The sequence below is a fragment of the Kitasatospora sp. NPDC087861 genome (assembly GCF_044742585.1).
Lineage (GTDB): Bacteria > Actinomycetota > Actinomycetes > Streptomycetales > Streptomycetaceae > Kitasatospora.
This window is the reverse complement of the sequence record NZ_JBIUUS010000022.1, coordinates 113,415-154,493: the sequence shown is the minus strand read 5'-3', so window position 1 is coordinate 154,493 and position 41,079 is coordinate 113,415. Positions and strand designations below refer to the sequence as shown.

The 41,079-nt window shown below is 73.3% G+C and carries 40 protein-coding genes and 2 pseudogenes (1 of these 42 cut by a window edge); 20 read left to right on the top strand and 22 right to left on the bottom strand.

The genetic code is table 11. From position 1 onward, the window contains the following. Nucleotides 1–391: IS30 family transposase (locus ACIOJE_RS28640; RefSeq protein ID WP_400779953.1), on the top strand; the 391-nt coding region annotated here is incomplete at its 5' end. On the opposite strand, the gene ACIOJE_RS28635 is transcribed toward ACIOJE_RS28640, so the two are convergent. Both ACIOJE_RS28635 and ACIOJE_RS28630 read right to left on the bottom strand, forming a co-directional pair. Further along, a complete protein-coding gene (locus tag ACIOJE_RS28635; protein WP_400779968.1) occupies nt 288–983 on the bottom strand; it encodes an IS3 family transposase in 696 nt (231 codons plus the stop codon). The two genes, ACIOJE_RS28640 and ACIOJE_RS28635, sit on opposite strands and share 104 nt — an antisense overlap. A gap of 5 nt (nt 984–988) precedes the next feature. After that, nucleotides 989–1,300 (bottom strand): transposase, encoded by a 312-nt coding sequence (locus ACIOJE_RS28630; RefSeq protein WP_400779951.1) that lies wholly within the window; start codon nt 1,298–1,300, stop codon nt 989–991. Nucleotides 1,301–1,587: 287 nt separating this feature from the next. Between ACIOJE_RS28630 and ACIOJE_RS28625 the strand changes: the two genes are divergently transcribed. After that, nucleotides 1,588–2,367 carry a class A beta-lactamase-related serine hydrolase gene (locus tag ACIOJE_RS28625; RefSeq protein WP_280680863.1) on the top strand — a complete coding sequence of 260 codons (780 nt, stop codon included), beginning with the start codon at nt 1,588–1,590 and terminating at the stop codon, nt 2,365–2,367. A 172-nt stretch (nt 2,368–2,539) separates the two neighbouring features. On the opposite strand, the gene ACIOJE_RS28620 is transcribed toward ACIOJE_RS28625, so the two are convergent. The 8 genes from ACIOJE_RS28620 to ACIOJE_RS28585 form a co-directional block, all read right to left on the bottom strand. Next, the gene (locus tag ACIOJE_RS28620; RefSeq protein WP_400779948.1) at nt 2,540–3,673 is read right to left on the bottom strand and encodes an FAD-dependent monooxygenase; all 1,134 of its coding nucleotides are present in this window, start codon (nt 3,671–3,673) and stop codon (nt 2,540–2,542) included. A 29-nt stretch (nt 3,674–3,702) separates the two neighbouring features. After that, complete coding sequence (locus ACIOJE_RS28615) at nt 3,703–4,305, bottom strand: ATP/GTP-binding protein (RefSeq protein ID WP_280680870.1); 603 nt, start codon at nt 4,303–4,305, stop codon at nt 3,703–3,705. Between the two features lie 3 nt (nt 4,306–4,308). Continuing rightward, complete coding sequence (locus tag ACIOJE_RS28610) at nt 4,309–4,767, bottom strand: DUF742 domain-containing protein (RefSeq protein ID WP_400779946.1); 459 nt, start codon at nt 4,765–4,767, stop codon at nt 4,309–4,311. A gap of 5 nt (nt 4,768–4,772) precedes the next feature. Then, nucleotides 4,773–5,228, bottom strand: coding sequence for a roadblock/LC7 domain-containing protein (locus ACIOJE_RS28605; protein ID WP_280680872.1), 456 nt, complete (start codon nt 5,226–5,228; stop codon nt 4,773–4,775). Continuing rightward, a complete protein-coding gene (locus ACIOJE_RS28600) occupies nt 5,225–8,074 on the bottom strand; it encodes a nitrate- and nitrite sensing domain-containing protein (protein ID WP_400779943.1) in 2,850 nt (949 codons plus the stop codon). Before ACIOJE_RS28600 ends, ACIOJE_RS28605 begins: the two co-directional genes overlap by 4 nt. Nucleotides 8,075–8,690: 616 nt before the next feature. After that, nucleotides 8,691–9,215 (bottom strand): hypothetical protein, encoded by a 525-nt coding sequence (locus tag ACIOJE_RS28595; RefSeq protein WP_400779941.1) that lies wholly within the window; start codon nt 9,213–9,215, stop codon nt 8,691–8,693. 207 nt (nt 9,216–9,422) lie between these two features. Then, complete coding sequence (locus ACIOJE_RS28590; protein ID WP_400779939.1) at nt 9,423–9,620, bottom strand: hypothetical protein; 198 nt, start codon at nt 9,618–9,620, stop codon at nt 9,423–9,425. A gap of 368 nt (nt 9,621–9,988) precedes the next feature. After that, a complete protein-coding gene (locus ACIOJE_RS28585) occupies nt 9,989–11,314 on the bottom strand; it encodes a DUF4157 domain-containing protein (protein ID WP_400779937.1) in 1,326 nt (441 codons plus the stop codon). Nucleotides 11,315–11,478: 164 nt separating this feature from the next. Here ACIOJE_RS28585 and ACIOJE_RS28580 point away from each other — a divergent pair, with 164 nt between their 5' ends. Continuing rightward, nucleotides 11,479–12,132, top strand: coding sequence for a hypothetical protein (locus ACIOJE_RS28580; protein WP_400779935.1), 654 nt, complete (start codon nt 11,479–11,481; stop codon nt 12,130–12,132). A gap of 252 nt (nt 12,133–12,384) precedes the next feature. Here the strand turns inward: ACIOJE_RS28580 and ACIOJE_RS28575 are convergent, their stop codons facing one another. Then, nucleotides 12,385–13,524 carry a hypothetical protein gene (locus ACIOJE_RS28575; protein ID WP_400779933.1) on the bottom strand — a complete coding sequence of 380 codons (1,140 nt, stop codon included), beginning with the start codon at nt 13,522–13,524 and terminating at the stop codon, nt 12,385–12,387. Nucleotides 13,525–13,743: 219 nt separating this feature from the next. Between ACIOJE_RS28575 and ACIOJE_RS28570 the strand changes: the two genes are divergently transcribed. Continuing rightward, nucleotides 13,744–14,550, top strand: a complete 807-nt coding sequence (locus ACIOJE_RS28570; RefSeq protein WP_400779931.1) for a nucleotidyltransferase domain-containing protein — start codon at nt 13,744–13,746, stop codon at nt 14,548–14,550. Nucleotides 14,551–14,757: 207 nt separating this feature from the next. Here the strand turns inward: ACIOJE_RS28570 and ACIOJE_RS28565 are convergent, their stop codons facing one another. Both ACIOJE_RS28565 and ACIOJE_RS28560 read right to left on the bottom strand, forming a co-directional pair. After that, nucleotides 14,758–15,705, bottom strand: a complete 948-nt coding sequence (locus ACIOJE_RS28565) for a hypothetical protein (RefSeq protein ID WP_400779929.1) — start codon at nt 15,703–15,705, stop codon at nt 14,758–14,760. After that, nucleotides 15,702–16,235 carry a SigE family RNA polymerase sigma factor gene (locus ACIOJE_RS28560; protein ID WP_400779927.1) on the bottom strand — a complete coding sequence of 178 codons (534 nt, stop codon included), beginning with the start codon at nt 16,233–16,235 and terminating at the stop codon, nt 15,702–15,704. Before ACIOJE_RS28560 ends, ACIOJE_RS28565 begins: the two co-directional genes overlap by 4 nt. A gap of 105 nt (nt 16,236–16,340) precedes the next feature. On the opposite strand from ACIOJE_RS28560, the gene ACIOJE_RS28555 reads away from it, so the two are divergent. Further along, a complete protein-coding gene (locus tag ACIOJE_RS28555) occupies nt 16,341–17,105 on the top strand; it encodes an alpha/beta hydrolase (RefSeq protein WP_280680891.1) in 765 nt (254 codons plus the stop codon). A gap of 34 nt (nt 17,106–17,139) precedes the next feature. Here the strand turns inward: ACIOJE_RS28555 and ACIOJE_RS28550 are convergent, their stop codons facing one another. Both ACIOJE_RS28550 and ACIOJE_RS28545 read right to left on the bottom strand, forming a co-directional pair. Beyond that, nucleotides 17,140–17,670: a MarR family winged helix-turn-helix transcriptional regulator gene (locus ACIOJE_RS28550; RefSeq protein WP_400779924.1), complete on the bottom strand. Its 531-nt coding sequence runs from the start codon at nt 17,668–17,670 to the stop codon at nt 17,140–17,142. After that, the gene (locus tag ACIOJE_RS28545; RefSeq protein WP_400779966.1) at nt 17,667–19,604 is read right to left on the bottom strand and encodes an MFS transporter; all 1,938 of its coding nucleotides are present in this window, start codon (nt 19,602–19,604) and stop codon (nt 17,667–17,669) included. The genes ACIOJE_RS28550 and ACIOJE_RS28545 overlap by 4 nt, the downstream gene beginning before the upstream one ends. 727 nt (nt 19,605–20,331) lie before the next feature. Here ACIOJE_RS28545 and ACIOJE_RS28540 point away from each other — a divergent pair. The 8 genes from ACIOJE_RS28540 to ACIOJE_RS28505 all read left to right on the top strand — a co-directional run bounded on the left by ACIOJE_RS28540 (nt 20,332) and on the right by ACIOJE_RS28505 (nt 27,365). Further along, nucleotides 20,332–21,303 (top strand): urea transporter, encoded by a 972-nt coding sequence (locus tag ACIOJE_RS28540; RefSeq protein ID WP_400779922.1) that lies wholly within the window; start codon nt 20,332–20,334, stop codon nt 21,301–21,303. 122 nt (nt 21,304–21,425) lie between these two features. Then, on the top strand, nt 21,426–21,731 hold the full coding sequence (locus tag ACIOJE_RS28535; RefSeq protein ID WP_280680898.1) for an urease subunit gamma: 306 nt from the start codon (nt 21,426–21,428) through the stop codon (nt 21,729–21,731). Between the two features lie 3 nt (nt 21,732–21,734). Then, entirely contained in the window at nt 21,735–22,676 is a 942-nt protein-coding gene (locus ACIOJE_RS28530) for a cobalamin biosynthesis protein CbiX (protein WP_280680900.1), read from the top strand. Between the two features lie 24 nt (nt 22,677–22,700). Beyond that, nucleotides 22,701–23,099, top strand: a complete 399-nt coding sequence (locus tag ACIOJE_RS28525) for an urease subunit beta (protein ID WP_400779919.1) — start codon at nt 22,701–22,703, stop codon at nt 23,097–23,099. After that, complete coding sequence (ureC, locus tag ACIOJE_RS28520; RefSeq protein ID WP_400779917.1) at nt 23,099–24,823, top strand: urease subunit alpha; 1,725 nt, start codon at nt 23,099–23,101, stop codon at nt 24,821–24,823. The genes ACIOJE_RS28525 and ureC overlap by 1 nt, the downstream gene beginning before the upstream one ends. After that, nucleotides 24,820–25,545 carry an urease accessory protein UreF gene (locus ACIOJE_RS28515; protein ID WP_400779915.1) on the top strand — a complete coding sequence of 242 codons (726 nt, stop codon included), beginning with the start codon at nt 24,820–24,822 and terminating at the stop codon, nt 25,543–25,545. Before ureC ends, ACIOJE_RS28515 begins: the two co-directional genes overlap by 4 nt. A 162-nt stretch (nt 25,546–25,707) precedes the next feature. Beyond that, the gene (gene ureG, locus ACIOJE_RS28510; RefSeq protein WP_400779913.1) at nt 25,708–26,328 is read left to right on the top strand and encodes an urease accessory protein UreG; all 621 of its coding nucleotides are present in this window, start codon (nt 25,708–25,710) and stop codon (nt 26,326–26,328) included. Beyond that, entirely contained in the window at nt 26,325–27,365 is a 1,041-nt protein-coding gene (locus tag ACIOJE_RS28505; protein WP_400779911.1) for an urease accessory protein UreD, read from the top strand. Before ureG ends, ACIOJE_RS28505 begins: the two co-directional genes overlap by 4 nt. 245 nt (nt 27,366–27,610) lie before the next feature. Here the strand turns inward: ACIOJE_RS28505 and ACIOJE_RS28500 are convergent, their stop codons facing one another. Both ACIOJE_RS28500 and ACIOJE_RS28495 read right to left on the bottom strand, forming a co-directional pair. After that, a complete protein-coding gene (locus ACIOJE_RS28500; protein ID WP_400779909.1) occupies nt 27,611–28,045 on the bottom strand; it encodes a protein-tyrosine phosphatase family protein in 435 nt (144 codons plus the stop codon). 76 nt (nt 28,046–28,121) lie between these two features. Beyond that, nucleotides 28,122–29,519 carry a LuxR C-terminal-related transcriptional regulator gene (locus ACIOJE_RS28495; RefSeq protein WP_400779907.1) on the bottom strand — a complete coding sequence of 466 codons (1,398 nt, stop codon included), beginning with the start codon at nt 29,517–29,519 and terminating at the stop codon, nt 28,122–28,124. A 149-nt stretch (nt 29,520–29,668) separates the two neighbouring features. Between ACIOJE_RS28495 and ACIOJE_RS28490 the strand changes: the two genes are divergently transcribed. Beyond that, on the top strand, nt 29,669–30,598 hold the full coding sequence (locus tag ACIOJE_RS28490; protein ID WP_280680917.1) for an NADP-dependent oxidoreductase: 930 nt from the start codon (nt 29,669–29,671) through the stop codon (nt 30,596–30,598). Between the two features lie 207 nt (nt 30,599–30,805). On the opposite strand, the gene ACIOJE_RS28485 is transcribed toward ACIOJE_RS28490, so the two are convergent. Then, nucleotides 30,806–31,327, bottom strand: a complete 522-nt coding sequence (locus tag ACIOJE_RS28485; RefSeq protein WP_400779904.1) for an SgcJ/EcaC family oxidoreductase — start codon at nt 31,325–31,327, stop codon at nt 30,806–30,808. Nucleotides 31,328–31,622: 295 nt separating this feature from the next. Between ACIOJE_RS28485 and ACIOJE_RS28480 the strand changes: the two genes are divergently transcribed. Continuing rightward, the gene (locus tag ACIOJE_RS28480; protein WP_280680922.1) at nt 31,623–32,414 is read left to right on the top strand and encodes an SDR family NAD(P)-dependent oxidoreductase; all 792 of its coding nucleotides are present in this window, start codon (nt 31,623–31,625) and stop codon (nt 32,412–32,414) included. Nucleotides 32,415–32,480: 66 nt separating this feature from the next. Here ACIOJE_RS28480 and ACIOJE_RS28475 read toward each other — a convergent pair whose 3' ends face one another. The 4 genes from ACIOJE_RS28475 to ACIOJE_RS28460 form a co-directional block, all read right to left on the bottom strand. Next, complete coding sequence (locus tag ACIOJE_RS28475; protein WP_400779902.1) at nt 32,481–33,665, bottom strand: PP2C family protein-serine/threonine phosphatase; 1,185 nt, start codon at nt 33,663–33,665, stop codon at nt 32,481–32,483. 91 nt (nt 33,666–33,756) lie between these two features. Then, nucleotides 33,757–34,179, bottom strand: a complete 423-nt coding sequence (locus tag ACIOJE_RS28470) for a MarR family winged helix-turn-helix transcriptional regulator (RefSeq protein WP_280680924.1) — start codon at nt 34,177–34,179, stop codon at nt 33,757–33,759. A 30-nt stretch (nt 34,180–34,209) separates the two neighbouring features. Further along, complete coding sequence (locus ACIOJE_RS28465) at nt 34,210–35,502, bottom strand: M48 family metalloprotease (protein ID WP_400779900.1); 1,293 nt, start codon at nt 35,500–35,502, stop codon at nt 34,210–34,212. A 69-nt stretch (nt 35,503–35,571) separates the two neighbouring features. After that, on the bottom strand, nt 35,572–36,315 hold the full coding sequence (locus ACIOJE_RS28460) for a universal stress protein (protein ID WP_400779898.1): 744 nt from the start codon (nt 36,313–36,315) through the stop codon (nt 35,572–35,574). A 348-nt stretch (nt 36,316–36,663) separates the two neighbouring features. Between ACIOJE_RS28460 and ACIOJE_RS28455 the strand changes: the two genes are divergently transcribed. The 5 genes and pseudogenes from ACIOJE_RS28455 to ACIOJE_RS28435 all read left to right on the top strand — a co-directional run. Next, nucleotides 36,664–37,809: a CapA family protein gene (locus ACIOJE_RS28455; protein WP_400779896.1), complete on the top strand. Its 1,146-nt coding sequence runs from the start codon at nt 36,664–36,666 to the stop codon at nt 37,807–37,809. A gap of 269 nt (nt 37,810–38,078) precedes the next feature. Then, nucleotides 38,079–38,348: pseudogene (locus ACIOJE_RS28450) on the top strand (ABC transporter substrate-binding protein); the annotation flags it as partial. 28 nt (nt 38,349–38,376) lie between these two features. Next, nucleotides 38,377–39,160, top strand: a pseudogene (locus tag ACIOJE_RS28445) (ABC transporter ATP-binding protein). Nucleotides 39,161–39,476: 316 nt separating this feature from the next. Beyond that, nucleotides 39,477–40,352 carry a DUF4132 domain-containing protein gene (locus ACIOJE_RS28440; RefSeq protein ID WP_400779894.1) on the top strand — a complete coding sequence of 292 codons (876 nt, stop codon included), beginning with the start codon at nt 39,477–39,479 and terminating at the stop codon, nt 40,350–40,352. Further along, on the top strand, nt 40,349–41,079 hold the 5' portion of the coding sequence (locus ACIOJE_RS28435) for a hypothetical protein (RefSeq protein ID WP_400779892.1). Its footprint extends 4,531 nt past the window's final position; 731 of the gene's 5,262 nt are visible here — the first part of the coding sequence; it begins with the start codon at nt 40,349–40,351; the stop codon falls past the right edge of the window. Before ACIOJE_RS28440 ends, ACIOJE_RS28435 begins: the two co-directional genes overlap by 4 nt.

Below are 41,079 nucleotides of genomic sequence, written 5' to 3'. Positions count from 1 at the left end.
GCTGGCCGGATACGGCGCCGAGGCGATGCGTAAGGCTCTCACGGTCCAAATGGCAAACATCCCAAAGCAGTTGCGACGATCACTGACCTGGGACCGGGGGAAGGAGCTCGCCCAGCACGCCCAGCTGAAGGCCGACACCGGCATGGCCGTCTACTTCGCCGACCCGCACAGCCCCTGGCAGCGCGGCACGAACGAGAACACGAACGGGCTGCTGCGGCAATACTTCCCGAAGGGCACAGACCTTGCCCGCTGGACCGCTCGCGACCTCGCAGCCATCGCTGGGGCACTCAACACCCGGCCGCGGAAGACACTCGGCTGGAGGACTCCCGCAGAGGCACTCGACGATCAGCTACTCTCGCCCCAAGCCAGCGGTGTTGCAACGACCCCTTGAACCCGGTTTGACAGCCGTGGTCGCTGTGATGAATCAGCTGGCCCGGCTCCACCGGGCGGCCGTGGAGGGCGTACTCCAGCGCCGTGAGGACCAGGTCGGCGTCCGCTCGCTCGGAGGTGTGCCAGCCCACGATCCGGCGGGAGAACGCGTCGCGGATCGTGGCCGGCCACCACGGTCCCTCATCGGTTGGGACCAGCGAGATGTCCGCGACCCAGAGCCGGTTGGGTGCGGTCGCGGTGAAGTCGCGCTGGACCAGGTCCGGGGCGAGGTCTGCCGCCGGGTCGCGGCGGGTGAAGGAGCGGGGCCGGCGCGGGCTGACGCCCTGAAGTCCGGCCTCGCGCATCAGGCGCTCGACCCTTTTACGGCCGACGTGCACACCCTCGCGCCGCAGGACGGCGTGGACGCGCGGGGAGCCGTAGGTGGCATCCGAGTCCGAGTGGACGCGGCGGATCTGCTCGGTCAGTTCGGTGTCCTGGCGCTTGCGCTCGCACGGCGCGTGGACGTCGCGGCGCCAGCGGTAGTAGGTGGAGGCGGGGATGTGCAGTTCCCGGAGGACGGGCTCGGCCCCGAAGCGGTCCTGGTGCTCGTCGATGAGCTTCAGTACCGTCGCCGGGTCGGGTCGAGCTCCTGGGCGAAAAAAGCCGAGGCGGCCTTGAGGATCTCGCAGGACCGGCGGAGTTCGGCGTTCTCCTTGCGCAGAGCGGCCAGTTCCTCCTTCTCGGCTGTGGTCAGCCGGTCGTCGCGCTCGCCGCGGTCGGTCTCGTCCTGGCGGATCCAGTTGCGCAGGGCCTCGTGGTGCACGCCCAGGTCCCGGGCCATCTGCCGGATCACCGGCTTCGGGTCGGCGGCCCGGTACGCGGCAACGGCTCGCTGCCGCAACTCGGGCGGATACTTCATCGGTGCAGCCATGGCAGAGGCTCCCTTCTCACGACCCATCAGGTCATGTCCGGCAACCTTCCGCACCTCGGGGGAACCTCAGATCCCGCTTTCGGGCAAGCACGAAACCGCAATATTGATCACGACATCACACAGGCCCTAGAGCTAATGGCAGTGCTCCGGCCTTCAGGCCGGGGGTGGAGCGATTCTGAGTGATGCTCTGATCCGCCCGGCCCGGCTCGTCCTTCCTCGCCCTGCTGGGCGGCAGGGCACGGAAGGAACCGCTGACGAACGACCCTGCGACGCCCTAGGCTTCGGCCATGCTGTCTGTGGTGGTGGCCCCCTGGGCGGGCGAGGCGGAGCCGGTGTTCGTGCGGGAGCCGGACGAGCTGCACGATGCGGCGAGCACGATGAAGGTGGCGGTGCTGGCGGCGCTGTACCGCAGCGGGGTGGAGCTGGACGCCGAGGTGCCGGTGGTGAACCGCTTCGCGTCGGTCGTGGGCGGGGAGTTCGGCAACGACCCGGCGTGGGACAGCGATCCGCTGCCCTGGGAGCTGGTCGGCACGGCGGCGCCGCTGCGGCTGCTGGCCGAGCGGATGATCACGCACTCCTCCAACCTGGCCACCAACCTGTGCCTGGCGCAGATCGACCGGGCGACGGTGGCCGAGGCATGGCTGCGGGCCGGGGCGACGCGCAGCGCGAGCCCGCGCGGGATCGAGGACTACGCGGCGCGCGACGCGGGCGTCCACAACCGGGTGAGCGCGCGGGATCTGGTGCGGCTGCTGCACTCCCTGGGCGGGGAGCCGGAGTTGCTGGCGCTGCTGGAGCGCAACGCGTTCCGGGTGGACCTGGCGGCGGGGCTGCCGCCGGGCACCCGGATCGCCTTCAAGAACGGCTGGGTGCCGGGCGCCCGGCACAGTGTGGGCCTGGTGCACCCGGAGGACTGCCCGCCGTACCTGATCGCCGTCTGCTACACCGGCCCGCTGGCCTCGGGCGAGGACCGTACGGACCCGGCGGCCCGGCTGCTGGCCCGGGTCTCGGCGGCGGTGTGGGAGCGTCGCGGTCAGATCAGCGGCGAGATCGGCGGCGAGATCGGCTGAGCGCCCGAAGGCTCGCCGTACCGGCCTCCTGACGGCAGCCGCCCCCGGCCCGCCCGTACCCCGCCTGGCACGAAGGTGACGGATCGGAGCCGTCGACCCCGCGCGCACCGGCTGGCAGGGTCGGAAGCAGGCCGTTGACCGGGGGGAACGCAGAAGTCCGATCGGCGAGACCCTAGTACGGCTGGACCAGGACGTGGGCGGCGCCGGGGATGCCGACCTTGAGCAGCTCGTCCTCCTCCGGGGTGGTGGGCGTGCCGGTCTCCTGCTTGAGGACGGCCCGGGAGAGGGCTTGGACCCACAGGGCGCGGGGGCGGCGGCGCTCCTCCCAGGCGGCGAGCGCGGCGGGGACGGTGTCGGCGGCGTCCAGGCTCAGGGCGAGGACGAGCGCGTCCTCGACGGCCATCGCGGCGCCCTGGGCGAGGTGCGGGGTGGAGGCGTGGGCGGCGTCGCCGGCGAGCGCGATCCGGCCGACGTGCCAGGGCTCCTCGACGCTCACCTGGGATATCCGCGAGTAGACCACCGCGGCCGGGTCGGTGACCTGGGCGAGGGCCTCGGCGATCGGGCCGCCGAAGCCGGCCAGGCGTTCGGCGAGCTGCTCGTGGGCGTGCTCGGGGTCGGGCCGGAAGTCCTCGGCCTCGGCGAACACCGAGCCCAGGTACATCAGGTCGTCGCTGATCGGGGTGAGCAGCGCCTTGGCCTGGAGGTTGCCGGTGGACATCACCACGCCCCGGACCTCGGGCGAACGCGGCAGCGTGACGCGCCAGTTGGCGAAGCCGGTGTACTCGGGCGGGTACTTCTCGCCGTAGCGGCGCTTGCGCAGCGGCGAGCCGATGCCGTCGAAGCCGACGACGAGGTCGTAGCGGCCGCCGTGCCCGTCGGTGAGCGCGGCGTCGACGCCGTCGGCGTCCTCGGCGAGTTCGGCGATGGTGGTGCCGAAGCGCAGGTTCGCGCCGGCCCCGGTGGCGGCGGTGGCCAGGATCCGGGCGAGGGCGGGGCGGGGGATGCCGTTGTTGGCGGGGGCGTCGCCCATGCGGGGCTGCGGGATCTTGGCGAGGACGGCGCCGGTCGGGTCGCAGATGGTCAGCACCTCCCACGCGAAACCGGCGGCGAGGCAGGCGTCCAGGGCGCCGATCTCGCGCATCACGTGCAGGGCGTTGGAGGGCTGGATGATGCCGACGCCGAGTGCCTCCGGCTGGTCGCGGAGCTCGGCGACGTCGATGTGGTGGCCGCGCCGGGCGAGGGCGGTGGCGAGGGTGAGGCCGCCGATGCCGCCGCCGTGGATCAGGACGCGCAGGGGAGGGGTCATGCGGGGTGCTCCAGGGATCGGGGTGCGGGTCAGCCGACGGGGGCGGCGGCGAGGTCCATCAGGTGGTCGACCAGCGCGAGCAGCAGGTCGCGTCCGAAGGCGCGTTCGCGGACGTCGCCGAGCAGCATCGGCACCTGCGGGTCGAGGTCGAGTGCGGCCCGGATCTCGTCGGGGGTGCGGGTGTTGTGGCTGTGGAAGCAGTTGATGGCGACGACGAAGGGGATGCCCCGGCTCTCGAAGAAGTCGATGGAGGCGAAGCTGGTGTCGAGCCGCCGGGTGTCGGCGATGACGATGCCGCCGAGGGCGCCGTTGACGAGGTCGTTCCACATGAACCAGAAGCGCTCCTGCCCGGGGGTGCCGAACAGGTAGACGACGAGGTCCGGGCTGACGGTGATCCGGCCGAAGTCGAGGGCGACGGTGGTGGTGTCCTTCTGGTCGACGCCGGACAGGTCGTCCACGCCGACGCTGGCCCGGGTCAGGTACTCCTCGGTGCGCAGCGGGGTGACCTCGCTGACCGAGCCGACGAGGGTGGTCTTGCCGACGCCGAAGCCGCCCGCGATGAGGATCTTGACGGCGGCCGGCGCGGTGGGCGTGGCGGCGTCGACGGCACTGCTGGGGTGGGGTGTTGCCATGGTTCAGAGTCTCCGGAGTCCTTCGCGAACGGCCGTGAGCAGGCCGAGGTCCACGCCTCCGGCGGCCCGGGCCACCGAGAGCGGCGCCCGGGCCCGCAGCAGGCCCTGGGCGACCAGGTCGCCCAACAGGATCTTGGTGACCGAGACCGGGAGGTCCAGGCCGGCCGACACCTCGGCGACGGCTGCCGGGCGCCGGCAGCGGTCGAGGATCATCCGGTGCTCGGGCTGGAGGCCGCGGGCACCGGCGCGGCTGCCCCGCGCCAGGGCCCGGTCGGCCTCGTCCTCGACGGTGGTGAGCACGGTGATCAGGGTGAGGTCGTCGCGTTCGGGGGCGGTGCGGCCGCGGGTGATGGTGTACGGGCGCACCATGACGCCCGCGTCGTCCTCCACGTCCTCGTCCGGCAGTTCGCTCCAGTGCGGAGTGTCGCCGCGCTGCCAGCCCCCGTTCCCGTACGGGCCCACCGGCGTCAGCCCCGGTTCCGGGCGGCGAAGGCGTCGAAGCCGGCGGGGGAGGCGGAGCCGGTCTCGCCGCGCACCGGGGTGGTCATCTTCTGGCCGACCTGCTGCACCAGGGTGTGCATCGCGACCGCCATGACCTCGGCGTCGACCTCCTGGGAGGCGACGACGGCCAGGTGGGTGCCCTGGGCGGCGGCGATGATGAACAGCCAGCACTCGGCCAGTTCGACGATCACCTGGTGGACCGCCCCGCCGTCGAAGAGCTGGCCGACGCCGCGGGCGAGGCTCTGCTGGCCGGTGGCGATGGCGGCGAGGCGCTCGGCGTCGGCCCGTTCGATGGTGCGGGAGTGGCTGACGACCAGGCCGTCATCGGAGAGCAGGACGGCGTTCCTGGTCTCGGGCACCGAGTCGACGAGTCCGTCCAGCAGCCAGTCCAGGTCCTGGTGGGTGGCGATCGTGCGGTTCATGACTGGTCATCCGTTCGTGTGGTTCGGGGGTCCGCGGCCGGCAGGGCCCAGGGGGACGGGTCGGGCGCGGGCGTCGGGGAGCCGGCGGGGGCGGTGGGGGGAGCCGGCGGGGCGGTCAGGCCCGGGGGCAGCGGGTGTTCACCGCTGTCCTGGGCGCGGGCGGCGCGGGACTGGCGCTGGAAGGCGCCGATGGTCGCGCCGGAGCGCTTCGTCGGGCGCTGGAACGGGCCGCCGGCCGGTCCGGTGGCCTGGGGGGTGGCTCCGGCGGCGGCGGTGGGCCTGGTGGCCAGGGGGTCGGTGTCGGCGCGGTGCCCGCCGGCGGGGTCGGCCCACGGCTGCCGGGGCGGCGGCGGGACGCGCAGTTCGGCGGCCAGGCTGGCCTGCCGGACGCGCTGCGGCAGCGGAGGCTGTTCGTTCTCGGCGGGGCTGAGCGGCACCGCGGAGGCGTACTCGCGGCGCCGGCGCCGTTCGGCCAGCCGGTAGTGGTCGGCCGGGCGGTACTGCTCGTCGGCGTACGGGGCCTCGGCGTCGGTGACCCGGGCGTAGGCGATGTCCGGGTAGGCGGGCGCGTCGTGCGAGGGCGCCTGGTCGGCCGGGGCGTCGGGGGCCGGGGAGCTGTGCTCGATCGGCTGCTCGGCGTACCCGACGGGGAACGGCGCGGGCTCGGGCACGGGCGCGGGCATGGGCGGGACGTACTCGACGTGCCCGAAGGCCTGGACGGGTTCGGCCTGCCGGTCCTGCGGCAGCTGCCCGAGCAGCGGATCGGTTCCGGGCAGCGGGTCCGGCCCGGCCAGCGGGTCCGGCCCGGGCTGTCCGAGCGGCTCGATGTACGCGGGCTGCGCCACCTGCTGGACCTGCCCGAAGGCCTCCGCCGGCCCGAACGCCTCCACCGCCGTGAAGGGGTCCGCGGGCGGGAAGGAGTCGGGGAAGGAGTCCACCGGCGCGACCGGCGGCGCCGCCGGCTCCGGCTCCGGCGCCTCGTTGGAGGCGGTGAGCAGCGCCTTGCGGGAGCGCCGCACGAGCGGGATCGGTTCGGCGGGGACGGCGTCGGGCAGCCCGGCGTCGCCGTCGATGACGAGCTCGTCCGGGACCAGGACGACCACCCGGGTGCCGCCGAAGGCGGACGGCCGGAACTCGACCTTCAGCCCGCTGTGCGCGGCCAGCCGGGCGACGACGAAGAAGCCGAGGCGGATGTCGTCCGCCCGGGCCAGCACGTCGGTGCGGGGCGGGCGGCTCATCAGTTCGTTGGCCGCGTCGTACTGCTCGGGGTCCATGCCGAGGCCGCGGTCCTCGATCTCGACGGCGAGCCCGCGGCCGACCATGGCGGCCCGGACCTCGACCGGGGTGGGCGGCTTGGAGAAGGTGGTCGCGTTCTCCATCAGCTCGGCGAGCACGTGTGCGACCGGGCCGACGGCGCGTTCGGACAGCCACGGGTGGCCCTCGACGTCGATCATGATCCGGCGGTAGTCCTGCACCTCGCCCTGCGCGGCGCGCAGCACGTCCAGCAGCGGGACGGGCTTGCGCCAGCGCCGCTGGGGCTGGCCGCCGGCCATGATGACGAGGTTCTCCTCGTAGCGGCGCAGGCGGGCGGTGAGGTGGTCGAGGTCGAACAGGCCCTCCAGCACCTCCGGGTCCTCGTGCTTGCGCTCCAGCTCGTCGAGCTTGCGCAGCTGGCGGCCGATCAGCAGCTGGGTGCGGCGGGCGATGCGCTGGAGCAGGCGCTCGAAGCCGCGGTGCTGCTCGGCCTGCTTGACGGCGGCCTCCACGGCGGAGGCGCGGGCCAGGTTGAGGGCCTGGCCGAGGCGGGCGATCTCGTCGGTGCCGTTGCCGTTCGGGCCGGCGGTGATGCTGCGGCTGTCGGCCTCGACGTCGACCTGCTCGCCGCGGCCGAGGCGCTCGACGACCTCGGGGAGGGTGCGCTCCATCTCCTCGGCCTGGGTCTGCAGTTCCTTGATGCGCCGGCGCAGCGAGCGGCTGAGCCGCCAGGAGGCGATGATCACCGCGACGACCGTGATCAGGCCGACGACGGTGGTCAGGACGACCTTGGTGAGCAGCGAGAGGATGGCGCCCTTGCCGACGTCGACGATGCCGCTGGTGCGGGTCTCGATGGCCTTGACCAGCGGCGGGTTGAGCTGGTCGAGGGCCTGGCGCCACTGGTCCTGCGCGGCGGGGAGCTTGACGGTGCCGTTGGCCTCGGCGGCGGTGGGCTTGGTGAGCGACTGCTCGACGGCGGCCTTGGCCTGCCAGGCGGGGCTGTTCATCAGGTCGTGCCAGGCGGCGGCCTCGCCGTCCGGGATGTACGGGACGACCTGGACGGTGAACAGGTGCTCCTGCGCCCCGATGGCCTGCTGGACCTGCTGGTAGTCGCTGACGGTGAGCCGCCCGGTGGACCAGCCGCGGGCCAGGATGGCGTCCTCGCGGGCGAGCATCTCCTTGGCCCAGAAGGCGTTCACCAGGGTCTTGGAGACCCAGGTGACCTCGCCGGTGTCGACGTGGCTGAGCGCGGTGAACAGCCGCAGGTCGACGGCGATCAGGTCGGTGTAGTACGCGTAGAGGGACTGCTGGTCGATCGAGCCGTGGTCGACGGCGGCGCGCTGTTCGGCCAGCTTGCCCATCGCCTGGCGGGCCTCGGCGACGGCGGTGCGGACGTCGTCGGGAGCGTTGTCGGCGGTCTCGCCGGAGAGGGCCTGGAACTGGCGCACCGCGTCGTCGGTCTGCTGCCGCTGGCGGCGCAGCTGGTCGGCGTTGGCACCGGGCCGGGCGAGCGCCTCGGCGCTGAGCCGGCGCTCCTCCTGGAGGTTGTAGTAGACGATGTTGGACGGCTGGCCGGCCTTCTGGGCGAGCATGCCCTGTGCGGCCTGGCGCTGGAAGTCGAAGACGGTTTCGCCGCTGGTGACCGCCCACAGTACGGCGAGGGCGATGCTGGGGACGACGGCGAGGACGAGCAGCGCCGTCCGCAGTGACAGGCGCGGACGCCTGCGGGGGGCCTTCGGCGTCGGGGGCCGCCGATTCGCACGCGCGCGCAGAACAGACTCCTTGGGAATGGCGGCCGGCCTGATCGGGGCGGGCCGTCCGGGGCACGGGCTTTGACGAGGCGATACTAGTCATACCGTGTGATTGGAGTGAAAGTGCGTTCGCCGCCTGGACCGTGCTCACACACGCTCCGGACACAATGTCATCTGATGGTTGATTGTACGTGTCCGAAGCATCCAGGTTTGGGGCGGGTTGACGGAGTGTCGGGGCCGGGCGCGGGTGCCGTGGTGGCCGCCGTGTGAAAACTGTGTGCCCGCGCTCCGGATATCCGGCCGGTCGATCGGTCGGCCGGCCGTTCCGGGCTCTGCGTCGCTCTCGGGGGTGTCCGCCCTGCTCGGGTCCTAGTCGGCCGGCAGGCGCGACCGGGTGGCCTCCAGCTCGGCCGCCAGGACCCGCCCGGCCTCCTCGGGGTCGCCCCTGAGGGCGCCTTCATCCGAACGTCACGCTCTCAGGAGCCGGTGCCGGAGTCCGGCGCGGACCGATGGATCGCTTCGGGGGCTCCGACGGCCAGCAGCGTGTCGGGGCCGTCGCGCCACGATCGCGGCGAATCACCGGACTTCTTCCGCGCCTCCGCGGAATCCTTGCCCCCTCGATCCTGACCGCCATCGCCTTCTCGGAGCAGCCGACGGTCACGAAGGTGAAGGGCGTCATCTCGGCGGACGCCTGGGTGTATGTCCCGGCGAGAACGCTGCCCGGGAAGTCCCGGTGGGCGTCCGAGAAACCGCCGCCGACCGTCGGGCGCTGCGATCCGAGGGAATCGGGGGCGGTGCTGGTCGGCTCGGCCAACCCGTCCGGTAGAAGCGACACCTGGCAGGTGCCGTTTCTGATGGCGAGGACCACGTCGATGCCTGAAACCTCGGCGATGCCCAGGATCTTGGCCGTGCCCCGGGCGGGAAGGGCGTCGATGCTGCGCTGGACGGCAGGGGCTGCCGAGGTGGCGGCCAGTCCGTCCAACGCCCAGGCGGCATCCTCTCGCTGGGACGGTGCTTCACCGCCGGTGCATGCTGCCGGGAGTGCGGCAGCGGCAAGGAGGCCCGCTGCTCCTGGGAGCCCGTCGGATCGCCGCATCAGCTGAACTCCCCTGATTCAAAAGGGCGTCGGAGCAGCAGCCTACCGGGTGCCGCGCTTTCACGGTCGGCGGCAGGGCCCCCGGAGTGGTGGTCAGACGCGGCAGCGGAGCATCTGCAGTGGGGGGTTGGCGTGGAAGTCCGACCAGTACTCCGCGCCGGGTGCCAGGCTCCGGTGGACGTTGCGGCACATCCGCTCCATGGCGGCGGCGTCCTCCGCGTGCTTCGCCAGTGGCAGGGACTTGAAGCCCTCGAACGCCTCACCGATCTCGTCGTACTGCTGTGCGCTCACGGGCGAATCCCCTTCGACCATTGCGACATGAAGCCGATCAGCAGGCGCCCAACCGACCGGCCGTCAGATTGCGGCGACTCTAACCAGCCCCACCCGGGCCGGCCCATCGGCGGATCCTCCCAGAGGTCATCCGCCCCCGGCCGGGGTTCCCTGTCGCATCAGCCCGTGACGCCGCCCCGACGGCGAGCGTCGGGCAGACGACTTCCTCGGCGGCCTGGGGGAGCTGCCCGGCGCCGGGGAGGAGACGAGCGCGCTCCTCACCCGGTAGGCGGAAGGCCGAAGGCGGAAGGCCGAACCGACGAGCAGGCGGGCCCCGAGGACGATCCTCGGGGCCCGCCTTATCGGCCAGGACCGCGCACCCGGGCGGGTCAGGGGTTGAAGAGGCCGCCGTCCTCGCCGGGGTCGCCTTGGTAGTTGTGGTTCTGGGGGCGGCCCTGGTTCCGGGTTCCGGGCCTACCGGTCTCGACGAAGCGGCAGGCGGCGAAGTGCACGTCGCCCATGCCGGGTTGCAGGATGTCGCTCAGCAGCACGTCGCCGTCGAAGACGATGGAGTGGCCGGCGAGTTGGGGATCGGTCAGCGAGGCGACGTTGATGACGGCGGTTTGCGGAGTCTCCGGATCGAGTTCGACGCTGTACCCGCCGGCCACCGGGGTGGCGATCGCGGGGTTTCCTCGAATGGTGAGGCCGCTGGGGTAGGAGATGGTGTAGTTCTGTACGGTCCGCCCGCCCCCGAAGCTGCGTGAGGCGCCGGCGCGTTGGCCCTGTTCCACGTTGCCGCGCTGGTTGGCGCCCTGCTCCACGTTCCCGCCCAGGTCGTCCGGGAGGACCATTCCGTGCTGCGTGTAGAAGTGCACTCGCGTTCCCGCCGGCACCCGGAACTGACCGTTCGCGGCATGCCAGGCGCCATGACCGCTGAGGACGAGACCGTCCGCGCGCGCCGGCGCGGTGTTGTCGGCCACCCAGTCGTCGTCCGGGTTGTTGTGGGTGATCGCGGGCCGGTTCTGCTCGGGCGCACGCTGGATCGCGGCCTCGCCGACCCGCGGGACCGCGGACGCCTCCGACTCGGCGCGCTGCAAGGCCGGGCCGCGTGACATGACCCTCGTCGCGTTGGCCTCCGCCTCGCGTTCGAAGCGGTCGGAGGGGTCGGAGACCTTGAGCCCCGAACCGTTGTCGGTGCCGGCCACGGGGCCCTGCCGTTGCTGGAGCACGTGCGTCAACTCGTGGGCGAGCGTGTGCTTGTCGGCGCCGCCGTGACCGATGACGACATGGTTGCCGGAGGTGTACGCGCGGGCTCCGACCTCGGCGGCGGAGGCCTTCGCCGCGGTGTTGTCGTGGATGCGGACGTCGGAGAAGTCGACGCCGAAACGGCCCTCCATGTCGGTGCGGGTCGCCTCTTCGAGAGGCCGGCCCGGCGAGCGCAGGACGTCGTGGACGGCGGAACGCTGCACGGAGGGATCCTCGGTCCCCAAGTGGCCGCAGCTGTCACTGTGGTGGTGCTGCTCCCGGGCGCCCGGGTGACCGGCCGCGCGGAGCATCTGCACGACGGCCGCGTTGCCGCGGCTGCTCTGCAGGGCGAGGAGCGCCTGAGGGGCGGCCTGTGCCCGGCCCGGGCTCCCCGTCGCCGCGTCCGGCGTGCGGGCTGAGGAACGGACCTTGCCGGCGTCGACATCCTTGGCGTTGTCTTGGGCGCGCATCGTCCTTCTTTCGGCTCGAAAGTTCAACCCTCTCCTGGATATCCGTGACCCCAGCGGTGACGCCAGGTTCGTACGGGCAGTCCCTGCTGCCTGAAGATGCACTGCGCGGTGCCCCGACGCCGATGCGGGGCACAGGTTGGGGGAGGCCGCGCCGTGGCGGCGACATGCCATCGATCGAGCCGACGTCGGGGTTCTGGCGGCGTTCGTGTTCCTTTCGGCTCTTGTGGCTGACGGCGCGCCATGGGAAGGATGATGCCCTGATCCTTCCCTTCACCCGCGATGGTGAGACCGGCCGTGTGACGGTGGACCTTGAACAGGTCGATGAGCCGTTGACGGTCGGCAAGCACCCTGACACGCGCGGGTTTCCATGCTGTACGGCTGTCGTGGACTATCCCGGCAGGGGGTATCGGTCCCTGTTCGGCTGGGTCCAGCTGGTCCGGTCGACAGACAACTCGTCCGGCGGTGTCGACTTCGAGCTGGATCCTTTCGTCCTGTTCGAGGATGCGCCGTCCCCCTACGCCTTCTTCGGTGTCAACCCCACTCTGTTTGACGCGCCGTCACGATCCGGGCGCCCGCCCATGGCCTGGCTCGCTCACAGCTTCCTGGCGTGGACACCTTTGGACCGGGCCCAACGGCAGGTCCTGCCGGTGGTCGGCTTTTCCTGGGGGTTCGACATCGATGCGACCGGCCACATCACTTTCCGGCCCGCCAAGGCGCTGACAGCCGTCGAGTGGGACGGGCACCTGCCGTACCTGAGCACCTGCCATTCGGCCTGGAAGTTCGATGAATGGCAGGCGGAGACCGCCTGGCCGCATTGACCGGCTCGCCGTCACAAGCTCAGTACGAGGTCTGGGAGGAGCGCGAGCGCGCGCGGTTTCCGGCGGGTTTCCGGGGCGTGGACATCGCGGGCGTGGAGCTGATCCTCCTGGACGCCCATGTCGCCTCCAACGGATCGAGGACTCAGGGCAGTGGGTCTCCTGGGCCGGCCCTGCCCTCAGGGCCTGACGAACCGCTGCTTAAGGAAGGCGGTGCACCGAGCCGGTGCGCCGCCTTCCTCGGACCGCCGCTCGTCAGTGCAGGACGTCGAGTTCGTTGGTCGCGTCGTTGACGAAGCAGACCTCGTCGCGGTCCAGGTCCACCGCGAGGCCGAAGAGCGCACCCGCGCCCGCCGGGCTGCCACTGGAGTTGATCTGCTTGACCGCCACCTGGTCCCCGTGGGGCGTGGTCTCCACGATGTTGCCGTCCCCGGCGTTCACCGTCAGGATGTCGCCGCCGGGTGCGAGGGCCATGCCGAGCGGTCCGTTCAGGTTGCCGCCCGCACTGATGACGCGCCCGATGCCGTCGCTGTCCTTCCGGTCCAGTGCGTGCGGGATGGCCGTGATCCGGCTCAGGACGGTGTCCGCGACGAAGAGCGTCCCGGCACGGTCGAGGGCGACGCCGGTCGGGCCGACCACCAGGGCCGCCGGGTCGGTCCGCTCGGGGAAGCCGGAGCCGATCACGGTGGTGGCCACCCGCCGCGGCGGGGCGTCGCCCTCATGGCACAGGGTGATCCGCAGCACCGTCCCCTGGTCGACCTCGTTGCCGCCGCCGGCGACCGTGCCGTTGAGCACATTGGTCACGAACAGTTCGCTCTTGTCGTCGTGGCTGACGGCGGTCATGTCCCACGGGCCGTTGATGCCGTCGCCCGCGATGGTCTCGCGTACCGTGCCGTGGCTGTCGAGCACCAGCAGGCAGCCGGCCTGGGCCGTGTCCGAGGTGCCGTCCGCGGTGGGCAGGCTGCCGACCACGACCCAGCCGCCGCGCAGGACCGTGAGCGCGGTGGTCAGCCCGACCCCGCCCGGGCACGGGCCCGGCAGCGTGTTCGGGTCGATCGTGGCGAACGTGGTCATCGCCCCGCCCGGGCTGATCTGGACCAGGGTGGTGCCCCTGCCCTGCTGGCCACTCGGCGGCACCGAGTTGTTGAAGTTGCTGACCAGGACGTTGCCCCGATGCAGATCGCCGGTGTTCTCCCGGATCACGAACGTGCCGTACGGGTTCTGGTCGCCGTTGGCCGGGACGGTGGACGCAACGAACGACACCGTGTTCAGGCGGTTCAGGAACGGCTCCCGGCCGCCTTCGGCACCCGTGGCCCCGGCCGGAGTCGCGGCGGCCGTCAGGCCGACGACCAGGGCTGCCGCAGCCAGCGCGCTCGAACTTGCCCGAAATCTCATGTACTGCCTCCTGCAGGTGGCGCCGGCGCGGCCAGGACAGTGACGTGGCCCGCGAACATGGCGCAGAGTGACCCCCAAGACGTCACGTTAGGTTTGGCCACCCCTGCGCGCACGGCAACATCCGCCAAAGGTTGATCACGCTGCGTAACGGTCAGCCTGCCCGGTCGCGCCGGGGAAATCCGTTCGCCCGCAGGTGAGGAGGCGCGGCAGAGTACCTCCATGGCTGCTGAAGGACTGGACGACGACGGTTTCATCGCCCGCGAGGGCTCCCTGGGGCGGGTGCGGCAGGAGTTCGCGCCGGTGGTCGACTCCGCTCGCGCGCTGATCGCCGAGACCTTCGACCGTGACCGGCTGCACAGTGCCTACCTCTACGGCAGCATCCCGCGCGGCACCGCGACCCCCGCCGTGTCCGACCTCGACCTGCTGCTCGCCCTTCGTCGCGAGCCCACCGGCACCGACCGGTCCGACGCCGACGCGCTCGAAGCCGCGCTGGACGCCTCCTTCCCTCAGGTCAACGGCGTCGGGATCCTCCTCTTCAGCACGAGCACCCTGCTGAGCGACCTCGAACGTCACGACCTCGGCTGGTTCCTCGCCTGCCTCTGCACCCCGCTGCTCGGCGACGACCTCGCCACCGACCTGCCCCGCTACCGCCCCACGACCCTGCTCGCCCGCGAGACCAACGGAGATCTGGGGCTCGCGCTCCCGCAGTGGCGCGAGCGGCGGGCCGCCGGCGGGACGGACGCCGAGCGCGAGTCGCTCAGCCGCATCGTCTCCCGCCGGATCGTGCGGACCGGTCTCACCCTGGTGATGCCCCGCTGGGGCGGCTGGACCAGTGACCTCACCCGCTCCGCGGAGGTCTTCGGCCGCTACTACCCCGAACGTGCCGCGCAGATGCGGCGGGCCGCAGCCATCGCCCGGACCCCGACGGCCGACCTGCCCGCACTCGACGTGTTGATCGACGACCTCGGCCCCTGGCTGGCGGCCGAGTACGCCGCCGTCCACGGCGAGAAGGCGCCCCGGACCTGAGGGACCCGTGTTCCCCCCCACCGCCCGCCGGAGCGCAACCCGACGACGGGCTCGGCGAGTTGAGGGGGGAACAGCGGCGCGCGCGGTTCCCGGTGGGCTTCCGGGGGGCGCGAGAACGGGGTCGGCCCGACGGGGGCACGGGAGCGGGGCCGGCCCGACGGGGGGCGGGGTCGGCCCCTCGGCTCGGTCAGGCGGCCGTGGCCACCGTTACTCGGACAGCATCTTCATGCCGGAGTCCGGGAGCTTGGTGCCGTTCCTGTCGAAGAACTGCCAGGACGTCACCTTCTTGCCCGGCTGCTCGGCCACCACGAGGTGGCGGTAGGGGGAGTCCCCCACGGTGACGAGCTGCGGTTCAAGCTTCGTGCCGTCCGTCCAGTTCACCACGACCTTGGCGACGTCGGGGCCGATGGACATCGTTGCCAGCCTGATCGGGAGCGGGCCGGGGGTACCCGCCTTGGCGTGGGGGCCGATGACGCCGCCGCCGAGGTAGGTGCCGTCCCTCGGGTCGAAGTTGCTCGCGTTGGGGACGCTGCCCGCGGAGTCGTCCTTCTGGCGCACCCCGTCCAACGTGACGTAGGTGTTCACCACGTCCTCGGTGTCCCGCCAGTAATGCTGGACGAACGCCTCGGTCGGCTTCTCGACCGAGGGGTCGACGGCGTTGCGCTCCTTCCAGACCGCCATCGCCTGCTCGAACGCCCGCTCCTTCGGGGCGGTCGGCCAGAGCGCCTCCCACAGCTTCCACTCCTTGCCGTCGACGGTGCCCTGCCCGATCACCACCCGGAGCGGGGTGAACGGGTCCTTCGCGGCCGTCGAGCCCGTACCCGTCGGCTGGGAGGCGGGACCGCCCCCGGTGCCGCCGCCGGGACCGCCGTCGGCCGGGACCAGCGCCTGTGCGGTGGGGCTGTTCGCGGGGGCGCCGTGCAGACCGGCCATCGCCCCGCCCGCCAGCACCACCGTGGTGGCCAGCGCGAGCGCGCCGACCATCGACCGGCGGCGGCGCCGGATCCGGCGGCCGCCCGCCATGATGTCCGCCACCGGCACCGAGCCGACCTTCGCCCCGGCCGCCGCCTCCGCCAGGCCGAGCCCGACCCACACGTCCGCGTCGTCGTCCGCCGCGCCCGTACCGACCGTCCCGCCGTTGCCGTTCGCGCTCATACCGCACCTCCGATGGGTGTCATGCCCTTGAGTTCTCTCAGCACCGCGGCCTCCCGCAGCTTCGCTATCCCCTTGGCCGCGTGGCTGCGCACGGCTCCCACCGAGCAGCCCATGGCCACCGCCGCCTGGCTGTCGCTCAGGTCCTCCCAGTGCCGCAGCACCACGGCCTCGCGCTGGCGGGCCGGCAGGGTGGCCAGCGCGGCCAGCAGCGCACCGCGCTGGTCGGAGCGGGCGTAGCCGTCCTCGGGCCCGGCCGCGTCCGGTACGGCGTCCACCAGCAGCTCCGGCGCGCGGCGGCGCCAGCGGCGGGCGTGCTCGTTCACCAGGATCCGCCGCACGTAGCTGTGCGGATCGCCGGCCCGTCGCACCTTGGTCCACGCCGCGCAGGCCTTCTCCGCGGCGGACTGCACCAGGTCCTCCGCCGCGTACTGCTCCCCGGCCAGCAGGTATGCCGTCCGCAGCAGCCGTGGCCAGGCTCCGACGATGAACGCCTGGAACTCCGCGTCCCGGTCGGTCTTCGTTTCTCCCATGAGCACCTCCTCACCCACCTAGAGCCCAGCGGCCCGCCGAAGCGCTTACTCCCGTTGATCGTTAATCGGTGGGCGTCCCCCGGGGGCGTCACTACGATCAGGCGGATGATCCTCTCTCATGACGTATCAGGGACCGGTCCCGCGCTGGTGCTCCTCCACTCGTCCGTGTGCGACCGGCGCATGTGGGACCCGCAGTGGCAAGGTCTCGTCGACGCCGGATACCGGGTGGTCCGGTGCGACTTCCGGGGCTTCGGCGACACCCCGCTCGCGGACGGCCCGTACAGCGACGCACAGGACGTCCTCGCCCTCCTCGACCACCTGGGCATCGAGTCCGCCGCGCTGATCGGGTCCTCGCACGGCGGGAAGATCGCCACGGACGTGGCGGCGCTGCGCCCGGCGGCGGTGACCGCGCTGGCCCTGCTGTGTCCCGGCGCGTCCGGGCGCACACCGGGCCCGGCCCTGCGGGCCTTCGCCGCGAAGGAACGGGAACTGCTCACGGACGGCGACCTCGCGGCGGCCGTCGAGCTCAACGTCGAGACCTGGCTGGGGCCGGAGGCGGACGACGAGACGCGCGCGCACGTGCGCCGGATGCAGCGGCACGCCTTCGAGGTGCAGGCGGACGCCCGGTTCGGCCCGACCGACGACGGCGCCGACCTCGGGCGGATCACGGCGCCCTGCCTGGTCGTGTCGGGCGGCCACGACGTGGAGGACTTCCGGCAGATCGGCGCCTTCCTGCCGACGGTGATCCCGAACGCCCGCCACGTCGAACTGCCGTGGGCCGGCCACTTCCCCGGCCTGGAACGGCCCGAGGAGGCCTTCGCACTGCTCACGGGGTTCCTGGACGAGGCGGCGGCGCCGCAGCCCCGGTAGACCCGGCAGCGCGGGCAGCACCGGCAGCGCGGGCTCAGCTGCCGGAGTCGTCCCGGTCCCGGGGCGGCGGGACGGCGGACGGGCAGGCCGCCTCGGGCTCGTCCAGCAGCAGTTCCAGCAGGGGGAGAGCCGCCTCCAGGTCCCGGCACTGCTGCGCGGTGAGCCGTGCGCTGCGGTGGGCCAGCAGCGCGGAACGCTCGCGGCGGATCCGGGTGATCGTCTCCAGGCCCGCCGGGGTGAGTTCGAGCAGCTGCGACCGGCCGTCCGTCGGGTCGGGGCTCTTGGCGATCAGCCCGTCGGCGGTCAGCGGCGCGATCGTCCGCACCATGGACGGGACGGCCACCGCCTCCCGCGCGGCGAGTTCACCGAGCCGCAGCGGGCCGTGCTGCTCCACCCGGACCAGCGCGGAGAGTTGGGCGACGGTGAGGTCCTGGCCGCCGGAGGCGCGGGCCATCTGCCGGTTGAGCCGGCCGATCACCAGGCGGAGCCGGACGACGGCGTCGGCGGAGAGGCCGTCGCCGCCGGGCCGGCTCGCGCTCGCGGCCTCGCCGCCGGCGCCGGTCACGGCCGGTCGGCCTTCCCCCGCGGCGCGTCCCGGTCCGTCCCGGGGCGTCCGCCGGGCGCGTCCCGGTCCGGTCGGGGGCTGCCGGATCGGGGACTGGCTGGGCGGGGGCTGTCGGAGCGGGGGCTGTCGGACCGGGGGCTGTCGGACCGAGGGCTGTCGGGCCGGGGACTGTCGGGCCGGGGACTGTCGGGCCGGGAACTGTCGGACCGAGGACTGTCGGAGCGGGGGTTGTCGGGCCGAGGCCGTTCACGGACGAGCGAGGCGGCCGCGGCGACCAGCGACATGGCGATCGCCAGCCAGAACACCACGACCAGGCCGTCGTGGAAGGGCCCCGAGATCAGCTGTGGGAAGAACTCCCGCCCGGTCAGCGTCTGCGCGTTGGCCGCCGGGAGTTGCCCGAGCACGTGCGGGCCCAGCAGCTGCTGGATCGGGTTGTACCCGAGGAACGCGGCGAAGAGCGTGCCGACCGGCGGCAGCGCGGCGATGGCGCTCGCGTCGCCGGCGGACACGCCCTGTGCGGTCAGTCCGGAGCTGAGCGTGTGCGGGAGCGACCCGGCCAGCCCGGCCACCATCAGCGAGAAGAACACGCCGATCGAGAGCACCATGCCGGCGTTCTGGAAGGTGGCCCGCATGCCGGAGGCGGCGCCCCGGGCCTCGGCCGGCACGCTCGACATGATCAGCGAGGTGTTGGGGGCCGCGAACAGGCCGCCGCCCAGGCCGTTGAGGAACACCAGGACGGCGAACCACGGGTACCCGAAGTCGGTCGGCAGCATCAGCAGCCCGGCGAAGGACAGGGCCATCACCACCAGCCCGCCGGAGGCGAAGAGCCTGGCCCCGGCGCGGTCCGAGAGGTACCCGGAGAGCGGTCCGGCGGCGAGGAAGCCGACGGTCAGCGGGACCAGGTAGATGCCGGCCCACAGCGGGGTGTCGGCGTAGTCGTAGCCGTGCAGCGGCAGCCAGATGCCCTGCAGCCAGATGATCAGCATGAACTGGAGGCCGCCGCGGGCGATCGAGCCCAGCAGGGTGGCCGCGTTGCCGCCGGCGAAGACCGGGTCGCGGAACAGGGCCAGCGGGAACATCGGTTCGGCGACCCTGGACTCGACCCGGCAGAAGACGATCAGCAGCGCCACCCCGCCGAACAGTCCGGCCAGCACCCAGGGGTTGGTCCAGCCCATGGTGTGGCCGCCGTAGGGCTGGATGCCGTAGGTGATCGCGGCGAGCAGGGCGGTCAGGCCGACGCCGAAGGTGACGTTGCCCCACCAGTCGATCCGGGCCGGCCGGCGCGCTCCGGTCTCGCGCAGCGACCGGTAGGCCCAGGCCGTGCCGAGGATGCCGATCGGCACGTTGACCCAGAAGATCGACCGCCAGTTCCACTCGGCCAACAGCCCGCCCAGGACCAGGCCGATGAACGAGCCGGCGATGCCCGCGACGATGTTCACCCCCAGCGCCATGCCGCGGCGGTGGGCCGGGAACGCGTCGGTGATGATCGCCGCCGAGTTGGCCATCAGCATCGAACCGCCGACCGCCTGCACCACCCGCCAGACGATCAGCCACAGGGCGCCCGGCCCGCCGTGCAGCGGGTCGAGGGAGAGGGCCACCGAGGTGACGGTGAAGATCAGGAAGCCGGCGTTGTAGATCCGCACCCGGCCGTGGATGTCGCCCAGCCTGCCGAGCGTGACCACCAGGACCGCGGTGACCAGCATGTAGCCCATCAGCATCCACAACAGGTAGCTGACGTTGCCGGGTTGCAGCGGGTCCAGGCCGATGCCGTTGAAGATCGAGGGCAGCGAGATCAGGACGATGGAGGCGTTGATGGTGGCGATCAGGGTGCCGAGCGTGGTGTTGGAGAGCGCGACCCACTTGTACCGCGGATGGTCCGGCTCCACGCCCCCGTGGAGCGCGCGCACGCGCCCGGCCCTGCCACCGCTCGACATGTGTGTCGCCACCGTTGCCTCCTGGTGCATGGTCGGCCGTGGCCGTCAGGCGGGGAGAGAGTGTCGATAGCTTTCGTTAACTAACGATAGTCGGATCGTCCTTCTTGTGACAGGTGTACGGGGGGCGTGAACGAGGGGCGGGGGCCTTGGGAAGGCGCCGCAAGCCCCGTGGTCGGGCTCTGCCGTAGGGCCTGGACCGCCCGGATGAGCCCGTCCCGGACGGTGATCGCCTCCGTGGTGCGGTACCGCCGGCCGCCGGTGAGCTCGTACCCGTAGGAGGGGAGTGCCGGTTGGCCGCCCGCCGGGGCGGCGGTCCCGGCTCGATCGCCTGCTTCCCGACGCAGCGCGTACACATTCCCGCCACATTGTTGCCGTGGGCCGCCGTCATTTCGCCGCACAGGCTGTCCGAATTGCCCGGCCGGGATGGCTTCGTGTCGAATTACTTGACATGACCACTTTCTTATTATCGTCCACCGAACGTAAAACTTCGCAAAGAATGCCTCTCCCTGGGAGGGGTTCTGACCTGCAGAATCAACATATTGTTGCAGCTCAGGGCCATGATGATCACCCTTCGCTGTACGGGTGTAACCGGTCGTGTCCGTTCCGGGCGACATTCCGCAGGAGTACGGTTCCGGAGGAATCGCCGGGCGTGCTCGCGAGTAAGTCGAGCGGCCTTGCGGATTATTCGCCATGCCGTGGAAATTCGTAGCGGGAATTGGTGTGACGTATGGGTCGGAAAAAGGGTGGGTCGGGGGACTCCGAGGTTGCCCGCCCGATATCCCTCACGTTAGTCGTCGAAGTCCTGCGCGGCGTCGCGCAGGTGGATTTCATGCCGTCCGCCGTCTGCGGGCTGTTCTTCGTGGCGGCACTGTTCGCGGCCGGCTGGCCGTACGGCGTCTACGGCCTGCTCGGCAGCGCCCTCGGCACCGCCGTCGCGTCCGGCCTGCGGCTGGCGCGCGGCGCCGTCGAGGCCGGGCTGCACGGGTACAACGGCTGCCTGGTGGCGCTGGGGTGCGCGGTGTTCCTCGGCCCCGGCCACCCCGCCACCGTCGCGGTGGCCGTGCTCGGCGCCACCGTCGCCGTGGTGGTCACCGCGGGCCTCGGTGCGGTGCTCGACACCTGGAAACTCCCGGCGCTCACCGCGCCGTTCTGCCTGGTCGCCACCGCCACGACCGTCGCCGCGCCCGGCTTCCGGCAGCTGTGGCACGGAGCCGGGGCCCCGGCGGCTCTGGCCGCGCCGGCCGCGGGTCCGACCGGGCTGACCTGGGACCAGCTGTGGCACGGGTTCTTCGCCAACGTCGGCCAGATCTTCTTCATGCCCCAGTGGTACGTCGGCCTGCTGTTCCTGGCCGGCATCGTCGCGGCCAGCCGCCCGGCGGGCCTGCTGGCCTGCGCGGGCAGTGCGACCGGGCTGCTCACCGCCTGGGCGCTCGGCGCGCCCGCCGCCGCCGTCGGCCAAGGGCTGCTCGGCTACAGCGGGGTGCTCGTCGCGATGGCGCTGTGCGGGGTGTTCGTCGCCGCCGACGGCTGGAGCGCGGCCTACGCCGTGCTCGGCGCGGCCGCCGCCACCGTCCTGACCCCCGCGCTGGGTGCTGTCACCGCGCCGTTCGGCGGCCACGCCTTCACCTGGCCGTTCGTCCTGACGACCATGCTGTTCCTGGCGGCCGTGCCGGCCATTCCCCGACTTCGCAGAATCTGACGGGATCGCCGGCGTCGGATCTCGATCCCCGTTCGCGTCGGACGCTTTCGAGTGCCCCACGCGTCCGTTCGGACATGTGGACATTCGGTCATTCGGTCATTCGGAAAGGAAGAGTGATTCCCGTGAATCTCGCACCGCGTGAGATGGACAAGCTGTACATCTACGTCGTAGCCGATCTGGCCCGCAAGCGCCGCGACCGCGGCGTGAAGCTGAACTACAGCGAGGCCTGCGCGCTGATCAGCGAGGCGATCATGGAGGGCGCCCGGGACGGGCGCACCGTCGCCGAGTGCATGGAGATCGGCAAGCAGGCCGTCAGCGGCGAGGACGTCATGCCCGGCGTCCGCGAGATGCTGCCGCTGCTCCAGGTGGAGGCCGCGTTCCTGGACGGCACCAAACTGGTCTCCTGCCACGACCCGGTGGGTGCCTGAGCCATGACCGCACCTCAGGCGGAGGCGGCGCCCGCGCCGGCGCAGCTGTCTGCGGCCGCCCCGGTGTCCGCCCCGACCGCCCCGGTGTCCACCACCGCGGTGGTGCTGGCCGGTGGGCACGAGAGCGACGGCGGCCGGGACCTGGCCGCCCTGGTGGAGCGCGAGCCCGCCGTCCACGCCGCGGCCGCCGCCGGCCGGGCGCTCGGCGAGGCCGTCCGCTCGGCGCTGGCCGCCACCGACGGCCCGGTGTGCGTCGTGCCGATGACGCTGGGGCGCGACCCGAAGCTGGTGGCCGACACCGCCCGGGCGCTGCGCTGGCTGGCCGCCGGGGAGGGCCGGGGCCGACTCGCCCTGACCGAGCCGTTCGGCGGCAAGGACCACCTCGTCGGCTGGTTGCGGGCCGCGGCCTCCGCCGGCCCCCAGCGCGACGGCGCCGTCCTGGTCACCGCCCCGGCGGCCGGCCCGTTCGAGGACGCGGACCTGTTCCGGATCGCCCGGCTGGTCCGCCAGTACGGGAACCACCGCTGGGTGGAGGTGGCCTTCGCGGGCGGCGACCCCGACCCGGCCGAGGGCGCCGAACGCTGCCGGCTGCTCGGCGCCCGCGAAGTGACCGCCGTCCCGGCCTCGTTCGGACCGGCCCTGCGCACCGAACTGCCCGGGGTGCGGGACGGCGGGCCGCTGCTGCGGCCGGCCGCGATCGCCGGCGTGGTCGCGGCCCGTACGGCGGCGGCCCTGCACCTGCTCGGCCACGGCGAGGACGGCATCCTGGCCGGCCTCGACGCCGAGCACGGGCACGGATACGCCCACAGCCACGGCCCGGGCGGGGACCACACGCATGGTCACGGGCACGGCCACGGACACGGCGACAGCCACGGCCACGGGGACAACCACGGCCACTCGCACTCGCACTCCCACGGCCAAGGGCACGGCCACACACAACACTGAACCGACAGAGAGGAAGGGCCAGCCATGTCTGGTGGCGCCACGTACCTGTACGGCGACGACCCGGTGGAGATCAACGCCGGCCGCGCCCAGGTCACCATCACGGTCAGCAACACGGGCGACCGGGCGATCCAGGTCGGCTCGCACTACCACTTCTTCGAGGCCAACCGCGCCCTCGACTTCGACCGCAACGCCGCCTACGGCAAGCACCTGGACATCCCGGCCGGCACCGCCGTCCGCTTCGAGCCGGGCGACACCAAGGACGTCACGCTCGCCGAGTTCGGCGGCCACGGCCGCCTGGTCGGCTTCAGCAACCTCGTCGAAGGCGGCATCAGGTCGGCCGACACCCGCGCCCGGGCGATCGACCGGGCGATCGCGCTCGGGTTCAAGGGCACCAACCTCGACCACAAGGAAGGCGACCGCTGATGGCCACGCTGTCCCGCAAGCAGTACACCGATCTCTTCGGGCCCACCGTCGGTGACCGCTTCCACCTCGCCGACACCAACCTCGTCGTCGAGATCGAGAAGGACTTCAACCAGGGCCACTACGGCGACGAGGCCGTCTACGGCGGCGGCAAGGGCATCCGCGACGGCATGGCCCAGGACCCGGCCGCCACCTCCGCCCAGGGCGCCCTGGACCTGGTGATCACCAACGTCGTCGTGATGGACCCGATCCTCGGCGTGGTCAAGGGCGACATCGGCGTCAAGGACGGCTTCATCACCGCCGTCGGCAAGGCCGGCAACCCGCACACCCAGAGCGGCGTGCACCCCAAGCTGGTGATCGGCCCCGGCACCGAGGTGATTTCCGGCGAGCACCTGATCGCCACCGCCGGCGGCATCGACACCCACATCCACTTCATCGCCCCGCAGCAGGTGCAGGAGGCGCTGAGCAACGGCATCACCACCCTCATCGGCGGCGGCACCGGCCCCTCCGACGGCACCAACGGCACCACCTGCACCCCCGGCCCGTGGAACATCGGGCGGATGTACCAGGCGGTCGAGGACCTCCCGGTCAACGTCGGCCTCCTCGGCAAGGGCAACGGCTCGCTGCCGGGCGCCCTGCGAGAGCAGGTCGAGGCCGGCGTCTGCGGCCTCAAGGTGCACGAGGACTGGGGCAGCACCCCGGCCGCGATCGACAGCGCGCTCAGCGTCGCCGACGAGTACGACGTCCAGGTGGCCATCCACACGGACACCCTCAACGAGGGCGGGTTCTTCGAGGACACCCTCTCCGCCATCGACGGCCGCACCATCCACACCTTCCACACCGAGGGCGCGGGCGGCGGCCACGCCCCCGACATCATGCGGATCGCCGGTGAGGCCAACGTCCTGCCGTCCTCCACCAACCCCACGCTGCCCTACACCGTCAACTCGGTGGACGAGCTGCTGGACATGGTGATGGTCTGCCACCACCTCAGCCACGACATCCCCGAGGACGTCTCCTTCGCCGACTCCCGGGTGCGCGCCGAGACGATCGCCGCCGAGACCGTCCTGCACGACGAGGGCGTCATCTCGATCTTCTCCTCGGACTCGCAGGCGATGGGCCGGATCGGGGAGTCCTTCACCCGCGCCTTCCAGACCGCGCACCACTGCAAGGACCAGCGCGGCAAGCTCGACGGCGACACCGAGCGCAACGACAACTTCCGCGTCCTGCGCTACCTCGCCAAGCTGACCATCAACCCGGCCATCGCCTCCGGCACCGCCGACCACATCGGCTCACTGGAGAGCGGCAAGCTCGCCGACATCGTGCTGTGGCCGATCAACTCCTTCGGTGCCAAGCCCAAGATGGTCATCAAGGGCGGCGTCATCAACTGGGCCCTGATGGGCGACCCGAACGCCTCGCTGCCCACCCCGCAGCCGGTCTACTACCGCCCGATGTACGGCGCGCTCGGACGGGCCAAGCAGGCCACCCGGGTCTCCTTCATGTCCCAGGCCGCCGTCGACCTCGGCGTCCCGGGCCGACTCGGCCTGGACAGCCGCGTCCTGCCCGTGCGGCACTGCCGCTCGGTCGGCAAGCAGCACATGGTCCGCAACGACGCGCTGCCGAAGATCGTGGTCGACCCGGAGACGTACAAGGTCGCCCTGGACGGCGAGCCGGCCACCATCGAGCCCGCCCGCGAACTCCCGCTCAACCACCTGTTCTACCTCGCGTGACCGGCGTCGCGGAGCGGACCGCCGCCGCGTCCACGGGAGGCCTTGACGCCCTGCTGGTCAGCCTCCAGCTGACCGACTCCGCCTTCCCCAGCGGCTTCTACACCCTCTCGCACGGCCTGGAGGGCTACGCGCAGGCCAAGGCGGTCACCCCGGACACCGTGCCCGAGCTGCTCGCCGACCTGCTGCGCCACAGCGTCGGCCCGTCCGACGCGACCGCGCTCGCCCTCGCGCACCGCGCCGCCCGGGCCGGCGACTGGGGCCTGCTGGTCGAGGTGGACCAGCGGCTGCACGCCACCAAGCTCAACCGCGAGCTGCGCCTGGCCTCCACCCGTACCGGGCGCCAACTCCTCGACATCGCACGGGAGTCGGTCGGTGGCGAGCCGCTGGACCGGTACGCCGAACTGGTCGCCGCCAAGCAGGCCCCCGGCTCCCAGGCGGTGGCCGCCGGGGTCGCCTACGCCTCGGCCGGCGTGCCCGTCGAACAGGCCGCCGCCGGCGACCTGTTCGCCTTCTGCACCAGCTTCGTCGGCGCCGCCCTGCGGTTGCGGCTGACCGACCACCGCAAGGCGCAGGTGGTGCTGCGGGCGATGGCGCCGGTGATCGAGGAGGCCGTACGGGCCGCCCTCGCCCGGGAGTTGGACGACCTGGGCGGGTGCGTGCCGGTGGCGGACGCGATGTCCGGACGGCACGAGCGGGCCGAGGCCCGGCTGTTCGCCAGCTGAGCCGTCCGGGGGGTGCGCCGTGGCGCACCCCCCGTCGGCGCCGGGGCCGGGTGACCCCGCACCGACCGCGTGACCCGCACCAACCGCACTGCCCGTGCTCGCCGTACCGGCAGCACCGGAACCGCACCGGAATCACATCAGAACCGCATCAGAGGAGACAGCATGACCGAGAACGTGCTCCGCGTGGGCATCGGCGGGCCCGTCGGCTCCGGCAAGACGGCGCTCATCGAGGCCCTCGTGCCGGTGCTGATCGCACGCGGCCACCGCCCGGCGGTCATCACCAACGACATCTACACCCAGGAGGACGCGCAGCACGTGCGCCGCACCCTGGCCGGGGTGCTCGACCCCGAGCGGGTCGTCGGCGTCGAGACCGGCGCGTGCCCGCACACCGCCGTCCGGGACGATCCGACGATGAACCTCGCGGCCGGTGCCGAGATGCTGGAGCGCTTCCCCGACGTCGACACCCTGCTGTTCGAGTCCGGCGGCGACAACCTCACGCTGACCTTCAGCCCGGTCCTGGTCGACCTCTTCCTCTTCGTCCTGGACACCGCCGAGGGCGAGAAGATGCCCCGCAAGCGCGGTCCGGGCATCACCGAGTCCGACCTGCTGGTCATCAACAAGATCGACATCGCCCAGTACGTCCGCGCGGACCTGGGCATCATGGAGTCCGACGCCCACCGCGTGCGCGAGGGCGGACCGGTCGTGCTCACCAACTGCCTCACCGGGCACGGGCTGGACGAGATCGCCGCCTTCCTGGAGACCTTCCGCAAGGTCCCCGCATGACCGTCACCGCGGCCGCACCTGCCCCGGACACCGCTGCCGAGGCCTCGGTGGCCCCGGACCCGCCGGTCGTGGCCACCGCCGAAGCAGCCACCGCCGAAGCGGGCGCCGCCGTGCCACGCCTGGACCCGCGGCACTACGAGCCGGCCCGCGTCCCGTACGTCGTCCGCCGACACGCCGGGACGCCCGACACCCTGGGCGTCGGGCGCCCCGGAAAGGTCGGCCTGCTGGAGCTCGCCTTCGAGCGGATCGGCGAGCGCACCGAACTCACCGGCCACTACCAGAAGTCGCCGCTGCAGATCATGCGCCCGCTCTACTTCGACCCGGCCCGCCCCGACCTCGCCGTCACCTTCCTGATGTCCACCGGCGGCGGTATCCTCCAGGCCGACCGGCTCCGGACCGACCTGCGCTGCGGCGCCGACACCGCCACCCACCTCACCACCCAGGCGGCCACCAAGGTCTACCGGATGGAGTTCGACTACGCGACGCAGCTGGTCAACCTCGACGCCGGGCCCCGCGCCTACGTCGAGTACCTGCCGGAGCCGGTGATCCCCTTCGTCGACTCGCGCTTCTACCAGCGCACGGTGCTCACCGTCGACCCCACCGCCACCGTGCTGGCCGGCGAGACCGTGCTGGCCGGCCGCCTCGCCCGGGGCGAGCGCAACGCCTACCAGGTGTTCGCCTCCGACCTCGAAATCCGGCGTTCGGACGGCGAGTTGACGGCCCTCGACACCGTCAGGCTGGAGCCGTCGGCGGCCGGTGTCACCGGCCCGGCGGTGCTGGCCGGCCACGACGTCATGGCCAGCCTCTACGTCGTCACCCCGCTCGCCCCGGCGGCGCTCGTCGCCGACACCCTGCACGGGGCGCTGGCCGACTGCGGCCTGCTGTACGGGGTCAGCGTCCTGCCGCACGACAGCGGCGCCTGGCTGCGCCTGCTCGGCTCCGACACCCGGGCCTGCGCCGCCGCCCAGCGGGCCGCCTGGGACGCCGTGCGCCGACTGCTGATCGGCGTCCCGGCCCCGGCGCTGCGCAAGACCTGACCCGCCGGGGCGCCGGCCGGCCGGTCCGGCCGGCGTCCTCGCCGGGCTTCAGCGCGTCCGGTTCCGACCGGCCCGCTCCCTACCGCCCGATCACCGCTGGGGCCGCCGGCGGACTCGGCGACGCCGAGGCCACGTCGCGCTGGGGCGTGATAGCTGTTGAGCAGTCGGATCAGTTCGTCGCCCGGCGGCACCCCGGTGCGGTACTCCGTGTGCGCGGCGGCACACCTGCGGACGTGCCCCAGGCCTCAGCCCAGCCGGGCGACGAACCGGCGTTGCCACGGGGTCTCCACCGCGTGCCGGTCGTAGTGCGCCCGTACGTAGGCGACCGCCTCGGTGGCGGGGACGCCGTCCAGGATGGCGAGGGCGGCGAGGGCGGTGCCGGTGCGGCCGCGGCCGCCGGCGCAGGCGAGTTCGACGCGTTCGGTCGCCGATCGCCGCCAGGCCTCGCGGAAGGCGTCGGCCGCGTCGGCGCGGTCGGCGGGGAGCCGGAAGTCGGGCCAGCGCACCCACCGGCTCTCCCAGCCGAACTGCCTCGGCGGGTGGCCCAACAGGTAGAGCCCGAAGGAGGGTTGCGGGCCGGGCGGCAGCGGGCGGCTGAGCCCGCGCCCGCGCAGCAGTCGCCCGGAGGGCAGGCGCAGGACGCCGGGGGCGGCCGGGTCCCAGGTCGTCGGATCGGTCACGTCGCTCCTCAGGGTGGTCGCCTCACTGCTCGCGGGCGGTCGGGTGGGTCGGATTGGTCGGGTGGTCGGCGGCTGTTCAGGACGCCACGTGCAGGGCCGCCGTGCCTGGCATGCCCGCCCGGTGGGCCAGGGCCGCGGCCTCGCCGCGGGAGGCGACGCCGAGCTTGGCCAGGATGTTGGCGACGTGGAACTTCACCGTGGACTCGCTGATGTGCAGCGCCTCGGCGATGTCCCGGTTGCGCCGGCCCTGCGCCAGCTGGTCGAGCACCTCCAGCTCGCGCGGCTGGAGCCCGTCCAACGGGTCGGTCACGCGCGGCGGTTCGGGCAGGGTGAGCGGCAGGTCGACGGTCACCGTGGTGCCCCAGCCGGGGACGGCTTCGATGGTGCCGCGCCCGCCGAGGGCGGCGATCCGGTCGGCGGTGCGGTGGACGGTGAGCGCGTCGGCGGCCAGCAGGCCGGGGCCGTCGTCCCGCACCACCGCCCGCAGCGTGTCGCCGGTGAACTGCCAGCTCACGTGCAGCCTGGTCAGGCCGTCCTGCTCCAGCATGAGGAGGACGGCCGCCCGGACGGCGTCCCGGGCAGTGTGCGCGGTGTCCGCCGGTACGGACCGGGCGGCCTCCGCCGGCGGCGCCACGTCCAGCCGCACCCGGGTGTGCCGCAGCAGCGGGCGCAGCTCCCGGTCGAGCCGGGCGAACGCGGCGTCGGCGGGTTCCTCACTCAGCGTCCGGTCCAGGTCCGCGCCCCGGCGCAGGTCGAGCAGGGCCGTCACCGCCAGCTCGGTGGCGGCGCGGCGCGCGGTGGCGTCGTCCAGGGCGGCGGACCGCAGTGGCGAGAGGATCCCGGTGAGCGCCGCGCTGTGCATGCCGGTGAACTCGGCGATCGCCCGGGCCCGGGAGCCTGCGGAGGCGCGGGAGGCCGCCGCGTGGTGGGGGCCGGCGTCGGTGGCGCGGTGGTGCGAGTGGGCGACGAGCAGGTCCCACAGCTGTTGGAGGACGGCGAGCGCCTCCGCCGCCACCGGGTCGGAGCCGCCCCGGACCAGCACCAGCACCGCGGTGTTGGCGTCCGTCGGTGACGCCGCGACCACCACGACGGACCTGACCTGCCCGGCCAGCTTCGTCTCGCCCTGCCAGGGCCGGCCGTTCGCCGTCGCACCGGCCGTCACCTCGGCCAGCCGGGCGAGCTCCAGGCCGCTGACGGCCCCGGCCGGTTCGGGCAGGCCGAAGGCGATCGTGGGGGAGTACGTGCAGATGCCGCTGAGCTGGGCGATCGCCACGTGCGGGACGAGGGTGGCGATCACCTCGGAGAGCCGGGTCATCAGGCCCGGCCGTGGTGTGCGCAGCACCTCGACGGCGTGCGCCAATGCGTCCTCGGGGCGTCCCCAGTGGCGGCGCCAGCGCTCGTCCGTGGTCCCGCCCGCCCGCCCGGTCGCGGTGCCGGCCGAGTCGTCGGCCACGTTGTCGTCCGCGTCACCCATGCCGTTCAGCCTAGCCCGGGGACCGGGGCGGACGCCTGGCCGTTCGGACAGGTCCAACCGGCCGAACGGCGGGCTCGGCGGGCGCCCTCCGGGGCCCAGAATGGAGGCGTCGGAAGAACCAACTCCCCTGAACGGCAAGGATTCCTTCCATGACCAAGGCGATCGCCTTCTCCGAGTACGGCGATGTGGACGTGCTGCGCCCGACCGACATCGAGGTGCCCGCCCCGGGCCCCGGCCAGGTGCGGGTCGCGGTCCGGGCGGTGGGCGTCAACCCGCTCGACCACAAGGTGCGCAGCGGCTCGATGGCCGCGATGTTCCCCGTCGCCTTCCCGCACGTCGGCGGCTACGAGCTGGCCGGTGTGGTGGAGGCCGTCGGCCCCGACGTGACCGGGTGGGCGCCCGGCGACGAGGTGTTCGGCGCCCTCATGGGCGGCGCGTACGCCGAGCAGGCGCTCGTCGACGCCGGGCACCTGGGCCGCAAGCCCGCCTCGCTGAGCTGGGAGGAGGCCGCGGCGATCCCGACCGCGGCCGAGACCGCCGAGCGGGCGCTGGACGTCCTGGGCGTGCGGGCGGGCGAGACGCTGCTGGTGCACGGCGCGGCCGGCGGGGTCGGCACCGTGCTGCTGCAGCTGGCCCGGGCGCGCGGGGTCACCGTGGTCGGCACCGCGAGCGAGGCCAACCACGAGCACCTGCGCGAGCTGGGCGCGATCCCGGTGGCCTACGGCGACGGCCTGGCGGAGCGGGTGCGGGCCGCCGCGCCGGGCGGGGTGGACCGGGCGCTGGACGCGGTCGGCAAGGGCGGGGTGCTGCCGCTCTCGGTCGAGCTGACCGGCGCCGCGGACCGGGTGCTGACGATCGCCGACTTCGTGGGCGCCGCCGAGCACGGGATCCGCTTCAGCGGCGGCGCGGACGGGGTGGAGTCCTACCACCAGCGCGCCTACGCCGCCGTGCTCGCACTGCACGAGGCGGGCACCCTGCGGCTGCCGCTGCACCGGGTGCTGCCGCTGGCGGAGGCGGCCGAGGCGCAACGGCTCAGCGAGCAGGGCCACCTGCGCGGCAAGATCGTGCTCACCGTCTGACCTGGCCGTGCCCGCTGTCACCCGCTGTCACCCGCTCTCACCCGTGCGGAGTAATGCGACGGGTGAAGCGCGGTGGTCACGCCCATCCGCCGTTCGGCCGACATGCGCTCACCCGAACGGTTGTCCGGAGTTGGCCGGGTACGGGCGGCAGCGGGCCGCCCGCCGCAACGGTCAGAGGGCCAGGCGTACGGGCCGGACGGACGGGCGTCAGCCCGTGGGCAGCTCCGAGGAATGGTGGTTGACGATGAGCCATTGGCTTCCGCGCAGCTCGTAGACGAAGGTGAAACGCGCGTCAACCTTGGTCTTGCTGCTGTCCTTGTTGGTCAGCGTGAACTGGTAGAGGCCGGTGTCGATGGCACTGGTGCGGTCCAGGATGTTGATGAACTGCTCCTGGATGTGGCCGACGGGCTTGCTTTCCAGGAAGTGCTTGAAGTAGTCGACTATTTCGGCCCGGGTGGTGCGGACTTCGGCGGAGACCGTCGGTAGCAGCACGGCACCAGGGGCGTAGAGGTCCGCGACCCGGTTCGCGTCGCCGGTGGCCAAAGCCGCGTTCCACTGGTCGAACAAGGCCTTGATCTGCCCCTCGGTGGGAAGCTGGGCGGCGCTCGTGACAGCACTGCGCTGGGCGGAGAGTTGGGCGGGGGTTCCGGCCGCGTACGTCGCTCCGGTTCCGGTGAACAGAACGGCGGCGGCGGCGACCAGGACCCCGGCGGAGTATGTGCGCCTCATGGAGTACCTCCTGCGCTGTCGCTGGTCAGTCTGTGGGACAATTCCAGCTTCCCCCCGGCACAGGCGATCCGGCATGTCGAGGCGACCGAGCGTCGATTCCGACGTTCCACCTCGGGGTTGGACACCGGGACGCGCGAGTCCGGGGGAAGCAGCGCCGGCTGGGCGCCGGGAGCGACCTGAGCAAGCGGTCGCACGGATAGCCGGCGTCCCGCGGGCGTCGCCTTGGACGTTCGCCCCATGGAATCGGCCGGCTGAGGACAGCGTCGGATGGTGCGCGGTCGGTAGAGTCGCCGGCATGGTGACAGCGAGCGCAGCGGAGAGCGTCGGGGCCGGGCGGTTGGCCGGGCGGGTCTGTGTGGTGACGGGGGCGGCCAGTGGGATCGGGCGGGCCGTTGCCGAACGCTTCGTCCGGGAGGGGGCGTTGGTGGTGGCCGCCGATGTCGATGCGGTGGGGCTGCGCCGGTTGGCGGAGCAACTCCCGGACGCCGTCAGTACGGTGGTCGGTGACGTGGCCCGGGACGAGGACGCGCGGCGGATGGTCGAGGCCGCGGTCGAGCGGCACGGCCGGATCGACGTCCTGGTGGCCAATGCCGGGGTGATCCCGCTCATGGAGCTCACCGAGGCCACCGCCGAGGACTGGGATCACGTCATGGCCGTCGACGGCCGTGGGATGTTCCTCACCTGCAAGTACGCCATCCAGGCGATGACCGCGCAGGAGCGGCCCGGCGGCGCCGTCGTGTGCGTGTCGTCCATCTCCGGTGAGGCCGGCCAGCGCGGCCAGGCGGTGTACGGGCCCGCCAAGTTCGTGGCCTCCGGCCTCACCAAGCACCTCGCCGTCGAATGGGCCGACCGCGGCATCCGGGTCAACGCCGTCGCGCCCGGCACCATCACCACCGAACGCGTCGCCCGCCTGTACGACGAACCCGGTGGGCCCGAGTACCTCGCCGCGATGGAGAAGCTCCACCCCATGGGCCGCCTCGGTGCTCCGGCGGAGGTCGCGGCCGCCGTCCTGTTCCTCGCCTCCGACGAGGCCTCCTTCATCACCGGCGTGGTGCTGCCCGTCGACGGCGGGTACCTCGCGCAGTAGCCGTCAGCCGTCAGCCGTCAGCCGTCAGCCACCGGTCACCGGTCACCGGTCACCGGCCATCGGCCGTCAGGGCAGGCGCTCGACGAGGACCATCGCCGCGTCGTCGTCCAGCCGCCCGCCGACGTGGGCGAGGAGGTCGCGGCGCAGGTGGTGCAGCAGGGCGGTCGGGCGCTCGTCCTGCCAGGCGGTGACGCGTTCGGTGAGCGGGTAGAAGCGCCGGCGGGCGTCCCGGGCCTCGATCACGCCGTCGGTGTAGATCAGCAGCCGGTCGCCGGGGCGGAACGGGAAGGTCTCCACCTCGTAGTGGAGCGGGGCGAGGTCGCCCAGGCCCAGCGGCGGCGCGGGGTGGCGGGCGGCCACGGCGGTGATGCCGTCGGGGCGCAGCAGCAGCGGGGGCGGGTGGCCGCAGTCGATCAGCCGGACCGCCGTGCCGTCGTCGGGGATGTCGAGCAGCACGGCGGTGATGAAGGACTCGCCGCTGTCCTCCGGCAGGGGCGTCCCGTCCGGCTCCTCGCCGCGCAGGCGGCGCCGGCGGGTCTGTTCGCCGAGCTGGGCGAGGTCCCAGCAGACGCTGCCGTCCAGGTAGGCGGCGAGTCCGGGCAGGTCGGCGTGCAGGTGGGCGGCGGCGCGGAAGGCGCCGAGCAGCAGGGCCGCGTCGCCGAGTGAGGACAGGCCCTTGCCACGGACGTCGCCGACCAGCAGCCGGGTGCCGGTGGCGGTACGGGCGGCCGCGTACAGGTCGCCGCCGACCTGGGCCTCGGCCTCGGCGGCCAGGTAGACGGAGGCCAGGTGCAGCGGGCCGATCCGGGCCGGCAGCGGGCGCAGCAGCACCCGCTGGGCGGCCTCGGACACCGAGCGGACCTGGGCCAGCTCGCGCTCGTACCGTTCGCGCAGCGCTCGCAGCCCGACGATCAGGGCGGAGACGACGAGTTGGGCGCTCAGCTGGGTCTCGATGTTGGCGCTGGTGAGGCCTTCCCGGATGGCGCCGATGACGGTGAGCGCGGCGAGAGCCAGCACGGCGACGCCGGCGGTGGCCCGGGCGCCGGCGAAGGAGGCGGTGAGGGCGGGGGCGACGATCAGCAGCGGGCCGAGGTGGATCTGTGGCGGGGAGAGGATGTCGACGACGGTGATCACGAGGATCAGCGCGAGCGACAGCCCCGTCAGCACGCCATGGTCGGGCCGCCGGGAGCGGCGGCGGTCGCGCGGGCGGTCGCGGGGGCGCGGGTCGCAGGGACGCTGCCGAAGTGGCACATTTCCTCTGTACACCGTCGGGGCGGTGTGGCGCATCCCCGGGCGCGCCCCGGCTTCGGCCGGCCCCGGGGACCGGTCGCGCTGGGTAGCGTCAGCCCTCTTCGCCGTAGCGGGCCAGGTAGCCGGCGAAGCGGGCGACGTCCTCGTCGGACCAGTCGGTGAAGCGGGCGGTGAAGGCCAGCCGGCGCTGCTCGTTGGCGTCCCGCAGCAGGGCCAGCCCGGCCTCGGTGGCGCGCAGGATCTGGCCGCGCTGGTCGTCCGGGTCGGCCTCGCGCCGCAGCAGGCCGAGCTTCTCCAGGGCGGTGACCTGGCGGCTGACGGTGGACTTGTCGAGCATGAAGTGGGTGGCCACGTCGGCGGCCCGGCAGCCGCCGCGCTCGGTGATCAGGTCGAGGATGCTGTAGGTGACCAGGGAGAGGTCGGGGTGCAGCTGGGAGGCCTTGTGCCGGGCACGGCGGGCGAAGGCGGTCAGCTCGCGCTGAATGGCGTCGATGGACGACTGGCGGCCGGGCACGGCGTTCCTACCTCCTCGATATTTGTTGCACTATACAACGGAATCGCCCGGGTTCGTGCGCCGCTCCGGGGCGGCCCGCCCCTGGGTGGCCTGCCAGGCGCGGGCAGCGGCGATCCGGCGGGTCGCACTCGGGTGAGTGGCGAACAGTAGCTCAAGCAGCCTCGGCGGGTCGACATCGGACACGTTCACCAGCGCCAGCCGACGTTGCATGGCGACGAACCGCTCGGCGTCCGAGGTGAGTTCGAGTGCGTGCCGGTCCGCCCTGGCCTCGATCCGGCGGCTCACCGCGCACTGCGCCGGCCCCGACAGCACCCCCAGCAGCGCCGCGCACGCCGCCAGCAGCGGCAGCGCCCGCGGATCGGCCGCATCCGCCGCCCCGGCCGCCGACAGCAGCGGTCGCCAGGCGCCCAGCAGGCCCAGCACGGCCACCGCCGCGGCCGCGCCCACCGCGCCCAGCGCCGTCCCGGTCGGCACGTCCCGGTGCTTCACATGGCCCAACTCGTGCGCCACCACCAGCTCCACCTCGCGCGGCTCGGCCGCCGACAGCAGCGTGTCGTAGGCGACGATCCGGCGGGTCGTGCCCAGCCCCGAGACGTACGCGTTGAGGGCGGTGGTGCGCCGCGAGGCGTCCGCCACCAGGACGTCCCGCACCCGCACGCCGGCCCGCTCGGCCAGCGCCAGCAGGTCGGTGCGCAGCGGGCCCGGCGGCATCGGGGTGAAGCGGTTGAACACCGGCTCGATCAGCAGCGGGTGCAGGAAGGACAGCGCCGCTGTCAGCACCGCCGCCGCGCCCGCCGCCGGGAGCCACCAGTGCTGCGGCGACCAGGCGGTCAGCGCGAACAGTCCGAGGGCGAGCGGCAGGACGAGCACCAGGGTCAGTCCCAGGCCGCGCAGCGCGTCCACGGCCCAGCCGGCCCAGCCCTGCGTCACCAGCCCGTACCGGGCCCGGACGGCCCGCACCCGGGCGCCGAACGGCAACCCCAGCGCCTGGCCGAGCACCACCAGGGCGGCCGCGCCCGCCAGCACCTCGGCCGTCCGGGAACCGCCGAACCAGCCGCCGACGGCGGAGACCAGGCCGGCGCCGACCGGGGTGAGGCCGAGCAGCAGGGTCAGGGCCAGGCCTGCCAGCCGGCCGCCCAGTGCCCAGGGCAGCTGGGCGCGGCGCAGGGCGCGGCCGCGGGCGCGCTCGGCGGGGGTGAAGTCCGGGGGTTCGAGGCCGACGGAGGTGCTCCCCGTGGGTTCACGGCCGACGGGTTCACGGTAGGCGGGTTCGCGGCCGGGAGGGGCGCTCCCGGCGGCGGCGGTGGTCTCGGTGTCGTCCATGGGGTGCGTGCGGCTCCAGGCTCTGGCGGACGTGGCGGTTCAGCATCTCCTACCGCGCCGGGGCGGTGCTCAGTCCTCGGCCGGTCCGGTGGCGCCGTGCACGCCGGCGCGCAACAGCTGGTGACCCAGGTCGACCAGGGCGCGGCCGACGGCGAACTCGTCCCCGACGGCGGGTGTCGGGGCGTCCAGCGGATTGCGGCGGGCGAGGGCGTCGCTGTGCAGGACGCCGCCGTCGGTGTCCAGTACGGCGTGCACCCGGGTGGTGTCGCGGTCCTCCACGACGTGCAGGCTGAGCTGCCAGTCCTTGGTGCGGACGGCGTCGACGGCGGCCTCCCCCCCGGTGGGCCGCCGCGGCGCGGAGGCCGTCCCGTCGGCGCGGACGATCACCACCGGGCAGACCCCGTGCACCGCGCAGCGGGTGCTGACCGAGCCGAGCAGCGTGCGGGCGAAGGTCCCGCGGCCGCGGCTGCCCAGCACCAGCAGGTCCGCGCCCTCGGCCGCTTCCAGCAGCACCTCGGCGGCGTAACCGAGCACCAGGCTCTCCCGGACCTCCACCGGGCGGTTCGGGCCCACCACCTCGTCCACCTCGACGGTCAGGGTGCGGCGGGCGGCCTGCTCGAAGCCGTCGTCCACCATCGGTGCGAACCAGCCGTACAGCGACGGGTACTCCCAGGCCGCCACGGCGTGCACCGTCGCCCCGGTGAGGACGGCCTGCCCGACCGCCCAGCGCAGGGCCGCCTTCGAGGGCTGTGAACCGTCGATCCCGACCACGATCCGGCGCGCCCGGCCGGGGGCGGGTTCGTTGCTGCCCATGGCCTACCACCTCCGGCGGGAGCCTGCGTGCGGCAGGCTTCCGTGTCGTTGTCCCCCGCTGTGTTGCCCCGGGCCGGTGTGCCGCCCCGGTGTGCTGCCCGTGTGAGGCCGGGCCCGGGTGATGTCCGTGTGACGCCCCCTCCACCACGCTGCGCGCGTGCGCGCCCGGTGCGCCAGGGACGGGATGGCCGGGTCGGGTGGGGCGGTTGGGACGGGACGTCCTGGTGGCGGACGCGTCGCTGGTTCCGGTGCCGTGTGGTGTTCGCAATGGTGCGGATCCGGGGCGGATGAGTGCTGAAGCCGTGCCGTAGGCTGACCGCTTCTGAATCGACCTCGGGGGGATCACTCATGCGCCGTGCCGCGGCCGTCGTCGCGCTGTTCGTCGGGCTGACCGCCGTCGCCGCCTGCGGGCCCGACGGCCCCGCCCCGGCGCCGGCCGCCGCGCCCGGCACGACGACGGCCCCCGCCGGCACGCCCACCACCCCGGGCGCGGCGCCGTCCGGCACCGGCGCCGGCAAGAACGCCGCGCCCCGGCCCGACGGCAGCATCACCGTCGCCTTCGCCGGGGACGTCCACTTCGAGGGCCGCACCGAGGCCCGGCTCGCCGTCCCGTCGCCCGAACAGGCCCTCGGCCCGCTCTCCAGGACGCTCGGCGACGCGGACCTGTCCGTCCTCAACCTGGAGACCGCGATCACCGGGCGCGGCGCCCCGGAGCCGAAGACCTACACCTTCCGCACCTCGCCCAAGGCGCTCTCGGTGCTCAAGGACTCCGGCGTCGACGTCGTCTCGATGGCCAACAACCACGCCGTGGACTTCGGCGCCGACGGCCTCACCGACACCCTCGCCGCCAAGGACTCCTCGCCGATCCCGGTCGTCGGCGTCGGGCGCAACGCCAAGGAGGCGTACGCCCCGTACGTCACCACCGTGCGCGGTGTGAAGGTCGCCGTCGTCGCCGCCAGCCAGGTCGAGGACCTCACCAACCAGAAGTGGCGGGCCGGCGCCGACAAGCCGGGCATCGCCTCCGCGCTCGACGCCCCCGCGCTGGTCAAGGCGGTCGAGGCGGCCAAGCGGCAGGCGCCCGTCGTCCTCGTCTACCTGCACTGGGGCGACGAGGGGAAGGCCTGCCCGACCGGCCCGCAGACCGCCATCGCCAAGAAGCTCGCCACCGCCGGCGCCACCGCCGTGGTCGGCACCCACGCGCACACCATGGTCGGCTCGGGCATGCTCGGCACCACGTACATCGGCTACGGCTTCGGCAACTTCCTCTGGTACGGCACCTCCAACTACGCCTTCTCCAACGAGACCGGCGTCACCACCCTCACCCTCACCGGCGACGGCAAGGTCACCGGCGAGGCCTTCACCCCGGCGACCATCGACGACAAGGGCGTCCCCGTCCCGGTCGCGGGCGCCACCGCCGAGGCGGCCCTCAAGCGCCGCGACGCCCTTCGCGGCTGCACCGGCCTCACCCCGGCCCCGGCGGCCGCGCAGCACTGACGCGGGCGCGCAGCGCTCTCTCTCCCTCCCTCTTCTTTCCCTTCCTCGCCCACGAGTTGGAGCGTGCCGGGCGCCGGTTCCTTGGCGGGGGTGGTCAGGGCGCCGCAGGTCGAGGTGGGTTCGGGCGTGGGGCGTCCGTGCTGTGCGCGGCGTGAGGAGGTCGGTGCTCCGCGTGATCGGCGAGACGATACGTCTCGTACTGGATCAGGCCTCGGAACGGGGGCGGTCGGGTCGGAGTCGGCCGGGGTGGTGGCAAGTTGACGGTGACGCAGGACAAGGACGGCAACGCCCACAGCCCGGCGCTCAGCCTGGAGAAGCTTGCCGAGATCGACGGCGGCTGGCTGTTCCTCTCCACCCTCACCGACGACGGCAAGTCCGCGCTCAAGGACGTCCAGACCAAGCCCGCCTACCAGGAGCTGAACGCGGTCAAGAACAACCACGCCGTCACCGTGGACGGCTCGGTCTGGTCCACCCGCGGCGGCCCGCTCGCCGCCGACGTCGTCATCGGGGACCTCGGCAAGGCGCTCGCCTCCTCCTGACCGCCCACCCCAACGCGAAGGAACCGTCATGGAGTTGACGATCCATGGCCTCGCCGCAGGCTACGGCCCCGGCCGCCCGGTGCTCGGCGGCGTCGACCTCACCGTCCCGGCGGGGCAGGTGGTCGCCGTCGTCGGCCCGAACGGCCGCGGGAAGTCCACCCTGCTGCGGGCCGCCGCCCGCCTCCACCGGCCGGACGGCGGGCGGGTGCTGGTCGGCGGTGAGGACATCTGGCGGCTGCGGCCGCGCCAGGCCGCGCACCGGGTCGCGCTGCTTCCGCAGAGCCCGCAGGCCCCCGAGGCGGTCACCGTCGCCGGACTCGTCCGCTACGGCCGCCACCCGCACCAGGGGCTGTTCCGGCAGTGGTCGGCCGACGACGAGCGGCTCACCGCGCGGGCGCTGCGCGCCACCGGCGTCGAGGAACTCGCCGGCCGCCGGCTGGACCGCCTCTCCGGCGGCCAGCGCCAGCGCTGCTGGCTCGCCATGGTGCTCGCCCAGGACGCGCCCGTCGTCCTGCTCGACGAGCCGACCGGCGCGCTCGATCTCGGCCACGCCGTCGAGGTGCTGGAGCTGGTCCGGGAGGTCGCGGCGGGCGGGCGGACGGTGGTCATGGTGCTGCACGACCTCGCGGCGGCGGCCCGCTACGCCGACCTGGTCGTCGCCCTGCGCGGCGGCGTGGTGGTCGCCAGCGGGCCGCCGCGCGAGGTGGTCGACGCGCCGCTCGTGCGCGCGCGGTACGACATCGACAGCCACGTGCTCGCCGCCCCGGGCGACGGCGCGGCCCGTGATCGTCCCGCGGGCGCCGTCGCGCTGACGGCGGGTCTTCGACGGCGGGTTTTCGGCGGTGGGTCTTCAACGGCGGGTCTTCGACGGTGGGTTTTCGGCGGCGGGGTGGCGGGTCGTCGCGCCCGCCGTGCTGCGCTCGCCCGCCCCGGCTGCGCCCTCCGGGGTGGAAGCAGGCTCCGCGGGGTGGCCGCCCTGAGGGCCCGCTTCCCTTGGCAGCGGGCCCCGTTCACTCGTTCGACTGGTTTGGGCTCCGGGGTCCGCGGAGCGGCCGCCCCGGCCGTCGTTTTGTCAGTGCCCCTCGCTACGTTCCTCCCATCGCTGACCGACAGGTGAGGAGTACGTCCGTGGCATGGGTGGAGACAGACGCGGGAGGCTACCGCGTCGCACTCGACGGGGAGGGCAAGGTGGTGTGCCGCAACGCGGCGGGCCGCGAGCTCAAGTCCCTTCCGTCGAAGCTCGGTGACGACCCGGTGGTCGCCCAGCTCCGGCAGCTCACCGAGTGGCTGGCCGCTCACGAGCGGCGCTGCCAGGAGGACGTCGAGCGCTGGATGGTGCGCTCGCTGCCGGTGCCCGCCGCCGTGCTCACCGCGGTCTGGGCGGACGAGGCCTGGCAGGCCGTCCTGCGCGACCTCGTGGTCACCGGGGCGGACGGCGCCGTCGCCGGCTTCCTGCGCGGTGCGGACGCCGAGCGCGGGCTCGGCCTGGTGGACCTGGACGGCGACACCGTGCGCCTGACCGACGGCGAGATCCTGATACCCCACCCCGTGCTGCTCCCGGACCTCGACGACCTGCGCGAGTTCGCCGTCGAACTCGGCGTCTCCCAGCGCGTCCAGCAGCTCTACCGCGAGGTCTGGCACCGGCCGGACTCGCCCTCGTCCGGCACCGAGTCCTCGTCCGGCACCGAGGTCACGACCTACGCCGGCGGTCGCTACCGGGAACTGCGTGAACTGCTCGGGCGCTGCGCCCGACTCGGCCACCGGGTGCGCGGCGGCTCCGCCGTCCAGCCGGTGGTGGAGGACGGGCACACCGTCGAGGCCCGCGTCTGGGTGGGCGACTACTACGAGTACGACGCCTGCGAGACCGGCGCGCTCAGCTGGGCGGGCCCCGACGGCCGGGCTCTGCCGCTCGCCGAGGTCGGCCCGGTCGCCTGGTCCGAGGGCATGCGGATGGCCGCCGCACTGTACGCAGGCCGCACGATCGAAGGGGAGGACGCGGCATGACCGCCACCGCACAGCAGGCGAGCACCGCACCGCACACGAGCACCGCACAGCCGACGAGCACCGAGCGGCCCGACGGCGCCGAGCGTCACGAGAGCCTGCTCGACGCCGGGGCCGTGCTCCCGCCCGGCACCCTGCCCGGTGCGGGTCGCCCCGACAGCGCCGCCGACGTGCTCACCGCCCGCGCCTACACCCACCCCGCGCTCGACGGGCGCCGGATCGTCCGGCTGGTCCCCGGCGCGCTCGGCCCCGCCGAGGACCTCGCCGTCGAGTTCCTCGGGCTGACCCCGGACGGCGCGCCCGCCGAGGTCGGCCAGGTGCGCCAGGAGGCGCTCGGCTTCCCCGCCTGGGCCCTGATCCACGACCCGGCCAACGGGCACCACGCACTCGCCCTGGTCAAGGAGATGGAACGGCTCGCCCGCCAGGCCCGGTCCAAGCCCGGCGCCGCCAAGGACGGCTTCGACGCGCTCGCCGCCCGGCTCGGCCGCGCCGTGCCGCACTTCCTGCCCACCTTCTGCGAGGAGGTCGGCCGGATCTTCCTCGCCCACGGCAACCAGACCTACGCCGCCGCCTGGTTCGGCAAGGCCCGCGAGGCCGAGCGCACCCACGGCCTGGCGGTCGACGAGGAGCGGCTGCGCGCCGTCTTCCTGGAGTTCGCCCTCGCGGGCGCACTCACCGTCAAGTCCCTGCGCCAGTACGTCAAGGAGCTCGCCGGGCGGCTCGACCCGCT

What these genes read in the sequence shown, in the direction of transcription:
- ACIOJE_RS28630 (WP_400779951.1), bottom strand. Translation starts at nt 1,300, where the DNA reads ATGGCTGCACCGATGAAGTATCCGCCCGAGTTGCGGCAGCGAGCCGTT.
- ACIOJE_RS28625 (WP_280680863.1), top strand. Translation starts at nt 1,588, where the DNA reads ATGCTGTCTGTGGTGGTGGCCCCCTGGGCGGGCGAGGCGGAGCCGGTG.
- ACIOJE_RS28620 (WP_400779948.1), bottom strand. Translation starts at nt 3,673, where the DNA reads ATGACCCCTCCCCTGCGCGTCCTGATCCACGGCGGCGGCATCGGCGGC.
- ACIOJE_RS28615 (WP_280680870.1), bottom strand. Translation starts at nt 4,305, where the DNA reads ATGGCAACACCCCACCCCAGCAGTGCCGTCGACGCCGCCACGCCCACC.
- ACIOJE_RS28605 (WP_280680872.1), bottom strand. Translation starts at nt 5,228, where the DNA reads ATGAACCGCACGATCGCCACCCACCAGGACCTGGACTGGCTGCTGGAC.
- ACIOJE_RS28600 (WP_400779943.1), bottom strand. Translation starts at nt 8,074, where the DNA reads ATGCTCGCCCAGAAGGCCGGCCAGCCGTCCAACATCGTCTACTACAAC.
- ACIOJE_RS28585 (WP_400779937.1), bottom strand. Translation starts at nt 11,314, where the DNA reads ATGCGCGCCCAAGACAACGCCAAGGATGTCGACGCCGGCAAGGTCCGT.
- ACIOJE_RS28580 (WP_400779935.1), top strand. Translation starts at nt 11,479, where the DNA reads ATGCCATCGATCGAGCCGACGTCGGGGTTCTGGCGGCGTTCGTGTTCC.
- ACIOJE_RS28575 (WP_400779933.1), bottom strand. Translation starts at nt 13,524, where the DNA reads ATGAGATTTCGGGCAAGTTCGAGCGCGCTGGCTGCGGCAGCCCTGGTC.
- ACIOJE_RS28570 (WP_400779931.1), top strand. Translation starts at nt 13,744, where the DNA reads ATGGCTGCTGAAGGACTGGACGACGACGGTTTCATCGCCCGCGAGGGC.
- ACIOJE_RS28565 (WP_400779929.1), bottom strand. Translation starts at nt 15,705, where the DNA reads ATGAGCGCGAACGGCAACGGCGGGACGGTCGGTACGGGCGCGGCGGAC.
- ACIOJE_RS28560 (WP_400779927.1), bottom strand. Translation starts at nt 16,235, where the DNA reads ATGGGAGAAACGAAGACCGACCGGGACGCGGAGTTCCAGGCGTTCATC.
- ACIOJE_RS28555 (WP_280680891.1), top strand. Translation starts at nt 16,341, where the DNA reads ATGATCCTCTCTCATGACGTATCAGGGACCGGTCCCGCGCTGGTGCTC.
- ACIOJE_RS28545 (WP_400779966.1), bottom strand. Translation starts at nt 19,604, where the DNA reads ATGTCGAGCGGTGGCAGGGCCGGGCGCGTGCGCGCGCTCCACGGGGGC.
- ACIOJE_RS28540 (WP_400779922.1), top strand. Translation starts at nt 20,332, where the DNA reads ATGGGTCGGAAAAAGGGTGGGTCGGGGGACTCCGAGGTTGCCCGCCCG.
- ACIOJE_RS28530 (WP_280680900.1), top strand. Translation starts at nt 21,735, where the DNA reads ATGACCGCACCTCAGGCGGAGGCGGCGCCCGCGCCGGCGCAGCTGTCT.
- ACIOJE_RS28525 (WP_400779919.1), top strand. Translation starts at nt 22,701, where the DNA reads ATGTCTGGTGGCGCCACGTACCTGTACGGCGACGACCCGGTGGAGATC.
- ureC (WP_400779917.1), top strand. Translation starts at nt 23,099, where the DNA reads ATGGCCACGCTGTCCCGCAAGCAGTACACCGATCTCTTCGGGCCCACC.
- ureG (WP_400779913.1), top strand. Translation starts at nt 25,708, where the DNA reads ATGACCGAGAACGTGCTCCGCGTGGGCATCGGCGGGCCCGTCGGCTCC.
- ACIOJE_RS28505 (WP_400779911.1), top strand. Translation starts at nt 26,325, where the DNA reads ATGACCGTCACCGCGGCCGCACCTGCCCCGGACACCGCTGCCGAGGCC.
- ACIOJE_RS28495 (WP_400779907.1), bottom strand. Translation starts at nt 29,519, where the DNA reads ATGGGTGACGCGGACGACAACGTGGCCGACGACTCGGCCGGCACCGCG.
- ACIOJE_RS28490 (WP_280680917.1), top strand. Translation starts at nt 29,669, where the DNA reads ATGACCAAGGCGATCGCCTTCTCCGAGTACGGCGATGTGGACGTGCTG.
- ACIOJE_RS28485 (WP_400779904.1), bottom strand. Translation starts at nt 31,327, where the DNA reads ATGAGGCGCACATACTCCGCCGGGGTCCTGGTCGCCGCCGCCGCCGTT.
- ACIOJE_RS28480 (WP_280680922.1), top strand. Translation starts at nt 31,623, where the DNA reads ATGGTGACAGCGAGCGCAGCGGAGAGCGTCGGGGCCGGGCGGTTGGCC.
- ACIOJE_RS28465 (WP_400779900.1), bottom strand. Translation starts at nt 35,502, where the DNA reads ATGGACGACACCGAGACCACCGCCGCCGCCGGGAGCGCCCCTCCCGGC.
- ACIOJE_RS28460 (WP_400779898.1), bottom strand. Translation starts at nt 36,315, where the DNA reads ATGGGCAGCAACGAACCCGCCCCCGGCCGGGCGCGCCGGATCGTGGTC.
- ACIOJE_RS28455 (WP_400779896.1), top strand. Translation starts at nt 36,664, where the DNA reads ATGCGCCGTGCCGCGGCCGTCGTCGCGCTGTTCGTCGGGCTGACCGCC.